Annotated in this window: 60 protein-coding genes (2 of these 60 running past the window's edge); 25 read left to right on the top strand and 35 right to left on the bottom strand. The window is 68.4% G+C overall.

Translation table 11 applies throughout. The features are described from left to right. Together glpK and ACLJRL_RS13020 are read right to left on the bottom strand one after the other, a co-directional pair. Positions 1-1158 carry the 5' portion of a glycerol kinase GlpK gene (glpK, locus tag ACLJRL_RS13025; protein WP_410656391.1) on the bottom strand. The gene continues 357 nt to the left of window position 1, outside the view, so 1158 of the gene's 1515 nt are visible here — the first part of the coding sequence; it begins with the start codon at positions 1156-1158; the stop codon falls past the left edge of the window. 13 nt (positions 1159-1171) lie between these two features. Further along, positions 1172-1927, bottom strand: coding sequence for an MIP/aquaporin family protein (locus tag ACLJRL_RS13020; RefSeq protein ID WP_410656390.1), 756 nt, complete (start codon positions 1925-1927; stop codon positions 1172-1174). 235 nt (positions 1928-2162) lie between these two features. Between ACLJRL_RS13020 and ACLJRL_RS13015 the strand changes: the two genes are divergently transcribed. Continuing rightward, complete coding sequence (locus ACLJRL_RS13015) at positions 2163-3902, top strand: glycerol-3-phosphate dehydrogenase/oxidase (protein WP_410656389.1); 1740 nt, start codon at positions 2163-2165, stop codon at positions 3900-3902. A 67-nt stretch (positions 3903-3969) separates the two neighbouring features. Further along, a complete protein-coding gene (locus ACLJRL_RS13010; protein WP_410656388.1) occupies positions 3970-5433 on the top strand; it encodes an aldehyde dehydrogenase family protein in 1464 nt (487 codons plus the stop codon). An 83-nt stretch (positions 5434-5516) separates the two neighbouring features. On the opposite strand, the gene ACLJRL_RS13005 is transcribed toward ACLJRL_RS13010, so the two are convergent. The 5 genes from ACLJRL_RS13005 to ACLJRL_RS12985 form a co-directional block, all read right to left on the bottom strand. Next, a complete protein-coding gene (locus tag ACLJRL_RS13005) occupies positions 5517-6047 on the bottom strand; it encodes a GNAT family N-acetyltransferase (RefSeq protein ID WP_410656387.1) in 531 nt (176 codons plus the stop codon). Between the two features lie 32 nt (positions 6048-6079). Next, complete coding sequence (locus ACLJRL_RS13000) at positions 6080-6454, bottom strand: DUF1707 domain-containing protein (protein ID WP_410656910.1); 375 nt, start codon at positions 6452-6454, stop codon at positions 6080-6082. Positions 6455-6495: 41 nt separating this feature from the next. Then, positions 6496-6999 carry a DUF1707 domain-containing protein gene (locus ACLJRL_RS12995; protein ID WP_410656386.1) on the bottom strand — a complete coding sequence of 168 codons (504 nt, stop codon included), beginning with the start codon at positions 6997-6999 and terminating at the stop codon, positions 6496-6498. Positions 7000-7052: 53 nt separating this feature from the next. Beyond that, on the bottom strand, positions 7053-8840 hold the full coding sequence (locus ACLJRL_RS12990; protein WP_410656385.1) for an acetyl/propionyl/methylcrotonyl-CoA carboxylase subunit alpha: 1788 nt from the start codon (positions 8838-8840) through the stop codon (positions 7053-7055). 109 nt (positions 8841-8949) lie between these two features. Further along, positions 8950-9234, bottom strand: coding sequence for an SAV_915 family protein (locus ACLJRL_RS12985; protein ID WP_410656384.1), 285 nt, complete (start codon positions 9232-9234; stop codon positions 8950-8952). 50 nt (positions 9235-9284) lie between these two features. Between ACLJRL_RS12985 and ACLJRL_RS12980 the strand changes: the two genes are divergently transcribed. Next, the gene (locus tag ACLJRL_RS12980) at positions 9285-9995 is read left to right on the top strand and encodes a hypothetical protein (protein WP_410656383.1); all 711 of its coding nucleotides are present in this window, start codon (positions 9285-9287) and stop codon (positions 9993-9995) included. Positions 9996-10079: 84 nt separating this feature from the next. Here the strand turns inward: ACLJRL_RS12980 and ACLJRL_RS12975 are convergent, their stop codons facing one another. Both ACLJRL_RS12975 and ACLJRL_RS12970 read right to left on the bottom strand, forming a co-directional pair. After that, entirely contained in the window at positions 10080-11447 is a 1368-nt protein-coding gene (locus ACLJRL_RS12975) for a dicarboxylate/amino acid:cation symporter (protein ID WP_410656382.1), read from the bottom strand. A 100-nt stretch (positions 11448-11547) separates the two neighbouring features. Further along, positions 11548-12201 (bottom strand): Maf family protein, encoded by a 654-nt coding sequence (locus tag ACLJRL_RS12970; protein WP_410656381.1) that lies wholly within the window; start codon positions 12199-12201, stop codon positions 11548-11550. A gap of 166 nt (positions 12202-12367) precedes the next feature. On the opposite strand from ACLJRL_RS12970, the gene ACLJRL_RS12965 reads away from it, so the two are divergent. Further along, the gene (locus tag ACLJRL_RS12965) at positions 12368-14176 is read left to right on the top strand and encodes a glycoside hydrolase family 3 protein (protein WP_410656380.1); all 1809 of its coding nucleotides are present in this window, start codon (positions 12368-12370) and stop codon (positions 14174-14176) included. 290 nt (positions 14177-14466) lie between these two features. Here ACLJRL_RS12965 and ACLJRL_RS12960 read toward each other — a convergent pair whose 3' ends face one another. Together ACLJRL_RS12960 and ACLJRL_RS12955 are read right to left on the bottom strand one after the other, a co-directional pair. After that, on the bottom strand, positions 14467-16086 hold the full coding sequence (locus tag ACLJRL_RS12960) for a DHA2 family efflux MFS transporter permease subunit (protein ID WP_410656379.1): 1620 nt from the start codon (positions 16084-16086) through the stop codon (positions 14467-14469). Next, positions 16067-16693 (bottom strand): PadR family transcriptional regulator, encoded by a 627-nt coding sequence (locus tag ACLJRL_RS12955; RefSeq protein WP_410656378.1) that lies wholly within the window; start codon positions 16691-16693, stop codon positions 16067-16069. Before ACLJRL_RS12955 ends, ACLJRL_RS12960 begins: the two co-directional genes overlap by 20 nt. Before the next feature lie 160 nt (positions 16694-16853). Between ACLJRL_RS12955 and ACLJRL_RS12950 the strand changes: the two genes are divergently transcribed. Then, positions 16854-18233 (top strand): serine hydrolase domain-containing protein, encoded by a 1380-nt coding sequence (locus tag ACLJRL_RS12950; protein ID WP_410656377.1) that lies wholly within the window; start codon positions 16854-16856, stop codon positions 18231-18233. Positions 18234-18240: 7 nt separating this feature from the next. Here ACLJRL_RS12950 and ACLJRL_RS12945 read toward each other — a convergent pair whose 3' ends face one another. From ACLJRL_RS12945 to ACLJRL_RS12910, 8 genes are all read right to left on the bottom strand, one after another. After that, positions 18241-18561: a hypothetical protein gene (locus ACLJRL_RS12945; protein ID WP_410656376.1), complete on the bottom strand. Its 321-nt coding sequence runs from the start codon at positions 18559-18561 to the stop codon at positions 18241-18243. After that, a complete protein-coding gene (locus ACLJRL_RS12940) occupies positions 18558-18767 on the bottom strand; it encodes a DUF397 domain-containing protein (protein ID WP_410656375.1) in 210 nt (69 codons plus the stop codon). Before ACLJRL_RS12940 ends, ACLJRL_RS12945 begins: the two co-directional genes overlap by 4 nt. A 221-nt stretch (positions 18768-18988) precedes the next feature. Further along, positions 18989-19810, bottom strand: a complete 822-nt coding sequence (locus ACLJRL_RS12935) for a helix-turn-helix domain-containing protein (protein ID WP_410656374.1) — start codon at positions 19808-19810, stop codon at positions 18989-18991. A gap of 84 nt (positions 19811-19894) precedes the next feature. Further along, entirely contained in the window at positions 19895-20113 is a 219-nt protein-coding gene (locus ACLJRL_RS12930; protein ID WP_410656373.1) for an acyl-CoA carboxylase subunit epsilon, read from the bottom strand. Continuing rightward, the gene (locus tag ACLJRL_RS12925; protein WP_410656372.1) at positions 20110-21747 is read right to left on the bottom strand and encodes an acyl-CoA carboxylase subunit beta; all 1638 of its coding nucleotides are present in this window, start codon (positions 21745-21747) and stop codon (positions 20110-20112) included. Before ACLJRL_RS12925 ends, ACLJRL_RS12930 begins: the two co-directional genes overlap by 4 nt. A 58-nt stretch (positions 21748-21805) precedes the next feature. Beyond that, positions 21806-22468, bottom strand: a complete 663-nt coding sequence (locus tag ACLJRL_RS12920; protein ID WP_410656371.1) for a response regulator — start codon at positions 22466-22468, stop codon at positions 21806-21808. Further along, on the bottom strand, positions 22465-23616 hold the full coding sequence (locus ACLJRL_RS12915) for a sensor histidine kinase (protein ID WP_410656370.1): 1152 nt from the start codon (positions 23614-23616) through the stop codon (positions 22465-22467). The genes ACLJRL_RS12920 and ACLJRL_RS12915 overlap by 4 nt, the downstream gene beginning before the upstream one ends. Before the next feature lie 68 nt (positions 23617-23684). Next, on the bottom strand, positions 23685-24098 hold the full coding sequence (locus ACLJRL_RS12910; protein WP_410656369.1) for a MarR family winged helix-turn-helix transcriptional regulator: 414 nt from the start codon (positions 24096-24098) through the stop codon (positions 23685-23687). Positions 24099-24196: 98 nt separating this feature from the next. Here ACLJRL_RS12910 and ACLJRL_RS12905 point away from each other — a divergent pair, with 98 nt between their 5' ends. Then, entirely contained in the window at positions 24197-24766 is a 570-nt protein-coding gene (locus ACLJRL_RS12905) for a flavodoxin family protein (protein ID WP_410656368.1), read from the top strand. 2 nt (positions 24767-24768) lie between these two features. On the opposite strand, the gene ACLJRL_RS12900 is transcribed toward ACLJRL_RS12905, so the two are convergent. Continuing rightward, positions 24769-25536, bottom strand: a complete 768-nt coding sequence (locus tag ACLJRL_RS12900; RefSeq protein ID WP_410656367.1) for an NAD(P)H-dependent oxidoreductase — start codon at positions 25534-25536, stop codon at positions 24769-24771. Between the two features lie 43 nt (positions 25537-25579). Here ACLJRL_RS12900 and ACLJRL_RS12895 point away from each other — a divergent pair, with 43 nt between their 5' ends. The 5 genes from ACLJRL_RS12895 (at position 25580) to ACLJRL_RS12875 (ending at position 30017) form a co-directional block, all read left to right on the top strand. Continuing rightward, entirely contained in the window at positions 25580-26590 is a 1011-nt protein-coding gene (locus ACLJRL_RS12895; protein WP_410656366.1) for a GlxA family transcriptional regulator, read from the top strand. 108 nt (positions 26591-26698) lie between these two features. Continuing rightward, positions 26699-27397 (top strand): lysoplasmalogenase family protein, encoded by a 699-nt coding sequence (locus ACLJRL_RS12890; RefSeq protein ID WP_410656365.1) that lies wholly within the window; start codon positions 26699-26701, stop codon positions 27395-27397. A gap of 67 nt (positions 27398-27464) precedes the next feature. After that, positions 27465-27782 carry an ArsR/SmtB family transcription factor gene (locus ACLJRL_RS12885; RefSeq protein WP_410656909.1) on the top strand — a complete coding sequence of 106 codons (318 nt, stop codon included), beginning with the start codon at positions 27465-27467 and terminating at the stop codon, positions 27780-27782. Beyond that, entirely contained in the window at positions 27779-28216 is a 438-nt protein-coding gene (locus ACLJRL_RS12880) for an SRPBCC family protein (RefSeq protein ID WP_410656364.1), read from the top strand. The genes ACLJRL_RS12885 and ACLJRL_RS12880 overlap by 4 nt, the downstream gene beginning before the upstream one ends. Positions 28217-28235: 19 nt before the next feature. Then, positions 28236-30017 carry a prolyl oligopeptidase family serine peptidase gene (locus ACLJRL_RS12875; RefSeq protein ID WP_410656363.1) on the top strand — a complete coding sequence of 594 codons (1782 nt, stop codon included), beginning with the start codon at positions 28236-28238 and terminating at the stop codon, positions 30015-30017. A gap of 7 nt (positions 30018-30024) precedes the next feature. Here the strand turns inward: ACLJRL_RS12875 and ACLJRL_RS12870 are convergent, their stop codons facing one another. The 5 genes from ACLJRL_RS12870 to ACLJRL_RS12850 all read right to left on the bottom strand — a co-directional run bounded on the left by ACLJRL_RS12870 (position 30025) and on the right by ACLJRL_RS12850 (position 32528). Next, positions 30025-30459, bottom strand: a complete 435-nt coding sequence (locus ACLJRL_RS12870; RefSeq protein ID WP_410656362.1) for a VOC family protein — start codon at positions 30457-30459, stop codon at positions 30025-30027. A 72-nt stretch (positions 30460-30531) separates the two neighbouring features. Then, positions 30532-31155, bottom strand: coding sequence for a LysE/ArgO family amino acid transporter (locus tag ACLJRL_RS12865; RefSeq protein WP_410656361.1), 624 nt, complete (start codon positions 31153-31155; stop codon positions 30532-30534). Positions 31156-31342: 187 nt separating this feature from the next. Continuing rightward, complete coding sequence (trxA, locus tag ACLJRL_RS12860; protein ID WP_410656360.1) at positions 31343-31690, bottom strand: thioredoxin; 348 nt, start codon at positions 31688-31690, stop codon at positions 31343-31345. After that, complete coding sequence (locus ACLJRL_RS12855) at positions 31691-32086, bottom strand: MerR family transcriptional regulator (RefSeq protein ID WP_410656359.1); 396 nt, start codon at positions 32084-32086, stop codon at positions 31691-31693. It lies immediately after the preceding gene. Between the two features lie 46 nt (positions 32087-32132). Next, positions 32133-32528, bottom strand: a complete 396-nt coding sequence (locus tag ACLJRL_RS12850; protein WP_410656358.1) for a nitroreductase/quinone reductase family protein — start codon at positions 32526-32528, stop codon at positions 32133-32135. A 72-nt stretch (positions 32529-32600) separates the two neighbouring features. On the opposite strand from ACLJRL_RS12850, the gene ACLJRL_RS12845 reads away from it, so the two are divergent. Further along, positions 32601-33431 carry an alpha/beta fold hydrolase gene (locus ACLJRL_RS12845; protein ID WP_410656357.1) on the top strand — a complete coding sequence of 277 codons (831 nt, stop codon included), beginning with the start codon at positions 32601-32603 and terminating at the stop codon, positions 33429-33431. 110 nt (positions 33432-33541) lie between these two features. Here the strand turns inward: ACLJRL_RS12845 and ACLJRL_RS12840 are convergent, their stop codons facing one another. Then, positions 33542-34666, bottom strand: a complete 1125-nt coding sequence (locus tag ACLJRL_RS12840) for a C40 family peptidase (RefSeq protein WP_410656356.1) — start codon at positions 34664-34666, stop codon at positions 33542-33544. Between the two features lie 80 nt (positions 34667-34746). Here ACLJRL_RS12840 and ACLJRL_RS12835 point away from each other — a divergent pair, with 80 nt between their 5' ends. The 5 genes from ACLJRL_RS12835 (at position 34747) to ACLJRL_RS12815 (ending at position 38486) form a co-directional block, all read left to right on the top strand. After that, complete coding sequence (locus ACLJRL_RS12835; RefSeq protein ID WP_410656355.1) at positions 34747-35571, top strand: biotin--[acetyl-CoA-carboxylase] ligase; 825 nt, start codon at positions 34747-34749, stop codon at positions 35569-35571. A gap of 98 nt (positions 35572-35669) precedes the next feature. Further along, positions 35670-36260, top strand: a complete 591-nt coding sequence (locus tag ACLJRL_RS12830) for a PH domain-containing protein (protein WP_410656354.1) — start codon at positions 35670-35672, stop codon at positions 36258-36260. Beyond that, positions 36260-37198, top strand: a complete 939-nt coding sequence (locus ACLJRL_RS12825; RefSeq protein WP_410656353.1) for a hydroxymethylglutaryl-CoA lyase — start codon at positions 36260-36262, stop codon at positions 37196-37198. Before ACLJRL_RS12830 ends, ACLJRL_RS12825 begins: the two co-directional genes overlap by 1 nt. A gap of 158 nt (positions 37199-37356) precedes the next feature. Then, positions 37357-38211, top strand: coding sequence for a TNT domain-containing protein (locus ACLJRL_RS12820; RefSeq protein ID WP_410656352.1), 855 nt, complete (start codon positions 37357-37359; stop codon positions 38209-38211). Next, the gene (locus ACLJRL_RS12815) at positions 38208-38486 is read left to right on the top strand and encodes a hypothetical protein (RefSeq protein WP_410656351.1); all 279 of its coding nucleotides are present in this window, start codon (positions 38208-38210) and stop codon (positions 38484-38486) included. The genes ACLJRL_RS12820 and ACLJRL_RS12815 overlap by 4 nt, the downstream gene beginning before the upstream one ends. Positions 38487-38514: 28 nt before the next feature. Here the strand turns inward: ACLJRL_RS12815 and hisN are convergent, their stop codons facing one another. After that, entirely contained in the window at positions 38515-39300 is a 786-nt protein-coding gene (gene hisN / locus ACLJRL_RS12810; RefSeq protein WP_410656350.1) for a histidinol-phosphatase, read from the bottom strand. Positions 39301-39342: 42 nt separating this feature from the next. Between hisN and ACLJRL_RS12805 the strand changes: the two genes are divergently transcribed. From ACLJRL_RS12805 to ACLJRL_RS12795, 3 genes are all read left to right on the top strand, one after another. Beyond that, positions 39343-40047, top strand: coding sequence for a response regulator transcription factor (locus tag ACLJRL_RS12805; RefSeq protein ID WP_410656908.1), 705 nt, complete (start codon positions 39343-39345; stop codon positions 40045-40047). 1 nt (position 40048) lies between these two features. Next, positions 40049-41332 (top strand): ATP-binding protein, encoded by a 1284-nt coding sequence (locus ACLJRL_RS12800; protein WP_410656349.1) that lies wholly within the window; start codon positions 40049-40051, stop codon positions 41330-41332. Positions 41333-41395: 63 nt separating this feature from the next. Further along, a complete protein-coding gene (locus ACLJRL_RS12795; RefSeq protein WP_410656348.1) occupies positions 41396-41911 on the top strand; it encodes a hypothetical protein in 516 nt (171 codons plus the stop codon). Here the strand turns inward: ACLJRL_RS12795 and ACLJRL_RS12790 are convergent. From ACLJRL_RS12790 to ACLJRL_RS12755, 8 genes are all read right to left on the bottom strand, one after another. Further along, complete coding sequence (locus tag ACLJRL_RS12790; protein WP_410656347.1) at positions 41886-42302, bottom strand: hypothetical protein; 417 nt, start codon at positions 42300-42302, stop codon at positions 41886-41888. The two genes, ACLJRL_RS12795 and ACLJRL_RS12790, sit on opposite strands and share 26 nt — an antisense overlap. 4 nt (positions 42303-42306) lie before the next feature. After that, positions 42307-42939 (bottom strand): response regulator transcription factor, encoded by a 633-nt coding sequence (locus ACLJRL_RS12785; protein ID WP_410656346.1) that lies wholly within the window; start codon positions 42937-42939, stop codon positions 42307-42309. 187 nt (positions 42940-43126) lie between these two features. Further along, positions 43127-43774: a response regulator gene (locus ACLJRL_RS12780; RefSeq protein WP_410656345.1), complete on the bottom strand. Its 648-nt coding sequence runs from the start codon at positions 43772-43774 to the stop codon at positions 43127-43129. Positions 43775-44034: 260 nt separating this feature from the next. Further along, the gene (locus ACLJRL_RS12775) at positions 44035-44871 is read right to left on the bottom strand and encodes an NAD(P)H-binding protein (protein ID WP_410656344.1); all 837 of its coding nucleotides are present in this window, start codon (positions 44869-44871) and stop codon (positions 44035-44037) included. 12 nt (positions 44872-44883) lie between these two features. Next, complete coding sequence (locus ACLJRL_RS12770; RefSeq protein ID WP_410656343.1) at positions 44884-46242, bottom strand: MDR family MFS transporter; 1359 nt, start codon at positions 46240-46242, stop codon at positions 44884-44886. A 251-nt stretch (positions 46243-46493) separates the two neighbouring features. Beyond that, on the bottom strand, positions 46494-47039 hold the full coding sequence (locus ACLJRL_RS12765) for a GtrA family protein (RefSeq protein ID WP_410656342.1): 546 nt from the start codon (positions 47037-47039) through the stop codon (positions 46494-46496). A 92-nt stretch (positions 47040-47131) separates the two neighbouring features. Next, entirely contained in the window at positions 47132-47632 is a 501-nt protein-coding gene (locus ACLJRL_RS12760) for a GtrA family protein (protein ID WP_410656341.1), read from the bottom strand. A 9-nt stretch (positions 47633-47641) separates the two neighbouring features. Then, positions 47642-49873, bottom strand: a complete 2232-nt coding sequence (locus ACLJRL_RS12755) for a sigma-70 family RNA polymerase sigma factor (RefSeq protein WP_410656340.1) — start codon at positions 49871-49873, stop codon at positions 47642-47644. 257 nt (positions 49874-50130) lie between these two features. Here ACLJRL_RS12755 and ACLJRL_RS12750 point away from each other — a divergent pair, with 257 nt between their 5' ends. The 5 genes from ACLJRL_RS12750 to purE all read left to right on the top strand — a co-directional run. Further along, positions 50131-51003: a GGDEF domain-containing protein gene (locus ACLJRL_RS12750; RefSeq protein WP_410656339.1), complete on the top strand. Its 873-nt coding sequence runs from the start codon at positions 50131-50133 to the stop codon at positions 51001-51003. A gap of 79 nt (positions 51004-51082) precedes the next feature. Continuing rightward, positions 51083-52456, top strand: a complete 1374-nt coding sequence (locus ACLJRL_RS12745; RefSeq protein ID WP_410656338.1) for a glycosyltransferase 87 family protein — start codon at positions 51083-51085, stop codon at positions 52454-52456. After that, positions 52431-53633, top strand: a complete 1203-nt coding sequence (locus ACLJRL_RS12740) for a glycosyltransferase 87 family protein (protein ID WP_410656337.1) — start codon at positions 52431-52433, stop codon at positions 53631-53633. The genes ACLJRL_RS12745 and ACLJRL_RS12740 overlap by 26 nt, the downstream gene beginning before the upstream one ends. 46 nt (positions 53634-53679) lie before the next feature. Then, positions 53680-54864, top strand: a complete 1185-nt coding sequence (locus ACLJRL_RS12735; protein ID WP_410656336.1) for a 5-(carboxyamino)imidazole ribonucleotide synthase — start codon at positions 53680-53682, stop codon at positions 54862-54864. An 8-nt stretch (positions 54865-54872) separates the two neighbouring features. After that, positions 54873-55126 carry the 5' portion of a 5-(carboxyamino)imidazole ribonucleotide mutase gene (purE, locus tag ACLJRL_RS12730; RefSeq protein WP_410656335.1) on the top strand. The gene runs 244 nt beyond the window's last position, so the window shows 254 of its 498 coding nt (coding positions 1-254); its start codon is at positions 54873-54875; its stop codon lies off the right edge, out of view.

Below are 55126 nucleotides of genomic sequence, written 5' to 3'. Positions count from 1 at the left end.
CGCCTCCAGGACCGCCCGTGCGAGGTGGCCCTTGTTGACGAACCGGGTGAGCCCGACGATGGCGCCGCGGGCGTCGGAACGCCAGTAGGGCGCGAAGAGGCCCGAGAACGCCGGCACGAAGTACGCGCCGCCGTTGTCCTCGACGCTGCTGGCGTGCTCCTCGATCTCGGCCGCGGTGCCGATCAGGCCGAGGTTGTCGCGCAGCCACTGCACGAGCGAGCCGGTGACCGCGACCGAACCTTCGAGCGCGTAGATCGTGTCGTTCGAGCCGATCTTGTAGCAGACCGTGGTGAGCAGCCCGTTCTCCGACATGACCTTCTCGGTGCCGGTGTTGAGCAGCATGAAGTTGCCGGTGCCGTAGGTGTTCTTCGCTTCACCCGGCGAAAGGCACGCCTGCCCGAACGTCGCGGCCTGCTGGTCACCCAGGATGCCCGCGATCGGGACGCCGGCCAGCGCGCCCTTCTCCCGGACCTTGCCGTACTCCTCCGAGGACGACCGGATCTCCGGCAGCATCGACAGCGGGATCGTCATCTCCGCGGCGATCTCCGGGTCCCAGGCGAGGGTGTCGAGGTCCATCAGCATGGTGCGCGACGCGTTGGTCGGGTCGGTGACGTGGAGGCCGCCGTCCACCCCGCCGGTCATGTTCCACAGCACCCAGGTGTCCATGTTGCCGAAGATCAGGTCACCGGATTCGGCCTTTTCGCGGGCACCGTCAACGTTGTCGAGGATCCACTTGATCTTCGGCCCGGAGAAGTAGGTCGCCAGCGGCAGGCCCACCTTCGCGCGGTAGCGCTCCTGCCCACCGCCGAGCGCACCCAGTTCGTTGACGATCTTGTCGGTGCGGGTGTCCTGCCAGACGATCGCGTTGTACACCGGTTTGCCGGTGGTGCGGTCCCAGACCAGCGCGGTCTCGCGCTGGTTGGTGATGCCGACCGCGACGATGTCGCTCGTGTGCAGGTCCGCCTTGGCGATCGCGCCCCCCGCGACGGCCCGGGTGTTCTCCCAGATCTCTTCGGCGTTGTGCTCGACCCAGCCCGCCTTCGGGAAGATCTGCTCGTGCTCTCGCTGGTCGGCGGCCACGACCCGGCCGGAGTGGTCGAAGATCATGCAGCGGGTCGACGTGGTGCCCTGGTCGATCGCGGCTACGTACGAAGTCATCGAAGCTCCAGTCTCAGGTCAGGTTGTGGACGGCGAGGTACAGCAGGGCGGCCAGGGCACCGCCGGCCAGCGGGCCGGCGACCGGGATCCAGGAGTAACCCCAGTTCGGGTTGGCCTTGTTCTTGATGGGCAGCAGGAACGCGTACGCGATGCGGGGGCCGAGGTCTCGGGCCGGGTTGATGGCGTAACCGGTCGGGCCACCGAGGGACTGGCCGATGACCAGCACGACGAACGCTACACCGGCGTAGCCGAGCGCGGAGTTGCCGAAGGTCGGCGTCCCGCCGTCGGACGTGGCCCCGGCGTAGACCGGGCTGAGCAGGATCCACGCGACCAGCACGAAGGTGCCGATGACCTCGGTGACGAGGTTCCACGCCTTGTTCGGGATCTGCGGGGCGGTCGAAAAGATGCCGAGCGTCTCGTCGCGCTGCGGGTGATCGTCGAACTGCAGTTTGTAGGTGGCCCAGCAGAGCACCGCGCCGAGGATCGCGCCGACCATCTGCCCGGCGATGTAGATCGGGACGTCGCCCCACTCGGTCTTGTCGGCGATGGCCAGCCCGAGGGTCACCGCCGGGTTCAGGTGCGCACCGCTCGGCGCGGCGATGCTGGCACCGGCGAAGACCGCGAACGCCCACCCGAAGGTGATCATCACGACGCCACCGCCGTGGCCGTTGTTCTTTCGCAACACGTGGTTCGCGACCACGCCGTTACCCAGCAGGATCAGGACCGCCGTTCCCAGCAGCTCCCAAACGAATATGGCTCCCACACTCACCGTTCGACCTCCACAATGGACTATCCGCGCAGGGTCGAACACGGTGTGCTACGGCGCCCTTGCCGACCCACGTGCGAGGCACGTTACCGCCGCGTATTTGTTCCTTCCAGGCGTCGGGGGCACCAATCTTTTCAAGATCGACGAGGGTTACGCCACATGTGTCACCCGTGTAACGGACCGGTCGCGGCCGATCGTGCGATGCTGGAGCCACAGCGGCCCCAAGGAGGAATGTCACGTGACAAGCTCTCATCGCGAAGCCGAAAACAGCCCCGCCAGGCTGGGACCGCTCAAGCGGGAAGAGTCGTGGCAGCGCCTGGGCAAGGACAAATTCGACCTGGTCGTGATCGGCGGTGGCGTGGTCGGCGCCGGTGTCGCGCTCGACGCGGCGACTCGGGGCCTGCGGGTCGCGCTGGTCGAAGCGCGCGACCTCGCTTCGGGGACGTCGAGCCGGTCGAGCAAGCTCTTCCACGGCGGGCTCCGTTACCTCGAACAACTCGAATTCGGCCTGGTGCGCGAAGCCCTGCGCGAGCGCGAACTGATGCTGACCACGATCGCCCCGCACCTGGTGAAACCCGTCGCCTTCCTGTACCCGCTGACGCACCGCGTCTGGGAACGCCCGTACACCGCCGCCGGCCTGCTGATGTACGACACGATGGGCGGCGCGCGGTCGGTCCCCGGCCAGAAGCACCTCAGCCGTGCGGGTGCGCTGCGGATGGTCCCGGCGCTGAAGCGGTCCGCGCTGATCGGCGGAATCCGGTACTACGACGCGCAATCCGACGACGCGCGCCACACGATGACCGTCGCCCGGACCGCCGCGCACTACGGCGCCGTCGTCCGCACCTCGACGCAGGTCGTCGGCTTCCTCCGCGAGGCGGACCGCATTTCCGGGGTCCGCGTGCGCGACGTCGAGGACGGCCGCGAGACCGAGATCGAGGCCTCCGCGGTGGTCAACTGCACCGGCGTCTGGACCGACGAACTCCAGCGTCTTTCCGGTGGTCGTGGCCGGTTCCGCGTCCGGGCGAGCAAGGGCGTGCACATCGTCGTCGCGCGCGACCGGATCGTCTCCGAAGCGGGCATGATCCTGCGCACCGAAAAGTCGGTCCTCTTCGTCATCCCGTGGCGCAACCACTGGATCGTCGGTACCACCGACACGGACTGGAACCTCGATCTCGCGCATCCCGCCGCGACGAAGCACGACATCGACTACATCCTCGAACACGTCAACACCGTGCTCGCCACGCCTCTGACGCACGACGACATCGAGGGCGTCTACGCGGGCCTCCGGCCTTTGCTGGCAGGGGAAAGCGAAGAGACTTCGAAGCTTTCGCGTGAACACGCGGTCGCCCGGGTCGCACCGGGACTGGTCGCGATCGCCGGCGGCAAATACACCACCTATCGGGTCATGGCGGCCGACGCCGTCGACGCCGCGGCCGTCGACCTGCCGGGCAGGCCGCAACCGTCCATCACGGACAAGGTGCCCCTGCTGGGGGCCGACGGGTACCACGCGCTGGTGAACCAGGCCGACCACCTGGCCTCGGAGCACGGGCTGCACCCGTATCGCGTCCGCCACCTGCTCGACCGCTACGGCTCGATGGTGCACGAGGTCCTCGCGCTCGGCGAAGGACGGCCGGAACTGCTCAAGCCGCTGGAGCACGCGCCGGACTACCTCGGCGTCGAGGTCGTCTACGCGGCCAGCCACGAGGGTGCGCTTCACCTGGAAGACGTCCTGGCCCGGCGGACGCGGATCTCGATCGAGTACGCGCACCGCGGGGTCGACTGTGCCGCGCAGGTCGCCGCGCTGGTGGGCGAGGTGCTCGGCTGGTCCAAGGAGACGGAAAAGCGTGAGGTCGAGGTCTACCAGGCGCGGGTCGAGGCGGAACGAGAGTCCCAGTCACAGCCGAGCGACGAGGCCGCGGACGCGCTGCGGTCGGCCGCTCCCGAGGCTCGCTCCGGGATCATCGAACCGGTGAGTTGATCCGATCATTGCCTGATCGGGTGAAATTGTCCTAGCGTCGGCCCTCCCTGGGATGGAAGGCGGACTTGTGGTGTTTCTCGACTCGTCGACGTGGACGGACCGGATCTTCGCCGGGGGCTCATGGGTCCCCGGATCCGGGGGGATCCGGAAGGTCACCGAACCCGCGACCGGTGCGGTACTGGGCAGCGTCGGCCTCGCTTCGGCCGAAGACGCCGCGAAAGCAGCGGAAACCGCGGCCGAGGCGCAGCGATCGTGGGCGGCGACGCCGCACGTCCGGCGGGCCGCCGTCCTGCGCGCCGCCGCGCGGTTGTGGGCCGAGCACGCCGACGAGATCCGCTGGTGGAACGTGCGCGAAGTCGGCGCCGTACCGGGGGTGGCCGGATTCTCGCTGCACGTGGCGGAACAGGAGTGCTACGAAGCGGCGGCCTTGCCCAGTCGCCCGTACGGCGAACTCCTGCCGAGTGAAGAACCGCGGCTTTCGATGGCGCGCCGCGTGCCGGCCGGTGTCGTCGCGGTGATTTCGCCGTTCAACATGCCGATCATCCTGGGCATCCGCTCGGTCGCCCCGGCGCTCGCGCTGGGCAACGCCGTCATCCTGAAGCCGGATCCGCGCACCGCCGTCACCGGTGGAGTGGTCCTCGCGCGGATCTTCGAAGAGGCGGGTCTGCCGCCGGGAGTGCTGCAGGTCCTGCCCGGCGGGGCCGACGTCGGCGAGGCGCTGGTGACGCATCCGGCGGTCCGGGTCATCTCGTTCACCGGGTCGACCGGGGCGGGCCGCAAGGTCGGCGAACTCGCGGGCAAGCACCTCAAGCGCGCCCATCTGGAGCTGGGCGGGAATTCCGCGCTCATCGTGCTCGACGACGCCGATGTCGACGAAGCCGCCGGGCTGGCCGCTTTCGGCTCCTTCTTCCACCAGGGCCAGATCTGCATGACCACCGGGCGGCACCTCGTACATGAGCGGCTCTACGACGATTTCGTCGAGCGGCTCGCGGCGAAAGCGGCCGCTCTGCGGGTGGGCGACCCGGCGCGGGACGAGGTCGCGCTCGGGCCCGTCATCGACGCCGGACAGCGGGACAAGATCCACGACCTGGTCACTTCCAGTGTCGCTGCGGGCGCACGGATCGCCGCCGGTGGCGAATACGACCGGCTGTTCTACTCCGCGACGGTGCTCGCCGACGTGCCGCCGACAGCACCGGCGGTCGCCGAGGAGATCTTCGGCCCGGTCGCGCCGGTCGTGCGCTTTTCCGACGCGGAGGAGGCCGTCCGGCTGGCCACCGCGAGCGAGTACGGGCTTTCGCTGGGCATCGTCACCCGCGACGTCCTCAAAGGACTGGAGCTGGCCGACCGCGTCCCGACCGGGATCGTGCACATCAACGACCAGACCGTCAGCGATGAGGCGAACAGTCCCTTCGGCGGCGTCGCCGCTTCGGGTACCGGAAGCCGTTTCGGTGGGGCTGCGGCGAATGTCGAGGCGTTCACCGAGACTCGGTGGGTCACCGTGCGCAGTGCGCCCCCGGGTTACCCCTTCTGACCCCGCCGCGTTTCGTCCTCTAGTTGCGGTGGTTCGCACTACGTACTACCGCAACTAGAGGACGAATTGCGGTGGTTGCGGGGCTAGGCGGTGCGGTGCCAGCGGATGAGGCGTTCCCCGGTCGGGGCCGGGTCCGGTTCGGGCCCGACCAGGGTGAACCCGCATTTGCGGGCGATCGTCGCCGAAATCTCGTTGGTTTCCTCGTAGCGGTAGCTGACCTCGCGCAAGCCGAGTCCGCCGAAGCCGAACCGCAGGGCGGCGTTGAGCGCCGTCGTCGCGACGCCCTTGCCCCGTGACGCCGCCCGCACCCAGACCGACGCCTCCGCGTAGCCGAGGTCGAGGTCGAGGTCCCGCAGGCCGACCTCGCCCAGCAGGTCGCCCGTCGTCGGCTCCGCGACCGCCCAGGAGCAGCGTTCGTCACCGGCCCACTGAGCCACGCGCAGTGCGACGTATTCGGTCGCTTCGTCGAGGTCGCGCAGCCGGTAGTTCAAGACGTACTTGCGGTGCGTCGGGTCGGCGAAGGCCGCGACCAGCGCCGGGCGGTCGTCGAGAGCCTTGTCCGCCCGAAGCTGTCGCAGGTAGTACTCGCCCGCGTTGATCTCCACCGGTTCCACACTTCGAGGGTAACCGGACGGGTCGCGCCGCTTCAGCGGCGGCGGCTCATGATCAGCGCGACGGCCAGCGGGAGCAGGAAGACCAGGAACGTCCCCTTCGTGAAGAAGAACAGCGCGATCGCGACGGCGGCGGCGATCGGCACGGCGCTGGTGGTCAGCCATTTCGTGGGCTGACCACCGCCGTTCGCGGACGCCTGCGCGACGCCGGGCATCGGCGGCAGGGGGAGCAGTGCGCTGGGCCGGGGCGAGGGCAGGTCCGTGAACAGCGGCGCGATGTCGCTCACCTTCTTCGCGGCGCTGACCTTCGCCGAACGGGTGCCGAACTCGTCGAGGTCGAGTCTTCCGGTGCGAACGTGTTCTTCCAACGCTTCGAGCGCGTCCTGGCGTTCGGAGTCGCTCAGCCGCATGTCCGGTCTCTCGACACTCACGTCGCGAGTCTACGGCCGGATCAACCGTCCAGTTCGCCGCGACGGTCCTCGTATCGCCGCCGCATTTCCCGGCGCCGTTGCTTCGCCAGCTTCTGGTGGGCGTTCTCCCAGCCCTTGCCCCAGATACCTTCGCCGACGACGCTGATCCCGATCGGGACGAGGAGGAACCACCAGGTGACGTCGGTGGTGACGATGAGCGCGATCGTGGCGATGAAGAGGAGCGGCAGCAGCGCGCCCAGGATGCGTTGAGCAGGCGAGAGACCACCCCATGGTGGCGGCGTCTGTTCGTCTTCCGTCTTCGCCACGGCGGCCTTGAGCCCGTCGAAGGCGGGGTGTGGTCCGGGCAGGTCGAGGAAGATCTCGGACAGCTCGCCGCGCGTTTTGGCCGCGGTGACCCGAGCGGATCGCTCGCCGTACTCGTCGATGTCGATCCGGCCCACGCTCATGTGTTCGCCGAGCGCGGTCAGTGCGGATTCGCGATCCTGATCACTGATCCGCAGCTGCGGTGACGGAATCTCGCTCACCCTTTCGATGGTAGGCCGAGCGAGGTCCCGTCAACCACGACATCCGTCAGTCTTCAGTCCTTGAGTTCGAAGAGTTGCGTGCCCTGGGTCACCGCGGCGCCGACCTCGACCGAAAGCCCGGTCACGGTGCCCGCCTTGTGCGCGGTGACCGGGTTCTCCATCTTCATCGCTTCGAGCACGACGACCAGTTCGCCGGCTTCGACCTGCTGGCCCTCTTCGACCGCGACCTTCACGATGGTGCCCTGCATCGGCGCGGTGACGGCGTCGCCGCTCACCGCGGCCTTGGTCCCGCCCGCGCGCTTGCGCGGCTTGGCCTTCACGGCCGTGCCGCCGCCGGCGTCGAGCGCGAAACCGCCCGGAAGCGAGACTTCGAGGCGGCGCCCGCCGACCTCGACGACGACGTTCTGGCGGGGCTGCTCCTCTTCGGCCTCGGCGGCTTCGGGGGCGACGAACGGCTCGATGGTGTTCTCGAACTCGGTCTCGATCCAGCGGGTGTGCACGCTGAACCCGTCCTCGTCGCCGATGAAGGCCGGGTCGTCCACGATCGCGCGGTGGAACGGCAGGACCGTCGCCATGCCTTCGGCGACCATCTCGGCCAGCGCCCGGCGGCTGCGCTCGAGCGCGTTCTGCCGGTCGGAACCGGTGACGATCAGCTTCGCGAGCATCGAGTCGAACTGGCCGCCGATGACGGTGCCGGACTCGACACCCGAGTCGACGCGGACGCCGGGGCCGCTCGGCGCGACGAACTTCGTCACGGTCCCGGGCGCGGGCAGGAAACCGCGACCGGCGTCCTCACCGTTGATCCGGAATTCGATCGAGTGACCCCGCGGTTCCGGGTCTTCGGTGATGCGCAGTTTTTCGCCGCGGGCGATGCGGAACATCTCGCGCACGAGGTCGAGGCCCGTGGTCTCCTCGGAAACCGGGTGTTCGACCTGCAGCCGCGTGTTGACCTCAAGGAACGAGATCGTGCCGTCGACGGCGACGAGGTACTCGACGGTTCCGGCGCCGTAGTAGCCGGCTTCCTTGCAGATCGCCTTCGCGGACTCGTGGATGCGCTTGCGCTGCTCGTCGGTCAGGAACGGCGCGGGCGCCTCCTCGACCAGCTTCTGATGGCGGCGCTGCAGCGAGCAGTCGCGGGTGCCGACGACGATCGCGTTGCCGTGCTGGTCGGCGAGAACCTGCGCCTCGACGTGCCGCGGCTTGTCCAGGTAGCGCTCGACGAAGCATTCGCCGCGGCCGAAGGCGGAGATCGCCTCACGTGTCGCGGATTCGAACAGTTCCGGGATCTCTTCGCGGGTGCGCGCGACCTTCAGGCCGCGGCCACCGCCGCCGAAGGCCGCCTTGATCGCGACCGGCAGGCCGTGTTCGTCGGCGAAGGCGATGATCTCGTCGGCGTTCGCGGCGGGGTCCTTCGTGCCGGGCACCAGCGGGGCACCGGCGCGCAGCGCGATATGCCGCGCGGTGACCTTGTCGCCGAGGTCGCGGATTGCCTGCGGGCTCGGCCCGATCCAGGTCAGCCCGGCGTCGATCACGGCCTGCGCGAAGTCCGCGTTCTCGGACAGAAACCCGTAACCCGGGTGGACCGAGTCCGCGCCCGACCGCTTGGCGGCGTCGAGCAGCTTGTCGAAGACGAGGTAACTCTCCGCCGCGCTCGTGCCGCCGAGGGCGAAGGCCTCGTCGGCGAGACGGACATGGGGTGCGTCACGGTCCGGTTCGGCGTAGACGGCGACGCTGGCCAGACCGGCGTCCTTCGCTGCCCTGATCACCCGAACCGCGATTTCGCCACGGTTCGCGATCAGGATCTTGGTCACCGGACCACCTGTGCCGGCCTGCTCGGTCACGCCGTACCTCCTGCGTTCGCGCGTCGGGCCGCCCCGATGCGGCTCCGCAGCAGTTTACGGAAATCCAGCTCTGGTTGAGTGAGAGCAAGGCCACCCCCAGTGAGACCGTTTATACCAGCGCGTCGCGGTGCCGCAGTTCTTCCGGAAGGTCCGAATCCAGCACGATCAGGTCATACGGCTGTTCTTTGTAGACGTGTCCCAGGTGCTCGGATTTGACCAGTGCCCAGGGCTGGTGCTGACCGCAGCACTCGACCAGCCGCTGCACCGTGCTGAAGGCGATCAGCGCCATCCGGCCGTCGGTGGTCTTGCGGAGTTCGATTTCGGCCTTCGCGAAATCCTTCGGCTTTTTCGCCGTGGGGAGGAAGAGGGCGTTGGGCAATCCGGGGTTCGTCACGGGAACAACATAGACGTGCACTCTGTGCGAGATCACTTACGCTCTCGGATATGCGGACACAGGAAGCGCGGACACCTCGATCCGTGCTGCTCATCGCGGTGCTCGCCGCCGTGGTGACGGTGGGGGTGTTCGCGGCCGTCGTCCTGCTCCGTCCCGGCGAGCCCGTGCCGGCGGACGACGACCGGCCCGCGGTGACCGACGCCGCACCGGCGCCGGGGGTCGACTGCGGCGGATCGGCCTGCCGGGAGATCGGTGCGATGAGCGTCGGCAGCGTGCCCGTGGTCCTGCTGGCCGACGACGCGGGGAAGCAGGGCGTGGTCCGGATCGGGACGGACACCGTTTTCCCGCTGATCGTCAACGACATGGGGGTCACCCTCGCGAGTGATTCGCTGCGCTGCGTCGACGGCGCGACGCCGGTCTGCCTGGTGCGCGGCGACGTCAGCGGCGGGTCGGCGGGCGAGTTGTTCGTCGCTCGCGGCGGGATCTGGCGGGACACCGGGAAGCCGTACTTCTCCGACGCCGGCACGATCGCCCTGCACGACGTGACCGCCGACGGGATCGCCGACGTCATCGTCGTGCGGCACGAGTGCCCGGGCGCGCAATCCGGCTCGGCCCGATGCCAGGCGGCGCCGGTGCTGGCGGAGGTCTACGAGGTCGCGCGCGGCACCGTGGGCTGCACCCGCCGGTACACCGCGCCTTCGGAACTGAAGGGCTGGCCGGAGGTCCGGCTCACTCGCGCGGACCTGCGCCCCTGCCCCTGAAACGGGAGCAAGGGACCTTTGCTACCGCTCGCTCGGCCAGGCTGAGTAAGCGGTAGCAAAGGTCCCTTGCTCACTTTTCGCAGGTCAGGACTTCGTGCCTGCTGCGACAGGCTCCTTCTCCGTCGTAGCCGCTTCGCCGTCTTCGCTGGGCGAAGGGTCGGTCCGCGAGTTGAGCACCTCGTCGTCTAGGAGGCCTTCGCCGCGGGCGACGACGACCGGGACGACGATCTGGCCGGCGACGTTGGTCGCGGTCCGCATCATGTCCATGATCGGGTTGACCGAGTAGATCAGCGCGATTCCGAGCGCCACCTGCTGCGCGTCGAGGCCGATGAACGCGGTGGTCAGGGTCAGCGCGGTCAGCCAGCCGGTGGTACCCGCGGTGGCCAGCGCGCCGAGCACGGCGACCACGACGATCCCGGCGTACTGCCAGAAGTTCAGCGAAACACCGGACAGGTTCGCGATGAAGATGGCGCCGATCGCCGGGAACACCGCGGCGCACCCGTCCATCTTCGTCGCGCTGCCCAGCGGAGTCGCGAAGGCGGCGTACGCGGGCTGGACGCCCAGGTTGACGGCGGACTGCCGGGTCAGGGGCAGCGTCGCGGCCGAAGACTGCGAAGCGAACGCGAACTGGATCGCGGTGCCCGCCTTCGAGAAGAACGTCAGCGGGCTGACCTTCGCCACGAACTGCAGAAGGATCGGGTACACCACGAAGAGGACGAGGAGGCAGCCGACGTACACCGCGAGAGTGGTGCTGAGCAACGGCCGGAACAGCGCGTCACCGTAGTTCGCCACCGCCGCGCCGATCAGGCCGATGATGCCGATCGGGGCCAGCCGGACGATCCAGCCGAGGTAGCGCTGGATGATCTCGAACACGCTGGTGGTGAAGTCGACGAACGGCTTGGCCTTGTCGCCGAGGCTGTAGGCGGCCGCGCCGATCAGCACGGCGAGGACCAGCACCTGCAGCGTCTCGCCTTCGGTGAAAGCGGTGAGGAAGTTCTTCGGCAGCAAGCCGTCGACGAAGGCGCTCCAAGAGCCCCAGCTGTCGACGCTCTTTGTTGCCTTGTCTGCGTTTTTCGCGGTCGCGGCGACGCCGTCGCCGAGTCCGCCGCTGCCCGGGTTGAACAGTTTCGCGACCGCGATACCGATCAGCGACGCGATGAAGGAGGTGATCGCGAACCATAGGACGGTCTTGCCGCCCAGCCGGGCGGCCGTCTTGCCGCCGCCGAGGTTGCGCAGGCTGTTGATGCCCACCACGATCGCCGTGAAGACCAGCGGGATCACCGCGATCTGCAGCAGCGTGGTGAAGATCGTGCCGATCTGGTCGAGCAGCTCGGTCAGCCAGCTCGCTTCGGTCGTCCTGGCGAGAATGCCGAGAAGGGCACCCACGACGAGCGAGCCGAGGACCGCCGCCGCGAAGACCCTTGGCCTGGTGTAGGTCCGAATGAAAGACACGGGGCGACTCCGGTGCGTGAAAGTTTCCTGATTTACCGAACGTGAAGAACGTTCGGCGAGGCAGGACTCTTCCGGATCACCCGATCGTGTGGGAGGTGTCTCAGGATGCGGGACGGGTCCAGAGATCGATGACGCTCAGCCCGACTTCGGTCAGCAGACGCCGGGTCAGCGGGAGGCTGATCCCGATGACGCTGGAGAAATCGCCGTCGATGCCCTCGACGAACCAGCCGCCCCGTCCGTCCAGCGTGAAGCCGCCCGCGACCTGGAGCGGTTCGCCGGACGCGATGTAGGCGTCGATCTCTTCCTGTGACGGCGTACCGAAGCGAACGGTCGTTCCTTCGGTGTCCGAGGCTTCCTTCGTCTTCTCGCCGTTCTCGACGCGGATGATCGCGTGGCCGGTGAGAAGTTCACCGGTTTTCCCGGCCATCGACGCCCAGCGCTCGCGCGCGGCCTCCGGCGTGAGCGGCTTGCCGACCATCTCACCGTTGATCGACAGCATCGAGTCGCAGCCCACGATGACCATGTCGGCGCCTCCGTCGTGGGTGCCGCCCTCGTGGGTTCCGATCAGGGTCTCGAAAACCGCTTCGGCCTTCGCGGCGGCGAGCGCGCGGACCAGTTCGACCGGGGTCGGATCGGCCAGCGAGGCGGCCACCGCGTCCTCGTCGACGCCGGAAACGACAACGCTCGGGTCGAGTCCCGCGGAGCGCAGGACGGCGAGGCGGGCGGGGGACTGGGACGCAAGGACGAAACGCACAACCGGAAGGTACTCGACGGGTCTCCGTTGCTTAATTGTGACCTGGGACACTCGATCGTGCGGCTAGTTTGTTGTGGCGCGCAACATATGGATTGTTCGAGCTACGGAGGAAACAATGTCGTCCCGCCTCCGCGTCAGAAGATCTCTTCGCACGACGCAAACCACAATGCTCGCGGGCCTGCTCCTGGCCGGTTCGGCCTTGTCGCCGTCACTGGCGTCGGCCACCCCCGGGCCGGTGTACAAGAATCCCCACGCTTCAGTGTCCGCACGGGTCAACGACCTGCTCAAACGCATGAGCCTCGACGACAAGATCGGCCAGATGACGCAGGCCGAACGAGGCGCGGTCACTCCCGATCAGGCAGCCGCCCTCAAGTTGGGGTCACTGCTTTCCGGCGGTGGCTCGGTGCCCGCCAGCAACACCCCGGCCGGCTGGGCCGACATGGTCGACGGCTATCAGAAGGCGGCCGTTTCGACGCCGCTCGGCATCCCCACGATCTACGGCGTCGACGCCGTGCACGGCCACAACAACGTCTACGGCGCGACGATCTTCCCGCACAACATCGGCCTCGGCGCCGCGAACAACCCGCGCCTGGTCGAGAAGATCGGCCGCGCGACGGCGCTGGAAGTCGCCGGAACCGGTCCGCAGTGGGACTTCTCGCCGTGCCTGTGCGTCGCCCGCGACGATCGCTGGGGCCGCACGTACGAGTCCTTCGGCGAATCCCCGCGCGACGCCATCTCCAACGCTTCGGCCATCACCGGTCTGCAGGGTCGCAGGCTGGGGGAGAAGCCGGGGTCGGTGCTCGCGACCGCGAAGCACTACGTCGGCGACGGCGGCACCGCGAACGGCGTCGACCAGGGCAACACCGAGGTCAGCGAACGCGAACTGCGCCAGATCCACCTCCCGCCGTTCCGCGAGGCGATCGACCGCGGCGTCGGCTCGGTGATGATCTCGTTCTCCAGCTTCCACGGGGTGCGCATGCACGCCCAGAAGTACCTGATCACCGACGTCCTCAAGAAGGAACTGCGGTTCTCCGGCCTGGTGATCTCGGACTACAACGCGATCAACCAGATCGACGGCCAGGAAGGCTTCACTCCCGAAGAAGTGCGCCTTTCGGTGAACGCCGGCATCGACATGTTCATGGTCCCGTGGGACGCGCCGCAGTTCATCTCCTACCTCAAGGCCGAGGTCGAGGCGGGCCGCGTCTCGCTCGGCCGGATCGACGACGCGAACCGCCGGATCCTGGCGGAGAAGTTCAAGCTCGGCCTGTTCGAGCACCCGTACACCGACCGCTCGCTCCAGAAGACGTTCGGCAGCAAGGAACACCGCGAGCTGGCCCGGCAAGCCGTCCGCGAATCCCAGGTGCTGCTGAAGAACGACGGTGTACTGCCCCTGGCGAAGAAGAACAACAAGATCTTCGTCGCGGGCAAGAACGCGAACGACATCGGCAACCAGGCAGGCGGCTGGACGCTCACCTGGCAGGGCCAGAGCGGCCCGGTCATCCCGGGCACGACCATCCTCGACGGCCTGAAATCGGGCGCCGGGAAGGGAACCACGGTGACCTATGACCGTGCGGGTAACGGAATCGACAAGAGCTACCAGGTCGCGGTCGCAGTGGTGGGCGAAACGCCGTACGCCGAAGGGCAGGGAGACCGGCCCAGCGGCTTCGGGCTCGACGCCGAAGACCTCGCGACGATCGCCAAACTGAAGAGCTCCGGCGTCCCGGTGGTCGCGGTGACCGTGTCCGGCCGCCCGCTCGAGATCACCCCGCAACTGCCGCAGTTCAACGGTCTCGTCGCCGCCTGGCTCCCGGGCAGCGAGGGTGCCGGCGTCGCCGACGTCCTCTACGGCGACTACAACCCGACGGGCAAGCTGACCTTCAGCTGGCCGACCAACGCGGCGCAGGAACCGGTGAACGTCGGCGACGGCAAGAAGGCGCTGTTCCCGTACGGCTACGGCCTGCGGTACCGCCGGTAGAAGTCTTCCGCCCTCCCGCGGATGAGATGAAGGGGCCTGTCATCGCGAACTTGCGATGACAGGCCCCTTCATCGCTCCCCGCGTTTAGTCCTCTACTTGCGATACTTGCGCGCGCAAGGACCGCGGTTCTCAGGACGTGAAGGCCCCCTTGCCTACTCTCAAGGTAGGGAAGGAGGTCTTCACGGACTCCTCCGGCACGGTCGGTCTTCGAGGCACGCAAGTAGTCCTCTACTTGCGCCCTGCGTTTAGTCCTCTGGTTGCGGTTGTTGCGTGCGCAAGTATCGGGAGCTTCAGGCGGCGGTGGAGGCGGTAGCCGGTGCGGAGGCCGGAGGCGGGGTCCGGGGTGTCGGACGTCGCATCGTGAGCGCCGAGAGAACCCCCAGCAGAAGGACCGCCGCCGGCAGGAGCAGCGTCACCCGAGCGGCGTCGGTCAGTCCATTGTGGACCGCTTCGAGCGCGAGCCGCTGGGCTTGTTCGGCCACGTCGGGGGGAAGTCCCGGGATGGGCGCCTGCGAGCCGGACGAGCCGAATTCGCCGGTCGATTCCGCGGCTTTCGCGATGCCTTCCGCGAAGGGCGCGCGGTACTGCTCGGGAAGCGTCATCGCGGCTTTCGCGGCCTCGTCGGCGATCGACACGCTGATGCGTGCCTGCAGCAGCACGCCGATCGCGGCGCTACCGAGCACGCCGCCGACCTGGCGGGCGGTGTTGAAGATGCCCGAAGCCGTTCCGGTGAGCCGCGGCTCGACCGAGCTCATCGTCATGTTGCTCATCGGCGCGAAGATGAACCCGATCCCGGCACCGGCCAGCAGCAAGGCGGGCGTGAGCGACCACGCGTTGGCGTCCGCTCGTGCCAGCAGCGCGGCGAGCCCCATCCCCGCGGCGAGCGCGGTCAGCCCGATGATCAGCAGGATCTTGCCGTTGACCCGGTCCGACGCCTTGCCCACGAACGGGCCGATCATGCCCGCCAGCAACGACATCGGCGCGAACAGCAGGCCCGACATGGTCGGGGATTCGCCGAGGACGGCCTGGATGTAGATCACCAGCGGCAGGAACATGCCGGTCATCGCGAATCCGACGGTGACCGAAGTCAGCGTTCCCGCCGAGAAGTTGCGATTGGCGAAGACTCCCAGCGGAAGAAGCGGCTCTTTGCGGTTGTAACGCTGCCACAGGAAGAAAGCGATCAGCAGGACGACGCCTGCCCCGATGATCTCGAAGACGGTGATCGGGCCGAACACCCGTCCCCAGTCGTAGTGCTGTCCATTTTGGACGCCGTACACGACGCAGAACAGGCCGACGCCGGACAGCAGGATTCCGGGCACGTCGAAGGAATGCGAATGTTTCGGCTGCCAGTCCGGCACCTTCAGCACCGCCAGCGCGAGCGCGACCACGCCGACCGGGAGGTTGACGAAGAAGATCCATTCCCAGCCGAGGTGGTCGACGAGCACGCCGCCGAGCAGCGGACCGACGATCGCCGCGATCCCGGCGACACCGCTCCAAAGCCCCATGGCGGGACCACGTTTCGACGGCGGGAAGAGGTGGCTGATGAACGCCAGGGTCTGCGGGGTCATCAAGGCGGCGCCGAGTCCCTGCACCGCACGGGCGGCGATGAGCATCTCGACCGAGCCGGACAGCCCGCACCACAACGAGGCGAGGGTGAACACCACGAGCCCGGCCAGGTAGATCCGCTTTGGACCGAACCTGTCCCCGAGACGGCTGGCGAACAGCATCGGCACCGCGTAGGCCAGCAGGTAGACGCTGATCACCCAGACGATCGCGTTCAGCCCGGCGCCGAGTTCGCGCAGCATCGCGGGAATCGCCGTCGAAACGATCGTGGTGTCGAGCAGGATCATGAAGAAACCCAGGCACAGCGCGGAAAGTGCCGCCCAGGGATTAGCTTGTCTTGCGTTCATCGGGTTCGTCCTCGGTGACCAGGTTCAGGCTCGGCGTGCAGTGATCCTGAAATCCGATGCGGCCGGATTCCAGGTCTTCGATGAGGTTCTGGGTCCACTTGAGCTCGAAGGCGCGCCGCGCGGCCGTGTAGGACCAGTCGAGCCAGTAGACCTCCAGGAGGTGCTGCTCGTTGACCAGGCTTTCGAGCACCACCTGGTCCGACGCGGCCGCGGCCTGCAGCTGGAGCACCCGGTGCTTGAGCTGGTCCACCGAGATCTCCCGGCCGAGTTCGTCGATGACGGCGAGCCCGCTGAGGTACTCGGGATACTCCTCGGCCGGAGTGCTGAGCATCGTCTTGGCGCGATCGAGGAACTCGTCGCGGCCCTCGTCCGTCATGGCGTAGACGGTGCGTTCGGGGCGCTTTCCGTCCCGCTGTGTCTCGACGACTTCGACGTAACCGTTCTGCTGCAAGCGATCAACGGTGTGGTAGAGCGACCCGGCCTTCACCTTGACCCGCGTGCTGACGTAGCGCTCCCGCATCAGCTGCGTCATTTCGTACGGATGCATGGGCCGCTCGTGGAGCAGCTCCAGCACCGCGACGGCCAGTGGGGTGAGCTTCGAGGCCATACATGATCCCCTCGGATGATTCCGTATTGATTATTCCGCATGGACTATATGACATCGACCGGTCCGCCTTCAAGGGGCCATCTCTCTTGCGCACACTGAACGCCTGTGCGTACAGTGTGCGCAAGACGAGAACAGCGTACGCAACTGAAGGAGAGAAGCGATGCCGAACACCGTGAACTGGGACGCCGGACGCTGGCAGGCCAAGCTGGACGAGCTCCGCGCGGCCCACCATGTCCCGGGTGCCGCGCTCGCCGTCCTCGCCGGCGGGGAGATCCACGAACTCGCCAGCGGAGTACTGCACCGCGGAACCGGCGTCGAAGTGACGACCGATTCGGTGTTCCAGCTCGGTTCGATCGCCAAGGTCTACACCGCCACCCTGATCATGAGGCTGGCCGAAACCGGTGAACTCGATCTCGACGCACCGGTGGTGGACGTGCTCCCCGAGTTCGAAACGATCGATCCCGAAGCGACCAAGACGATCACCATCCGGCAGCTGCTCAGCCACACCAGTGGTCTGACGTGCGATTTCAACCACGACACCGGCCGGGGTGACGACTGCATCGCCCGCTACGTCGAGGCGAGCAAGGGAATCGCCATGGACTGCCCGCCGGGGACCGCGGTCTCCTACAGCAGCGTCGGCTACGTCGTGCTCGGCCGCATCGTCGAGGTCGTGACCGGGTCGACCTGGGACCAGGCGCTGCAAGAGCTGCTTTTCGCGCCTCTCGGCCTGAAGCAGTCGATGACCTTGCCGGAAGAGGCGCTGAGTTTTCGTGCGGCGATGGGTCACCTCGGCGAGCCGGGGGAGGAGCCGGAGCCCGCGCCGGCCTGGGATCTGATGCCCCGGTCGGTCGGACCGGGGGCGCGGGTGATCGCCTCGGCCGGCGACGTCGTCCGGCTCGCGCGGATGCACCTCGATGACGGCCTGGCCGCTGACGGGACCCAGGTTCTGGCGCCCGGGACGGTCGCGGCGATGCGCCGCCGCGAAGTCGACGTCCCCGACAAGTGGACGGTCAGCGCGGACGGCTGGGGTCTCGGCTGGACGCTCTATGACTGGGACGGCACGCCCGGCTTCGGCCACGACGGCGCGTCGATCGGGCAGTACGCGTATCTGCGGGTGGTCCCGTCGGCGGGGGTGGCCATCGCCTTGGTGACCAACGGCGGCGGCGCCCGGCAGCTTTACGCGGCACTGTTCCGCGAACTGCTCGAGGAGTTCGCCGACGTCCGCCTTCCCGATTCCTTCGCACCGCCCGCCGAAGCCCCTGTCGTCGACATGGCGAGGTTCGCGGGTGTCTACCGGCGGGAAGGCGTGATCATCACGGTGACCGAAGACCTGAAGCTGACGTACGACTTCGTGGACGGAATGAAGGACTTGTCGCCGACCCTGCACATGGATCTGGTCGCCGTCACGGAGACGGTCTTCGCCGCTTCGGGTGCCGGCCCGTCCTTCAGCGAGGACTGGATGCCTGTGGTGTTCTCGACCCTTTCGACCGGCACGGAATGCGTCTACATCGGAATGCGCGCCGCGCCGAAGGACGCCTAGTTCTTGTCTAGTTCCGTGGTCTCGAACCGATCTCCTGTTCCATGAAGCGGTGGTACTCGATCGCCGCGATCGAGTACTCCAGCTGGTCGAACGTCGGCGCGGGGAGCGCGCCGTTGAAGACGATCGTCAGGCTCTTCCGGGAGACGTTGATGATGTACGGATCGACGCCGAGTTCTTCACAGCTCTCGCGCAGCACCGCCGTCCATCGCTCCAGGTCCTCGTGCTCGGCGAGGTGCTCCCAGCGGGCGACGATCCAGTTGCCGTTGATCAGCTGGCCCGCCATCTCCCGTGGCTCGTGGACCATGTACGGCTTCGCGACGTCGTTCATCGGGCCAAGTGGTCCAGGAACGCGTTGAAGGATTCGGCCGGGAACACCAGGATCGGCCGGGTCTCGGCCGGGATCGCGCCTTGCTTGGTATCCCGGACGCCGACCATCCCGGGTAGTGCGCCGACCTCGACGCAGGCGTTCTCTTCCCAATGCGTGTAGGTCGACTTGTGCCAGTCGTGCATGCGGTCGTGCCAGTTGTTGGTCATCGGAGCGCCTTTCCCCAGTGACTGGTTTTGGCAAGTAGACGGCTTGCGGGGACGCAACGTTGTCAAGATCGGGTGAACCGTCGCCGCTGGTCGGTGAGTGGTCCGGGAAAGCCCCCTTGATCGCGCTCGGCGCACGAAAGAGGGTCTTCGTCGACTGCCGCTGGACTCACGATGCACTCTCAGGGTGCATAGGGCCAAGAGTCCTTGGTCACCGGAGTGGTTCAGCCGGTGAGCCGTCGGTAATCGGCCGCGATCCGGGCCAGATGGGAGCGCGCTACGTCGTCGTAGGTGGCGTAGCGCTCCACTTCGGCGAAGTTCTTCTCGTAGTCCGCCACTTCCCGCTCGTCCGTGACCAGCGCCGTGGCCGTCTGCGTGCCGAGGAGCACCGCGCGCGAGTCGTAGATGTCGAAACCGTGGAGGACCGGGACCGACACGGCGGTGGTCCACGGGATCACGCCCAGCCGCGTCTTCCCGCGTCCGGAGAGGTCGATGAGGTGATCGAGCTGGGCCAGCATGGTCGCCGCGCCGCCCATGTTCCAGCGCAGGGCGCCTTCGGTCAGCACGAAATGGAACTCACGCGTGGTGCCGAGAATGCTCTGGCGCTCCAGCCGCGCTTCGACGGTCTGGTCCCGCTCGCCCTCCGGAAGGGAATCGCCGAAGAGCGCGGTGATGTAGTCGCGGGTCTGGAGCAGGCCGAAGACGATCGTCGGCTGGAAACTCCGGATGCGGGCGGACGCGGCCTCGATCTTGCCGATGCGCTGCTGCATCCGCCAGGCGCCCCGCTGCAGGACGACGCGGGCCGAGGACGCTTCCTCGCGCAGGTCACGGGTGATCGCGACGAGTTCACGCCGGACGGACGCGGGTGCGCGGTAGACGCGGCACAGCGCGACCACCTGCTCCTCCGTCGGCATGAAAGCGCCGGTTTCCACCCGCGACACCTTGGACTGGCTGAGGCCCGTGAGAGTCGCCGCTTCGGTCCCGGACAGACCGGCGGCTCTGCGCAACCGGCGCAGCTCGGTGGAGAGGTGGTCCTGGTTCGTCACGCACGGCTTTCTGGGGCGATCGGAGTTCTCGGGCTTGAAACGATAGCCCGCGGAATCCGGATCCGCGCCGCGGTGAGTGCCGCGTCAGCGAGGAAGTGCCGAAGCCCGCCACGCGCCGTCACCCGGGGCGAGCTCCGCCCGTACGAGCGAGGTCTTGTCGGCCCACCACGAGTCCCGTTTCGGTGCCGGCCGCGGAGCCCGCGCGACCGACGCCGCGGCGACGACGGCGGTCAGCGCGGCCAGTTCGGCGTCGCTCGGGTTGCCCCGGACGACCCGCAGCAGTGGTGTATCGGGCGCGCTCACAGCGGGATGTTCCCGTGCTTCTTCGGCGGCAGGGACTCTCGTTTGCCCTCCAGCAACGACAGTGCCTTCGCGATGTGGCCGCGAGTGTGCGCGGGCACGATCACCGAGTCGACGTATCCGCGCTCGGCGGCCGCGTACGGATTCAGGAGCGTGTCTTCGTACTCCTGGATCAGCTCGGCCCGCAACGCGTCGACGTCCTTGCCGTCGGCGGCGGCCGCGGCGAGTGTCTTGCGGTGCACGATGTTCGCCGCTCCCTGCGCGCCCATGACCGCGACCTGCGCCGTCGGCCAGGCCAGGTTGACGTCCGCGCCGAGGTGCTTCGAACCCATGACGTCGTACGCGCCGCCGTACGCCTTGCGGGTGATGACGGTGACGAGCGGGACGGTCGCTTCGGCGTAGGCGTAGATCAGCTTCGCGCCGCGCCGGATGATGCCGTTCCATTCCTGGTCGGTGCCGGGCAGGAAGCCCGGGACGTCGACGAAGGTCAGGACCGGGATGTTGAACGCGTCGCAGGTGCGCACGAACCGGGCGGCCTTCTCGGACGCGTCGATGTCGAGGCAGCCGGCGAACTGGGTCGGCTGGTTCGCGACGATGCCGACGCTGCGCCCGTCCACCCGGCCGAAACCGACCAGGATGTTCGGCGCGAACAGCTCGTGCACCTCGAGGAAGTCGCCGTCGTCGACGATGCGGTTGATGACTTCGTGCATGTCGTACGGCTGGTTCGGCGAATCCGGGATCAGCGTGTCCAGCTCGCGGTCCGAGTCGGAGACATCATCGAAGAAGCCTCCAGCGGGCGCGTCGGTCTCGAAGCGCGGAGCTTCGGACAGGTTGTTCGCCGGGAGGAACGAGAGCAGCTCCTTGACGTAGGCGATCGCGTCGTCGTCGTCGGAGCCGAGGTAGTGCGCGACACCCGAACGGGTGTTGTGCGTGCGCCCGCCGCCGAGCTCCTCGAAGGAGACCTCTTCACCGGTCACGGTCTTCACGACGTCGGGGCCGGTGATGAACATGTGCGAGGTCTTGTCGACCATCACCACGAAGTCGGTCAGTGCGGGGGAGTAGACGTGCCCGCCCGCGTTGGCGCCCATGATCAGCGAGATCTGCGGGATGACGCCGGACGCCTTGACGTTGCGGTTGAAGATCTCGCCGTACAGCCCGAGCGAGACGACGCCTTCCTGGATCCGAGCGCCGCCGCCCTCGTTGATGCCGACGATCGGGCGGCCGGTCTTGATCGCCAGGTCCATCACCTTGACGATCTTTTCGCCGTAGACCTCGCCGAGTGAGCCGCCGAAGACGGTGACGTCCTGGCTGAACACGCACACCGGACGGCCGTCGACGGTGCCGTAGCCGGTGACGACGCCGTCGCCGTAAGGCCGGTTCTTTTCCTGGCCGAAGTTGACCGAGCGGTGCTTCGCCAATTCGTCGAGTTCGACGAACGAGCCTTCGTCCAGCAGCAGGTCGATCCGCTCACGGGCGGTCTTCTTGCCCTTGGCGTGCTGTTTCTCCACCGCCCTCGCTGAGCCCGCGTGTACCGCCTCGTCATACCGGCGGTACAGGTCGGCCAGTTTGCCGGCCGTGGTGTGGATGTCCGGTTCGTTCTCGGGCGGCGTCCCGAGCGGCTCCGTCGCACTGCTCATGAATCCGCAGCCTAGCTACTCGACGGTCACTTCGCGTGTGGCGTAGGCAACGTCCTGCCTAGAGGGCGGCCCTGACCAATCCGGACTCGTAAGCCGCGATCACCAGCTGCGCCCGGTCCCGTGCGGCGAGTTTGTGCAGCAGGTGGCCGATATGCGTCTTGACCGTCGCCAGCCCGAGGTGCAGCGTGCCCGCGATCTCGTCGTTCGACAGCCCGCGCGCGATCAGCCCCAGCACTTCCCGTTCGCGTGCGGTGATGCTGTCGAGTGACGCGGCGACGCGCTGGCCGGGTTCGGGCAGCCGCGCGAACTCCGCGATAAGGCGGCGCGTGATCGATGGCGCGAGAAGCCCCTCGCCCGCCGAGACGACCCTGATCGCGGACAGCAGTTCGGCCGGCGGAGTGTCCTTAAGCAGGAACCCGCTCGCGCCCGCGCGAAGCGCCGAATAGACGTAGGCGTCGAGGTCGAAGGTCGTCAGGATCAGCACGTGGACGCCTTCGGTGGCGGCCGACGCGCAGATCCGCCGGGTCGCCTCGATCCCGTCCATCTCCGGCATGCGGACGTCCATCAGCACGACGTCGGGGCGTTCCTTTTCGGCCAGTTCCAGCGCTTCCGCGCCGTTGCCTGCTTCGCCGACGACCTCGAGGTCCGGCGCGCTGTCGACCAGGACACGGAAACTGCCGCGCAGCAGTGCCTGATCGTCGGCGATGAGCACGCGGATCATCGCGTCACCACTCCTTCACCGGCGTACGGCAAGCGCGCGTACACCCGGAATCCCCCAGCGGGCAGTGGTCCCGCTTCGAAGTCACCACCGTAGACCGCGACCCGTTCCCGCATCCCGATCAAGCCGTGCCCACCGCTGACCTGCATCGTGCTTTCGCCGCGCCCGTCGTCGACGATCTCCACGCTGACCTCCCCTTCGCCGTCGGTGATCGCGACCCGGCAGGTCGACGGCCCTGCGTGTTTCACGACGTTGGTCACGGCCTCCTGCGTGATGCGGTACACCGAAAGGGCGACACCTTCGGGCAGGCCGTCCAGTCCCTCGCCGGTCAGGTCGACGCGGACCCCGGCCTGGCCGGCGCGTTCGGCGAGCGTCCGCAGATCGGCGAGTTTCGGTGCGGGGCCGAGCGTTGCTTCGGGCGTGCCGTCGCTGGAGCGAAGGACGCCGAGCATCCGCCGGAGTTCGACGAGGGTTTCGCGGCTGGTGAGTTCGATGACCCGCAACGCTTCCCGCGCTTCTTCGGGTTGTTCTCCCGCGACGTGGTTGCCCACCGCGGCCTTCACGGCGATCAGGCTCATGCTGTGCGCGACGACGTCGTGCATTTCGCGCGCGATGCGCAGCCTTTCCTCGGAAACCGCCTGATCGGCCTGGGCTTCGGCGAGCTGTGAGAGGTTCGCCTGTCGCTGCCGCGCCATCCAGCCCAGTGCCCACGAACCCGCCAGCCCGCCACCCGCGAAGGCGGTCGAAGCGAGGGTGCTGGGCCCGAGCTGCAGGAATTCGAGGAAGCAGACGACGACAAGGCCGGCGCCCATCGCGATGAGCGAGCGGGCACGCGGGTGTTCCAGCGCCACGGTGTAGAGGGCGGACGCGGTGGCCAAAGCGGCCGCCGGGCCCATGCCGCCGCCCGCGAGCGAGGCGGGCATCAAGGTGACCAGCGCGAGGCAGTAGGCCGCGATCGGCTGGTGCCTCCGCAGCACGATCGCGACCGCGAAGGCGGCGATCGCGGCCCAGGCGAGCCACACCGGGATCGCGACGGTGAACGTCCACGTCTTCGCGACGAGGTTCCCGCCGACGGCCACCACGAGCACCAGCGCGACGAGCACGTCGATGATGTGCGACACCCGGTTCGGGAGCACCGACGGCTGATTCATACGGCGAACCTAGCCGGGCGGGTCGCTTTCGCGCGTCCGTCCGGCGGAGGTCATCCCCAGGGTGGAGATCAGGCGCCGCGCAGCGCGGTGACGGCGCCGGCGAGGTCGGGATCACCGCCGGCCTTGTCCAGGGCCGCCGCCAGTACCGCACGATAGGTCGGCTCGGTTTCGGCGTGCCGTTTCCGGCCTTCGCTCGTGATGCACGTGTACACGCCGCGGCGGTCGTTTTCGCAGGGGTCGCGCTCGGTCATGCCACCGTCTTCGAGACGGACGACCATGCGGCTCACGGAACTCTGGTTGAGCCCGATCGCCTCGGCGAGTTCCTGCATGCGCAGGACGCCTTTCTCGGTGGCGGCCAGTTTGCCGAGCGCGCGGTACTCGGACAGGCCGAGTCCGTGCCGGCGCTGCAACGCCTTCGCGAGTTCTTGCTCGATGCGCCCGTGCAGGGCGACGGCGCGGCCCCATGCCAGTTCGTCGGTCATGGCGACCTCCTTGCTTCGTCCTTGACAGCAGTTTACATGCAGTGACAGCATCTGCTTGCACATGCATATACTTTGAAATCACTCTGGAGGAGATGGCGATGACCGACGATCGAAGCTTCCTGTTCCTGCTCGGGAGCGCCCGGGCGGGCGGCAACACGGAGATGCTGGCGAGGCGGGCGGCGAAGGAGCTTCCTCGCGGTGTCCGCCAGCGGTGGATCCGGACGTCCGAGGTGCCGTTGGAGCCGTTCGTCGACCGCAAACATGACGGCGTGGACTTCGTCCCGCCCGCCGGGAACGAGCGCTTGCTGTTCGACGCGACCGACGCCGCCACGGATCTGGTGATCGCGTCGCCGGTGTACTGGTACAGCGTTTCGGCGTCGGTCAAGGTGTACCTCGATCATTGGGCCGGCTGGCTGGACCAGCCGGAACTCCGGTTCAAGGAGCAGATGCGCGGTAAGACCTTGTGGGGCGTGAGCGCGCTCGCCGAGCGCCCGGAACAGGCGGATCCGCTGATCGACACGCTGCGCAAAACCGCCGTATACCTGGGAATGCGCTGGGGCGGGCACTTGGTCGGCAACGGGAGCCGTCCGGGCGACGTCCTGCTCGACGAAGGCGCGCTCAAGGCTGCCGAGACCTTCTTCGCCGGCGCCGATCTCGTGCGCGCCTGACCTCAAGCCGTGTGGACGCCGATCCCGCCGCGGCCGGGCGCGAGGTGGTCGCGCAGCACGAGATCCTCGTCGTAGTCGCCGTCGTTCTGCCGTCGGAACGGGATCGGGTCGCGAGTGGACAGGGTGCGCAGACGTTCGCGCAGCGCCTCGGCGGCGTCGGCGTACTGCTCGGGGGAGACGCGGTCCGCGCCGCAGACCGTCAACGGGGGAAGGACGGACATTCCGGCGTACCACAGGGTTCCGTGCTGAAGAGGGAACAGCAGATCGTTGATCTCGCCGTTCACGCCGCGTGGTCCGATCGTGGCGTCCGGGGCGCCCGCGGTCAGCAGGACCATGGCACGTTTCCCGGCCAGTGCGCCTTCGCCGTACCGCAGTGTGTGGCCGTCCGGATGCCGGACGCCGTAAGCGAAACCCTTGACGAAAACGCGGTCGAACCAGCCCTTGAGGATCGCGGGCATGCCGTACCACCACAGCGGGAACTGGAAGATCACCGTGTCCGCCCAGGCCAGTTTCTCGTGCTCCGCCAGGATGTCGTCGCTCAGTTCGCCGGAGTGATAGGCGTCCTTCGACGTCGCGCCGACGATGAGCCGCTCTTCGCCGGCGGCGGAGCCGAAGTCGTCCGCGTCGACGACGGGCTTCCATTTCATCGCGTACAGGTCGGATTCGCGTACCTCCGCGCCCAGTTCGCGGAGTGTGCGCACCCCTTCGTCGCGCAGCGCGCCGCCGAGGGAGCGGGGTTCCGGGTGGGCGTAGATCCACAACACGTTCATGTACCCAAGGTCTCGCGGTCCGTCCGCCGAATCGAGTGGCTCGATGGCCAACATGTGCAAGAATCCAGCCATGGGCTACTTCGAGCATCCGGGCCGCCATCGGGTCGCCGTGCTGGTCCGCCACGGAATGCTGGTGATGGAGCTGGGGATCGTCATCCGGCTGTTCGGCACGGCGAAGTCAGCCGACGGCGAGTCGCTCTACGAGGTCCTGACCTGCAGTCCCGAGCCGGGGCAGATCCGGACCGACGCTGACGTGACCATCGCTGTCCCGCTCGGGCCGGAGGTGCTGGCCGAGGCCGACACCGTGGTCATCCCCGCGTCGTCCACCGAGTACGAGCCCACCGGGCAGGACCTCACCGAACCGCTCGCGCGGGCGCTCGAACTGATCCGGCCGGACGTCAGGATCGCGTCGATCTGCACGGGCGCGTTCGTTCTCGCCGCCGCCGGTCTCCTCGATGGACGGCGCGCGACCACGCACTGGCGCTCGGCCCTGGATTTCCAGGCGAAGTTCCCGAAGGTCGACCTCGATCCCAACGTGCTCTACACCGACGACGGGAACGTGCTGACCGCCGCGGGCGTCGCGTCCGGCATCGACCTCTGCCTGCACATGATCCGGTGCGACCACGGTGCCGCGGTCGCGAACGAGGTCGCGCGGGGAACGGTCGTCTCGCCGCACCGGGAGGGCGGGCAGGCGCAGTTCATCCGCCGTCCGGTGCCGGAACCGCAGTCCGCGTCGACCGCGGCGGCGCGGGCCTGGGCGCTGGAGAACCTCGGCCGTCCGCTGACGCTGCGCGAGCTTGCCGCGCGAGAAGCGATGAGCACGAGGACGTTCACCAGGCGTTTTCGCGACGAAGTCGGGGTTTCCGCGCTGCAGTGGCTGACCCAGCAGCGGGTCGAACGGGCCCGGCAACTGCTCGAAGAAACCGACCTGCCGGTGGACAAGGTCGCCGCCGACGCCGGCTTCGGCACGGCCGCGTCGCTGCGCCAGCATCTGCAGGCCGCGCTGGGCGTTTCACCGAGCGCGTACCGGAACACCTTCCGCGAAGCCGTCTAGTCCTCTACGCGTTTAGTCCTCTACTTGCGTCGTGATCACCAGGGAAAGAGACGACCGGAGCGCTGACCAACTGGTAACTTACCCGGAAATCAGTTCCGGAGGTGGTCAGTGAAGGCCCTCAAGTTCGCTGAGCGAGTGCTGTTCGGCGCCGCCGCGATCGGCACGGTGTATTCGGCCAGGACCGAAAACCGGCGGTTGCAACTGGCGACCAAACCGTTCGCGGTCCCGGTACTCGCCGCCCGGGTCGCGCGGTCGCGAGGGCTGGCTTCGGGTGAGAAGGGGCTCCTTGTCGCCGCGTTGGTCGCGGCCGGCGCGGGCGACCACTTCATGGCCAGGTCGGACGAAAACCGGCAGCTCATCAGGGGTGCGACCTCGTTCGGCGTGATGCAGGTGCTGTACTCCGCGCTTCTGTGGCGGCGCGGCGCGCGCCCCCGTGCGGCGACCGCGCCTCCCCGGCTCGCGGCCTGGGCGGCGGCCGCCGTCGCGATGGTGCTTCCGAAGCCGTCGCCGGTGTCGTCGGTGCTCTCGGTGTACGGCGGTTTGCTGAGTGCGACGTCGACTCTCGCGGCCGATCCGGTGCTGGCGCCGGGCGCTCGGGTGTCGGGCGGGATGGTGGTCCCGTCGGGTGACCGCCGGACCTGGATCGCCGCCGGCGCGCTGCTGTTCTCCGCGTCGGACCTGGCGATCCTGATCCGCCGCAACTTCGTCACCAGTGAGCGCACGCGGGCGAATCTCGAGACTTTCGTGCTGACGTCGTACCTCGCCTCGCAGTGGCTGCTGGTCGAGGGCATGACCGCGGAGGACTAGAAAGTTAAGCGTTTACTTGACTATTGCTCGGCGTGGGTAGATAGTTAAGCATGTGCCTAACCAACGCGTGGATCAGGTGTTCAAGGCGCTCTCCGATGGGAGTCGCCGCGAAATGATCGAGCGGCTCACTCGGGGACCCGCCTCGGTGGGCGAGCTCGCTCAGCCGTTGTCGATGTCGTTGCCTGCCGTGATGCAGCACCTCCAGGTGCTCGAGGCCTGCGGGCTGGTCCGGTCCGAGAAGGCGGGGCGCGTGCGCACCTGCCACCTCGAACCGGACGGCCTGCGGATGGCCGAGGACTGGCTCGGCGGGCAGCGCACCGGCTGGGAGCACCGGCTCGATCGCCTTGGTGACTTTCTGAACTCCGATGAAGGGAAACGATCATGACCGTCAAACACGCCACTTTCACCCTCGAACGCGTCTACCCCGTATCGCCTGAGCGAGTCTTCGCCGCGTGGTCCGATCCCGCCGCGAAAGCCGGCTGGTTCACCGTGGCCGGCGGCGAGCATTCCCTGGACTTCCGCGTCGGCGGCCGCGAGGTCACCAGCGGCCCTCCCGGGGACGGGCCGCGGATGACCTTCGAAACGCGGTACGAGGACATCGCCGAAAACGAGCGGATCGTCTACGCGTCGACGCTCTCCGCGGACGACCTCCTGTCGACCGTGTCGGTCACGACGGTGTTGATCGAGGCCGAGGCCGAAGGCACCCGGCTGACGCTGATCGAACAAGGCACCTTCCTCGACGGGCACGAGGAACCCGGCTGGCGGGAACAGGGGACAGGTTGCTGGCTCGACGACCTGGGCACCGCGCTGACGAAGTAGTTTTCGGCAGTATGAAGGCATGCTGACCGCTGAGATGATCGTCGACAGCCGTGTCCCTGCCGCACCGGCGCTGGCGCCGGACGGGCGCCGCGTCGCCTACCAGGTGTCGACCGTCGCCCAGGGAACGCCCGAGATCTGGCTCGCCGACGTCGACGGCGCCGAAAAACCCCGGAAACTGGCCGAGGGCTCCTCGCCGAAATGGTCACCGGACTCCGCGACCCTCTACTTCCTCAGTGACGGACGGCTTTTCCGGCACGCCGAGGGCGAGCCGGAACTGGTGATCGGCTGGGGAAGCGAGATCACCGGATATCTTCCGTTGCGCGAACAGGTCGTGTTCATCGCCGAGGACGAGGTACCCGTCCCGGCCATCCGGGTCTGGAGTGAGAGCGCGCGCCCCGCGCGGCTACGGATCCTGGACCTGCGAACCGGCGAAATCAGGACACTCACCGAAGACCACGTCGTCGACGTCGCGCGCCGTCCGGACGACGGGATGCTCGCGCTGCTCACCTGGCCCACTCCGGAGCTCGACCCCGGCGGCCTGGAACCGCGCCTTTCCTTGCTGGATCCGGAAAGCGGCGCATCCCGCGACCTCGGGAAGACGGCGGTCGAAGCGATCAGTCCCGTTTGGTGGCAGGACCACGACGGCTGGCACATCGCTTATCGCGCAACTCTGGGCCTCGTCGGCGGTTGGGCGATCTTCGATGTCGCCGTGGAAGAAGGTGAGCACCGAAACCTGACCGAGGGCATGAGCGCGTGCCCGACCCGGCTCGTCCAGGTCGATTCCGGTGCTCCGCTGATGCTCGTCGCGGACGGGCTCGACACGGCACTCCATCGGCTCGGTTCCGGCGAAGTGTCGTTCTGGCGCGGGCAAGCCGACGCGGTGAGTTCGAACGGCGAAGTCGTCGCCGTCGTCCTGAGCACGGCGCACCGGCCGAAGGATGTCCACTGTGGACTCTTGGGCGGAGAGCTGTCGCAAGTCAGCGACGTCGCGCCAGAATTCGGTGCACTGCCGTGGGGATCGCAGGAACGCTTGTCCTACCAGACGTCCGACGGCCTGGCCTTGGACGGCCTGCTGGTCCTCCCGCCGGGAAAGACCAGGGAAGACGGGCCTTTCTCGCTGGTCACGATGGCGCACGGCGGTCCCTATGACCGGCACGCGGACCGCTTCATGCTCAACTGGTATCCCTCCGCGCAGTGGCTCGCGCACGCCGGGCACGCCGTCTTCCTGCCGAACCCGCGTGGCGGGCAAGGCCACGGGCCCGAGTTCGCCGCGAGCGTCGGTGGCCGGGTCGGGTTGGAGGAATGGAGCGATCTCCAGACCGGGATCGATCTCCTGGTCGGCGAAGGAGTGGCGGATCCGGAGCGGCTGGGGATCGAGGGTTGGAGTCATGGCGGCTTCACCACGGCCTGGGCAGTCGGGCAGACCGGCCGGTTCAAAGCGGCGTTGATGGGCGCCGGAATCTGCGACTGGGGAATGCTCGCCGCGACCGGGGAACTCGGTCCCTTCGAGGCCGCGCTCGGCGGAAGCGTCGGCTGGGAAGGGACCGGGCCGCACCGGCACGATCAGCTCAGCCCGATCTCGTACGTGTCGCAGATCGAAACCCCCGTGCTGATCGTGCACGGTGCGGACGACACGAACGTCCCGTTGTCCCAGGCGGAATTCTTCCACCGCGCGCTTCGCCACTTCGGCGTCGAACACGACCTCGTCGTCTATCCCGGCGAAGGCCACCGCATCAGAGAACGCGATCACCAGCTGGACCTGCTCCGCCGCACACGAGAGTGGTTCGCCCGCCTGCTTTGAGGGCAGGTCAGGACCAGTCGGCCTGTGGCTCTCCGGGGAGGTGCGTGCCGAAGGTCCACTCGTAACCTTCGAGGTCGTCGACGCGGCAGCGGTAGTTGCCCCATTCGGTATTCGCGGGCTCCCAGACCGCCGTCGCGCCGGCTTCGATGGCCGAGGCGAAGACGGCGTCGACGGCCTTCTGCGTCGGAAGGCTGACGTAGAGCCCGTGGCCGACGGTGTCGCCCTTTCGTGTCGCGCGGTCGTAGTCCTCCTCCGCGCTGAACACGACGATGGCGACGCCGCCGAGCCGCAGTTCGGCATGCTGGATCAGGCCCTTTTCGTCGGCATACTCCGCGGTCGTCTCGAAGCCGAAGGCGCGTTCGAGCCACCGGAGCGCCTTCGGTGCGTCGTGGTAGGCGAGGTAGGTGTGGAGGGAGGCCGGGCGTTCCGTGGTTTCGGTCATGGGCAGAGCTTCGCAACCATCGCGGACAACTACCGCCCTCGATTCCTGGTGGTTTCGACGAACTCGGCCCGATCACCAGATCAGGCGGAGACCGAGCACGGTGATCAGCACGCTGGACGCGAGTGCCGTGATCAGCCGTCCGCGACGTCCGGTGAGCGCTTTACCGAGTACCGCGCCCCCACCGGCGAGGAACAGTTGCCAGCTGGCGGAGGCCGCGAACGCCGCGATCACGAAAACCGTGTTCTCCGCGCCGGTCGCCACGGCCGTTTCCTCACTGCCGAGCACGAGCGCGGCGAAGTAGACCACCGTCGTCGGGTTCAGCAGCGTGATCCCGAGCAGGCTCACGTAAGCCTTCAGCGGTCCGATCGCGACCGGCTTCGCGACGTCGGCCTCGGCGGAGTCGCGGAAAGTGCGTACTCCGGTGATCCCGATATGGAGGGCCAGCCCGAGCAGCACCACCACCGACACCCAGCGCAGCGGAACGGCGATCGGCTGGATCACCGGGATGAGCCGGCTGCCGCCGAGTACCGCGACCAGCGCGTAGAGACCGTCCGCCGTCGCGACACCGAGTGCGGCGTAGGCGCCGATCTTGAGCCCGGATCGAGCCGTCAGCACCACCAGATAAGTCGCGACCGCACCCACGGGAATGGCGATGCCATATCCGGCGAGCAGGCCCGCGACGAGCGCGGCGCTCACGGTCGGACAGGTGTCGGCCTCCGACCGGTCCCGGCCTGCTGCTGCACCCGCACCCGTCGGGAGACGGAGGGCGTCGGCAGGAAGGTGATGGTCGTCGTCATGTGCTGAAGGATGCGAACGAGCGGCCCCGCGCGCAACACATTTACGGGTCGTGAGTGATTTGGGCCGTTAGAACGACCCGAATCACTCACGACAACCCGACGCCGGTCGTCTGCAGAACGGCGTCCAGGTCGGCCAGCAGCCGGGCCTTCGGGCGGGCGCCGACCGTCGTCCACACGGGGCCGCCGTCCCGGAAGAGAATCAGCGTCGGCAGCGACATGACCTGATAGGTCCTCGCCGTCAGAGGGTTTTCGTCGCTGTTGAGTTTGCGGATGATCAGCGTGTCGGCGCGTTCCTCGGCGATCGCGGTGAGCACCGGCACGATCATGTGGCAAGGCGGGCACCATTGCGCCCAGAAGTCCACCAGGACGGGCTTTTCCTGGTTCAGGACCAGTTCTTGGAAGGTCTCATCGGTGACGGAAGAAAGGGGCGACATTCAGGACTCCTCGTTTCGCGGCGTGACGACGCACGGACCCGGCGGCGTCTTCAGCGCACCTGCCAATTTGGCCAGCAGGCTTGCCCGCACTTCGTTGAGGCTTGCCAGACAGGTGTCCACCTCGGCGAGTTTGCGTTGGTAGACCTCGATCGAATCGGCGCACGAATCGCCGGTCTCATGGCCGGCGCGCAGGCAGGCGACGAACGGCCTGGTGTCGTCGAGGCTGAGCCCGACCGCTTGAAGCGTCAGGATCTCGTTGACCAGACGGTAGTCGTCCTCGTCGTACTCCCGATATCCGTTCGCCGAGCGCCGTGTGTCGAGAAGTCCCTGTGACTCATAGAAACGCAGCGCACGGGTGGTGGTTCCGGTGCGCGCGGCCAGTTCGCCGATCCGCATGCTTCGAGCGTAAACCTTGCCCTTGGCGTCAAGGCAAAGGCGAAAATCATCCGTCGAGATCGACCCGGATGGTGAGAAGGTCCGTGCCGATCGCCTGCACCGCGGCGCTGTTGAGCCTGGGCAAGGCCTTCAGCCGGGCACGGGGGTCGTCGTCCGGCATCAGGTGAGCGGTGCCGGTGTGCCACTGGCCCTTGATCCGGACCCGGACTCGCGGATCGGCCTGGATGTTGCGGACGTACTGCGACTTCTCGCCGAACTCCGAGACGATCCAGAACTCGCGTCCCACCCGGCGTCCGCCGATCGGGGTCTGCCGGGGTACCCCGGACTTGCGGCCGGTGGTCTCGACGATCGCCTGGTTCGGCACCCGGCGGAGGATCGGGTTGCCCACGTGCCGCTGGAAGGTCGTGGCGACCCGGTGCTTGATCTCGTGAAAGCGCGACATCCGGTTCCTGATCCTTGCGCTGGACGAAGGTGATGGTCGAAGTCAAGACTGCCTGATCGCTACCCTCGGCTCATGGTGAACGAGTCCGACGTGGACCTGGGGGACGGGACCACACTGCACACGTACGACACGGGTGGCAATGGTCCGGTGGTCTTCTGGCACCACGGCACGCCGAACATCGGTGCTCCGCCGGTGCCCCTTTTCGCCGCTTCCGATCGGCTCGGTCTTCGCTGGGTGTCCTACGACCGGCCCAGCTACGGCGGCTCGACGCCACGCCCTGGCCGGGACGTCGCGTCGGCGGCGTCCGATGTCGCGAAGATCGCCGACGCGCTGGAAATCGAGAGGTTCGCGGTTTTCGGGCATTCCGGCGGCGGTCCGCACGCGCTCGCGTGCGCGGCTTTGCTGCCGGAGCGGGTGTCGGCGGTGGTCGACGTCGCCGGTCTTGCGCCGTTCGACAGCGAAGGGCTCGACTGGTTCGAGGGGATGAATTCCGCGGGAGCCGGGTCTCTGAAGGCCGCCGCCGCGGGCCGGGCGGCGAAGGAGAAGCACGAGGCATCGGCCGAGTACGGCCTCCAGATGTTCACTCGTGCGGATCACGCGGCTTTGGTGGGTACCTGGCAATGGATCAGCGAGGTCGTCGGACCCGCTATCGCGGGCGGGCCGGACGGGCTGATCGACGACGATGTCGCTTATGTGACGCCGTGGGGGTTCCGGCCATCCGACGTCGAGGCCCCGGTTCTGCTGCTACACGGAGGCGAGGACCGGATCGTGCCGATCGCCCACAGCGAGTGGCTCGCACGTGAGTGCCGAGCGGCGGAATTGCGGGCATACCCCCGGGACGGGCACATCTCCGTCCTCAATCACGGGGAGTCCGCTCTCGAGTGGCTGATGGACCACGTGTGACACAGGGGGCGCGGATGCCGCGAAAGCCACTTTCAGGGCATCAGACGCCCTGAAAGTGGCTTTCGCGGCATGCTTGTCCTGTCATCGAGGCCACAAAGCCCCGGCCCTCACTAAGCCGAGGGGCGCCCGGCGCCGGCGTAGTCGTCACCCTTCGAGTGATACGTGTGGATCTGGATCGCCTGGCCCTGGGTGGGCGCGTTGATCATCAGCCCGTTCCCGAGGTACAGCCCGACGTGGTGGATCCGCGTCGCCGGGTTCCCGTAGAACACGAGGTCGCCGAGTTTCGGTTCCTGTCCACCGGCCACCTGCGGCAACGCGCGGAACTGGCTGTCCGCGGTCCGCGGCAGGCCGACACCGGCGTCGTCGTAGGACGCCTTGGTCAGTCCGGAGCAGTCGAAGCCGGCGGCGCCCGCGTCCGGGCCGTTGCCGCCCCAGACGTACGGGAGGCCCAGCTGGCCCAGCGCGAACCGGGTCGCCCGCACCGCGGGGCTCGAAGACCGTGCCGGGTCGAGCGAGAGCGTCGCGAACAGCTGGGCATTGCCCAGAACGCGCTGCCGGAACAGCTCGGCCTCGTTGCCCTTGCCGCCCGGGTACCCGGCGATGGCCTTCCACCAGCCGTTGCCGCCGCCGAGGTCGGCTCCGGAGGCGCACAGGGCACGTCCGGCGGCGACCGAAGCGGAGTCGAGGTCGGAGAGTGCGGGCTTCGCGATCCCGGGGATCGACGTCCCGTGCTTCTTCCACTGCTGCGCCGAGAGGCCGAGCGGGTTGTCGCCGCCGCGCCCGTGATTCGAGCTCGCCGCGCCGACACCGGCCAGCGTGACCCAGGAAAGGTGACACTTCGGCTGCTCGCCGCGCAGCGCGAGTTCGCCGTTCGCGTAGCCGATCAACGCCTTCGCCGGGATGTCGAGCGGCCCGGAGAGCTTGGTGGCCCACTCTTCGAGCGGCCGGACGCCCTTCGGTGTCTCCTGCGCCTGGACGGGCGCGCTGACTTCGAGGACCGACGGGCCCGCGCCACCCCCGACGGTGGCCGGATCCTGGTTGGCGGCGGGAAGGGGAACCGGCTGGGTGCCGACAGCGGGCGTCGGGTCGTTGCCGCCCGCGAGCAGCCAGCCCGCCGTGGCGAGCCCGGCGACCAGCGGGAGTGCGACCAGACTTCGCATCGCCACGCCATGTGCCCACGACTTCTTGGGTTGGCTGGTATCGGGCGCGCTCGAAGCGGGCTCGGGCTCAGTCACGCCGTCCAGGTTATTGGAGACCACCTCTGGGTAACGAGCGGACGCCTTGCACGTTAGGGGGACTCTCATATTCTGGACAAATGAGTGAGACGGGAGCGCTCGACGCCGAGCGTCTGAGTGCCGCGCTGTCCGGCCGGTACGCCGCGATCGAGGTCGTGGCGAGTACCGGGTCCACCAACGCCGACCTGCGGGAATCCGCTGCGAAGGGGGCCAAGGACCGCTCTGTGCTGATCGCCGAAGAGCAGACGGCGGGCGTCGGCCGTCGCGCCCGGCAGTGGTCTTCGCCGAAGGGCTCCGGGCTGTACGTCAGCGTTTTGCTGCGTCCGCGCGAGGTCCCGTTCGCCAATTTGGGCTCACTTTCCGTCGTCGCGGGCCTCGCCGTGCGGGAGGTCGCCGCCGGTTTGGGTGTCGACGCCGTCCTCAAGTGGCCGAACGACGTCCTGGCCGGGCCGGAGCGCGCCAAATGCGCGGGCATCCTGGCCGAGGCGATCGCCGGGGACGAGGCCACCGTGGTCCTGGGCATCGGCCTGAACGTGCTGCCGCTCGGCGAGAGCGTCCCGGCCGGGGCCGGTGGCCTGCCCGCGACCTCGCTGGCCGAACAGGGGGCGAACGAGACGGATCGCGGCGAAATCGCCGTGCGGCTGCTCTCCGGATTCGACGAACTCGAGCGCCGCTGGCGGCTCGCCGGCGGCTCGCTGGCCGAGGCGGGCCTGCTCGGCGACTACCGGCGGCAGTGCGCCACGCTGGGCCAGGACGTCGAGGTGCAGCTGCCCGACGGCTCGGCGCTGACCGGCCGCGCCGCTGACATCGACCCCGCCGGTCAGCTGCAGGTCGACGTGCCCGGTGGCGAGCGGTACACGGTGTTCGCCGGAGACGTCGTCCACGTGCGGCCCGCCAAGGCTTGATCCGGTAAGTCTCGATTTACGGTGTCCGGTCTTCCGGCGGAGCGGTTCGCCGGTACGGTGAGCTGACCAGCGTCGAACACACTTTGGGAGCGTCCGTCGTGGCCTATCCGGACGATTTGCTCAGCGAAAACGAGCACGTCGTGGTGCACAGTCACCCACATTTCAAGATGCTGATCTTCCCCGTCATCACGCTGATCATCACCCTCGGCGTGGGTATCTGGCTGGGCATCCTGGCGAAGGACGCGACGGCCCCTTGGGACCTGATCTCGTTGATCGCGGTCGGCGCGGTCGGGCTCGGCCTCGTCGTGTGGCTCTTCCTGGCGCCGTTCGTCCGCTGGCGCACGACGCATTTCATCGTGACCACGGACAGGCTTATCGCGAGGGAAGGCGTGATCAAGCGGACCGGGATCGACATCCCGTTGTCGCGGATCAACAGCGTCCAGTTCGAGCACGGACTGCTGGACCGCGTCTTCGGCTGCGGCACGCTGGTGATCGAGTCCGCTTCGGACGAACCGCTGAAGTTCGACGACATCCCCAAGGTCGAGCGGGTTCACACGGTCATCTACCGCGAAGTCAACGACAACCCGTATGACGACTACGTGCAGCCGCCCGGCGGCGCGGGGGCACCGCAGCAGACCGAACCTCTTCCGCCGCAGGGGCCTCCGCCGCGCGGAAACCGTCGTCGCTGATGGGCACGCGAGAGCTGGGGTTGCCCGATCGCGTTCCGTCCGCCGCGGCGCTGCCGGAGCGCGTGACGATCTGGGAGGTCGGCCCGCGCGACGGCCTGCAGAACGAGAAGTCGATCGTTCCGGTCGAGGTGAAGCTCGAATTCCTCGACAAGCTCGCCGGGGCGGGCCTGACCACGCTCGAAGCGACGAGTTTCGTGAGCCCGAAATGGGTCCCGCAGCTCGCCGACGCCGAGCAGTTGCTGGCCGGGCTCAATCGCCGCGACGGTGTCCGCTATCCGGTGCTCGTCCCGAACGAGCGCGGGCTGGACAGGGCGCTGAAGGCCGGGGTTTCGCATATCGCGATCTTCGCCAGCGCCACCGAGACCTTCGCCAAGAAGAACCTCAACTCGACCGTCGACGACCAGTTCGCGATGTTCGAGCCGGTCGTCACCCGGGCACGGGCCGAAGGTCTCGACGTCCGCGGGTACGTGTCGATGTGCTTCGGCGATCCTTGGGAGGGCGCCGTTCCGGCCGAGCAGGTCGCCGGAGTCGGTAAGCGCCTGCTGGACCTGGGGTGCTCGCAGCTTTCCCTCGGCGACACGATCGGCGTCGCCACGGCGGGCCAGGTCGAGGCGCTGATCGGGCAGTTCTCCGACGTCTCCGCGCTCGCCGTCCATTTTCACGACACGTACGGCCAGGCGCTGGCGAACACCTTGGCGGCACTTCGCTGCGGTGTGTCCACTGTGGACTCGTCCGCGGGCGGCCTCGGCGGTTGCCCGTACGCCGAATCGGCCACCGGCAACCTCGCCACCGAAGACCTCGTGTGGATGCTCGACGGTCTCGGCGTCGAAACCGGTGTCGACCTCGACGCGCTCGTCGCGACGAGCAAGTGGATGGCGGGCAAGCTCGGCAGGCCCAGTCCGTCCAGGGTGGTCAACGCACTCGCAGGCCGCGATTAGTCCTCTAGTCGCGGTTCTTGCGCGTGCAACTACCGCAACCAGAGGACTACTTGCGGGGTTTCGGGTATCCGCCAACGCGAACGCCGTTCGGCGATAAGGTCGTAACGCGCCGGTACCGCTCGGGAGCGGCGCGTGTCCTACTTCGCCGGGGAGGTGTGGTGACCGATCCGAGCGAAGCCGGAACCGGCCCGGTGCGGCTGCCCGCTCAGTACGAGGGCGGCTTCGACGACTCCCCGACTCCGCCTCACGGGACACGTGTTCCCTACGCGCCTTCGCCGTGGCCAGCCGCGATGGCACCGTTCCGGCAACCGCCGCCTCCGCCGGCCGCCCCGCCCTTGCCGGTCGCTCCGCCGCCGATGGGCGCCTTGCGGACCGAGCGGGAGAGCGTGATCGCGCTGTTCCTCGTGCACATGTTCCCGATCGGGCACCTTCCGGTCGCGATGTCCAAGCCCGCGCGTCAGCTTTCGCTCCCAAAAGACGCCGGTTACGGCCCACTGGACCATCCCGAAGCGGCCGTACTGGACGACGTGGAAGCGTTGTCGTATGTCAGCGGCGGTTTCCGGCGCTCGCCGACGTCGCCGCCCGCCGTCCCGCCCGAGGCGTTGATCAGGGGGCACGACCCGTGGGGCGGAGAGCGGGGAGAGGACTGGGACCACCGGTTCTTCGGCGAGAACGGGTACTTGTGGCCGCCGGGTGAGCTCTTCCCCGAGGGCGGTATCGACCCGGCGACGCCGGTGATGCTCGAAATCGACGCCTTCATCGACCGGTTCGGAGACCCGCACGGCCGGGTGTTCGCCGAGGACGGGACGCTGTACTCGATGCGGTCACTGCCACCGGACCAGGTCGCCGCGTACCGGCGTTATCGCGTGGTGCGGCCGCTTCCGGTCTGGCGGTCGGTGAACGCCGAGTGGTTCGGGCAGCCGGGCGGCGGGGTGCGCTACCGCGCCGTGCTGGGCGCGGATGAACTCGTCACGCTGGGCTACCTGGCGGACATCACAGGGGAGGTTCGGTGAACACGGGGACGATCCTGCGGTGGCTGGCCGCGATGGGCGTGCCGCCCGAGGTGGTCTCGGTCGGCGCGGAGGCGGACAACGCCTGGTGTCTCATGCGCACCGACGGGGAAGACACCGAAGTCGCCGCCTGGGAAGTGTTCTGGCGCGAGCAGGGGAACCGGTACGACTGGGCGCGGTTCACCAGCGAACAGGTCGCCTGCCACTACCTTTTCGGACGCCTGGCCTGGTCCCAGGTCGCCCGCGGCGCTGTCGGCCTGCTGCCCGGCGCGAAGTAAAGCGCGTGAAGGGGGCCTTCACGCGACATCAGCGCTTCAGGATGGCGAGGACCTCGTCGTGGAGCAGGCCGTTCGTCGACAGCGCCGAGCCGTTGTCGTAGCGCCCTTCACCGGAAAGGTCGGTGAACCGCCCGCCTGCCTCGGTGATCAGCACCTGGGCGGCGGCGACGTCCCACGGGTTCACGATGCACTCCGCGGTGACGTCGAGCGCTCCCTCGGCGACCAGGCAGTGGTGCCAGAAGTCGCCGAAAGCGCGGCTTTCCCAGCACGCGTCGACCAGGTCGAGGTACTTCTCCCGCGAGTGGTACTTGACCCACGAATTCAGGTCCGTTGTGGACAGATACGCGTCTTCGAGCGACGCGACCTTCGACACCGAAAGCCGTCGCTCACCGGCCGAGTCGCTCATCCAGGCACCGTCTCCGGTGGCGGCCCACCAGCGGCGGCCGAGCAGCGGCGCGCTCATCAGGCCCACCACCGGCGTGCCGTCTTCGACCAGTGCGATCAGCGTCGCCCAGACCGGGACACCGCGCAGGAAGTTCTTCGTTCCGTCGATCGGGTCGAGCACCCAGGCCCGGCCGGTCGAGGCCGAACCGCCGCGTTCCTCACCCAGGACGGCGTCGTCCGGACGTTCTGTGGCGAGGATCGCCCGGATCGCGTCTTCGACCGCGGTGTCCGCGTCGGTGACCGGCGTCCGGTCCGGTTTGCGTTCCACGGCCAGGTCCAGCGCGCGAAACCGGTCAGTGGTGATCGCGTCGGCGGCGTCAGCCAGCCGGGTGGCGAGTTCCAGATCATTCCCGTAGCCAGGCACGGTCACGATGGTTTCACGCCCGGCAGCCGTAGAGTCGACCAGGTGAGCATGGTGCTACTCGCCGAGGACGACCCGGCCATCGCGGATCCGCTTTCGCGCGCCCTTCAGCGGGAGGGATACGAAGTCCGCGTCGTCGGCGACGGTCCGGCCGCGCTCGACGCGACCGAGAGCGACAAGGTCGATCTCCTTGTCCTCGATCTCGGCCTGCCCGGGATGGACGGTCTTGAGGTGTGCCGCCGTCTTCGCGCCAGCGGGACCGAGGTGCCGGTGCTGATGCTCACCGCGCGCACGGACGAGGTCGACTTCGTGGTCGGGCTCGACGCGGGCGCCGACGACTACGTCGCGAAGCCGTTCCGCCTCGCCGAACTCCTGGCCCGCATCCGCGCGCTGCTCCGCCGCCGGGCACCCGAGGTGCTCGAAGCCGGGGGAGTGCGGATGGACCTGGGCGCCCGGATGGTCACCGTGGATCTGCACGAGGTCCAGCTGGCGAACAAGGAGTTCGAACTGCTGCGGGTGCTGATGAGCCGCGCCGGTCAGGTGGTCAGCCGCGACGAAATCCTCGCCGAGGTGTGGAACGACCTCGAATCGAAGACTTCGAAGACGCTCGACATGCACATGTCGTGGCTTCGCCGGAAGCTCGCGATAGCAGCGGACGAAGCGGCGGGCCGGGCGGGTAAATCCGGCGGGAACGGCGACGGCGAACGGCGGATCGCCACGGTTCGCGGCGTCGGTTTCCGCTTCAACGCGGAATAGCATGCGCCGACGCATCCTCCTGGCGATCCTGCTCGCCGTCGCGGTCACCGCGGCGGTGCTGGGCATCCCGCTCGGGATCACCGCCTGGCAGCTGGTCGAGAACCTCAACCGGGAGAACCTCGCTTCCGCGGCCCGCGGGATCGCGGCGACGCTGGACAACGAGATCGCGAACGGCCAGCCGATCGACCTCGACCAGGTGCGGGTGGCCGTGCCGCCGGGTGGGCTGCTGACCGTCCGCGCGGAAGGCCAGATCGAGAAGCGCTACGGCTCCGACCCAGGCAGCGACATCGTCTCCGAAAAGGTGCCGATCGCGCTGCACGGCGAGGTCGAGCTGTCCATCCCCGCCGGGCCGATGCGCACCCGGCAGACGCAGGTGACCCTGCTCGTGGTGCTGCTGGTCGTGCTGTCGGTGGGCACCGGCACGGTGGTCGCGACGGTGACCGCGCGCCGGCTCGCGAAACCGCTGAGACACGTCGCCGATCGCGCGGTCAAACTCGGTGGAGGCGACTTCCGGCCGGATCCGAAGCGCTACGGCGTCGGCGAACTCGACATGGTCGCCGAGGCGCTCGACGCGTCCGGTTCGGCGCTCGCGCAGCTCGTCCAGCGGGAACGCCAGCTCGTCGGCGACGTCTCCCATCAGCTGCGAAGCCGGCTGACGGCCTTGCAGCTGAGGCTCGAACCGCTCACCGTCCACCCCGACAAGGACGTCGTCGACGAGGCGAAGGCCGCGCAGGAACAGGCGGACCGGCTCGCCGGGGCGCTCGACGAACTGCTGGCCGCGGCCCGCGCGGCTCGCGAGGTCGGCGCGGAACCGGTGAACCTGCCGGAAGTGCTTCCCGCGGTTTCGGAGGAATGGCGGCAGTTGCTGCGGGCGGAAGGCAGGCACCTGCGGGTCCGCGTCAGCGAGGGGCTGAGGGCCAGGGCGACACCCGGCCGGCTGCGCGAGGTCGTCGGAGTGCTGCTCGACAACGCCCTGCGCCACGGAGCGGGCACGGTCACGATCGCCGCCCGTCGCGGCGACACGGACGGCACCGTCGTCGTCGAAGTCGCCGACACCGGCTCCGGCGTGCCCGACGAGCTGGCCCCGCATATTTTCGAACGCGGATTCTCCGGCGGCGGCTCGACCGGTGTCGGCCTCGCGCTCGCCCGCGCGCTCGTCGAGGCCGACGGCGGACGGCTGGAGTTGTCGAGCAAACAGCCCGCGATCTTCAGTCTCTTCCTGAAGGTCCCCCGCCCGGGCGATGTGGCCGAAGTGCGTTGGCCCGCCGAGCGGGTCCCGCGCTAAGACCTCCCGAAGAACGTCCCGATCGGGCAATGCTGCCGGAGCGCGCCGACCTAACGTCAGGCTGTGCATGCGACGGCGTTCCGTTATCGCCCACCGGCGAATCCGGTGGCCACGGCGACCGCCGAGATCGGCAAGGTGACGGTTTCGGTGCGCTTGTCCTTCGACGGCGACCTGTACGCGTGCCGCCGTCCGCCGGGTGCGCTGGAGCGAGTGGAGGCCGAAGCGCTGGATCTGCTGTCGAAAGGCCTGTTCGTCAGCGGGATCGACACGCCGGTCCCGACCGTCACCGGAGCGGCGGGACACCGGTTCGTTCAGGAACGCGCGGAGTTCCGGCCGCCGGACCGCTGGGTCTACCGCGGCACCTGCGGGGTCGGCGCCGGCCGGAACGGGCTGACCTTGACCGGTGTGCTCGGCTACCGCCTCGAAGTACGCGCGGCCTGGAGCCGCAGGGCGGGCGCCTGCGACCCGCCGGCGTCGGCGGACGAATGGTGCGACTGCTTCGGCGCGCAACTGGCGTCGATCGGCGGGGTCGTCTTGCGTCGCGCCTCGCTGCTCAGCCTCGGGGGTACTCCGCTGTGACCGTGACGACGAACGCCGCGCGGGCGGGCAGGCCGAGGCTGACCCAAAGCCCGGTCGGATCGGTTTCGCCGAGGGCGAGCCGCAGCGGCTGTGCGTCGGCCATCAGGAACTCGGTGCCGAGCAGCACTTGAAGCGACCGGTCGAGCAGGGTGTGCTCGTCCCGGACCTTGTCCGCTCGCGCGGTGACCAGATAGGACAGTTCGCACTTCTTTCCCCGCACGGCGCCGGTCGCGGGACCGGCGCCGTGCAGGGCGAAGAGGAACAGGTCGACGCTCGATACCTGCGTCTCGGTCTGCCAGGTGGGTTTCGGCGGATCCAGCCGGACCAGCGTCCCCTCCGGCAGATGAGGCGCGATGAGCAGGCACAGGGCCTCGTCGACCTGCGTGATCACGGCGTCAGATCAGCCCCTCACGCAGCGCGTAAGCCACCGCGTGCGAGCGGTTCCGCAACTGGAACCGGTTGGTGACGTCGTGCAGGATGCTCTTCACGGTGCGCTGCGAATAGCAGAGCTGGTCGGCGATCTCCTGCGTCGAGAACCCCGACGCGACCAGCTTGAGCACCTCGGTCTCGCGGCTGCTCATGCCGCCGAAGTGCAGCCCGCGCGGCTGCAGGACCTGCCGCTGTAACCGGGAAACCCGGTGCAACAGCCTGCCGAGCAGATCGGGCGGGAGCGCGCCCTCACCGGCGGCGGCCGCCTTGATCAGCCGGACCATCACGTCGGCCCCGGCTTCCGAGCGGCGGGCGACCGCGCAGACGCCGTGCTCGATGGCGCTGAGGATCTCGTTGTCGTCGACTTCGCCCGCGATGAGCACGATGCGGGTGTAACCCTGGTGGTGCAGCGCGGACAGCAGCTGTGTCATGGCTTCGTCAAGGCGGTCGGTGACCAGAAGGGCCACCATGGTCGGCTCGGCGGTCTCCCCGTCCACCAGCCAGACGTCGTCATGGGAGCGGAGCGTCATGCAGACGCCGTTGTGCAGGATCGGATCGGTGGCGCGAACGACCACCGGTGTCCGGTTCGGTTCGAACATGTGATTCCCATTCCCCTCGAACGGTGCGAGGGTCCCACCCCTCGCACTGCTCACCCTGCCGGGTGAGGTGTCCCGGGCGCATGGGACTCGTGTCCCGACATTGCCCGAAAAGCCGCCCTAAGTGGGGTGTTCAAAACTTCAACGACCAGCTGTCGTTTCAGCGGCCTGCTTTTCAACGACCTGCTTTTCAACGACCCAGCCCGGCTTCGCGGGCGAGCACGATCGCTTCGGCGCGGTCGGCGACGTGAAGTTTGCTGAAGACGTTGGAAATGTGGTTCCGCACGGTTTTCGGGCTGAGGCACAGGGTGTTGGCGATGACGGTGTTGCTGTGGCCGCCGGCGATGAGCGAAAGGACCTCTCGTTCGCGGACGGTCAGTTCCGGGAACACCGTGTCCCTGCTCGGCGGGGCGTGGTTGAAGAAGCCGAGAACGCGCGTCGCGATGTCGGGCCCGAAGATCGCTTCGCGCCTCGCGACCGCATGGACGGCGCGGATGATCTCGTCGGGCTCCGCGTCCTTCAGCAGATATCCGCGGGCTCCGGCGCGCATCGCGGAGAAGACGGACTCGCTTTCGTCCGCCATCGTCAGCATGAGCACGCCGACGCCGGGCTGTTCGGCGACGATGTGCCGGGTCGCTTCGGCGCCGCTGATATCGGGCAGGTGCAGGTCCATCACCACGACGTCGGGTTTGAGGGCGGCCGCGGCGCTGATCGCGTTCGCTCCGCTCGCGGCCTCGCCGACCACCTCGATCCGCGGTTCCGCGGCGAGCAGCGTGCACACCCCGAACCGGAACAACGGATGGTCGTCGACCACGAGCACGCGAAGGCGTTCGTTCATATGGTCTCCCCCTGTCTCCCCGAGCCGGACGCTAGCGAGAGGGCCCGTCGCGGACAACGAGCGGTCCGGACAGCGGACCCCGTCGGGAATAAACGCTTGATGAGTGTGGCGTATCGAGGGGATCAGCCCAAGTCCTTAACGGGTCGATCACCCGCTCGCTCACCCTTTCGGCCCAAGCGGGGAGCAAGGGACCTTTGCTCTCGCTCGCTTAGCCAGGCTAAGTAAGCGGTAGCAAAGGTCCCTTGCTTCCTTTCCGCAGGTCAGGCGAAAGCGGCGGCGTGCTCGCGAGCCCAGTCGGCGAACGTCAGCGGCGCCCGGCCGAGGAGTTCGCGAATGGTGTCGAAGACGATCTCCTCGTTCCCGGCGGATTGGCGCTTGAGCTCGAAGAGCCCGTCGATCGACGAAGCGGGCCAGCCGAACCCGAGCATCCGGGCTCGTGCGTCGGCTTCGGGCTCTTCGACGTAGGTCAGCCGTCGGCCGAGGGCGGTGCCGAGGATCTCGACCTGTTGCCGGGTCGTGAGTGCTTCGCCGCCGGTGATCGGGTAAGTCTTGCCCGCGTGCCCGTCGGTGGTCAGCACGGTCGCGGCGACTTCGGCGATGTCGCGGACGTGCACCAGCGCGGACGCCGGATCTCCCTCGGGAACACGGATGACGCCGTCACCGCGGACGGAGTGCAGCCACGCGAAGCGGTTGTCCATGAACGTGCCGGGACGCAGGATCGTCCAGTCCGGCCCCGCGTCGCGCACGACCTGTTCGGCCGCGGTGTGCACCAGGGTGACCGGATCGGTCTGTCCGAAGTGGACACCCGTGGTGGAGAGCTTGACCAGCCGGGCGACGCCGGTGGCCGCCTTGACCACGGCACGTTCCTGCGCGAGCCCGTCCGAGCCGTGCCCGGAGGTCAGGATGAAAACGCTGTCGACACCGTCGAGGAGCGCGGGGTCGAAGGCGTCGAGATCACCGGCGACGACTTCGGCACGCGGGTCGATGCGGGCACGGGCGGGGTCGCGGGTCAGGGCCCGGACGCGGGCGCCCTTGTCCAGCAGCGCGGGGACGAGTTCGCGGCCGATTTTGCCGGTGGAACCGAGTACGAGGATCATCGAAGAACTCCTTCAGTGGTGACGCCGCAAGGCGACGCGAGGCAGGAAGAGGGAAGCAGCGAGGCCGATCGCGAGGGCGGGGATCATCGCCCAGAACACGCCGTTGAGCGCGGAGGCGTAGCCACCGGGACTGTCGGTGCCGAACGAATTCGTGAACACCACGCCGAAAACGGTCAGACCGGCAGTGGTGCCGAAAGAGCGAAGGAAGCCGACGGTCGCTGAGACAGCGCCGAGGTCGGTCCTGGCGACGCTGTTCTGGGCGGCCATGGAAAGCACCTGCATGTTGAGCCCGGCCGCCGCGCCGAACACCGTGAGATAAGTGACGACGAGCGGCAGGGGAGTGAGTTCGTCCATTGTGGACATCGCGAACGCGGCGACGAGGCCGAGGGTCATGCTGAGGATCGGCGCCCAGCGATAGGCGCCGGTCTTGGCGATGATCTTGCCCGCGACCATTGACGACGCGGCGACCGCGAGCGTCATCGGGACCAGCAGGAGCCCGGCCTGTGAAGGTCCGGCGCCGCCCGCGGTCTGCAGGAAAAGCGCCAGATAGTTGACCGAGCCCAAGAAGACGAATCCGGCGGCGACGCTGGCCAGAACGCTCAAGCTGAACATCTTCACGCGGAACAGGCGGAGCGGAATGATCGGCTCGGCGGCGCGGCGCTCGATGACCAGGAAGGCGACGAGAAGTACCGCGCCGATCGACGCGGACAGCGGTGTCGCCAGGGTCAGGCCGACGATCGCGCCGGAGAGCACGACGATGCCGGCGACGTCGAACGGTGCGTTCTTGCGACGTCGTTCGAGGTGCAGGAATCGCGCGACGATGACGAACGCGACCAGGCCGATCGGCAGGTTGACCAGGAAGATCGACCGCCAGCCGGCGAGATCGGTCAGCACGCCGCCGACGACCGGACCGGCGAGCGACGAACCGGCGAAACAGATCGAGAACCAAGCGAAATAGCGGGCGCCGTCGCGACCCGGGAACAGTTCGCCGATGATCGCGGCGACGGCGACGAACAGGCCCCCGGAGCCGATGCCCTGCAGGGCGCGGGCGGCGATCAGCAGCGGCATCGTCGGGGCGAGCGCGCAGGCGAGGGAGCCGAGGACGAAGAGCGCGATCGCGACGAGAACGACGCGTTTGCGGCCGAAGAGGTCCCCGAGTTTTCCGTAGACCGGCGCGCTGACGCTGCCGGCCAGCAGGTACACGGTGGTGACCCAGGCGAACGACGAGGCGCCGCCCAGTTCGCCGACCATGCGCGGCAGGGCGGTCGCGACGACCTGGCCGTCGAGCATCGCGAGGAACACGGCGGCGAAAAGGCCCACGAGGGCAAGGGTGTTTCGGGCGCGTGGAGGCGCGCCGAGAGTGGTGCTCAAGAGAGAGATCCGTTCACTGGAAGAAAGCGGGCGAACGCGAGGGACACAGGACGCTGCCTTCGAAAGGCGGCCCTGGATCCCCGCCAAGACGGGAAAAGGCTCAACCGTCATCCGAACCGGATGCGGTCCTCTTCGCGCTTGGCGATCACCTCGAATTCGTCCCGCTCGGCCGTACGAACCCGGCCGGCGTCATCAGTGAAGGAACGTTGACATGGATGACTCTAAACAATCACATGTCTTTTGACAAGTACTTATCGGAGGGGGACGACTTCATCGTCCTCGTCCGACTCGTCGCTGTCCCGGCGGCGCTTGCCCAGCTCATCCGGGAAGACCCACTTCTTGAATCCCCAGAAGCGGAAGAACATCGCCAGGAGCATGCCGATGATCGACCCGCTCGTGAAGTCCGCGAACTCCTGGACGAACCGCGTCACATGGGGCACTTCGAGGTCGAAGATGTACCGCGACGTGTAGAGCGGGATCAGGTTGACCACCACGGCTATCCCGCTGATCACGAAGAAGAGCGCCGCCTCGTGATGCCGCTCGCGGCCGCCGCGGGTCCGGAAGGACCATTCACGGTTGAGGATGTAGGAGACGATCGTCGCGACGATGATCGCGATCGCCTTCGCCGTAGTCGGTTTCGGCTCCAGCACGGTGAGCTTCAGCAGGTACCAGACACCGTTGTCGACCAGGAACGTCGTACCGCCCACGATCCCGAACTTCAACAGTTCGCGGTGCTTGATCAGCACGGATCGGAGCGGCTCCGGCGTCCGGGACAGGACTGTTTCGACCACGGTCACTCGGTCAGTCTAATTCGCGCGGGGGAGTGAACGGGCTGGCAGGGGCATAGCCAGAGCGTTATATGACGCTTTGGGTGATTCGGGGAAGCGGGTCAGGCGGCGCGGTCGTCGCGGACGTCGGCAGAGCGCCGCCCGCCGCCCCGGACCAGCCGCGGCCGCGCGCCGGCCTCCGGGAAGACCCACTTCTTGAACGCCCACCAGCGGAACACCGTGCCCAGCAGCGTCCCGACGACCACGCCGCTGACGAAGTCCGCGATCTCCTGTGTGAGCAGCCCGACGTGCGGCTGCTCCAGCCCGAGCACATACCGCGACACCAGTTGCGGAAGCGCGTTGAGCCCGAGCGCGATCGCGCTCAGCAGGAAGAAGAGCGTGGCCTCATAGCGCCGCTCACGGCCGCCACGGGTGCGAAAGGACCATTCACGGTTGGCCACGTACGAGAAAACGGTCGCGACCAGCACGCCGATCATCAGCGCGGTCACCGGTTTGTCGGTCAGCACGGTGAACTTCAGCCCGTACGTGATCGTCATCGTGATGACGAAACTCGCGCCCCCGACCACGGCGAATCGCAGCAGTTCACGGTGTTTCCCCAGCATGGGGGCACGCTACTGGAAGAGGCCGCCGATGATCCCGTGGGGCTCGGTGGTCGGCTTCGACTTGCCCGGCCGCGGCGGCGCGCTCGTGGTCGCGGGCGGTGTCACCGGCTCCTTCTTCGCCGGCTCCGAAGTCGTCGCGGACGGCGAAGGCTTCTTCGACGGAGACGGCCACCCGGGCCGCCCCGGCTTGGTCGTCTCCGAGGTGGCCGGAGGCACCGAAGTGACCGAAGGCAGCGAAGGCGGAGTTGTCGGCGGAAGCAGTGCCGAGTCGTCACACCAGTGGTGCCAGCAGCCGAAGTAGACCTCGACCGGTTTCGCCTTCGCGCCGCCCAGGGTGGCGTTCACCGTCACCGGGAGGTTGTCGGCCGGGCGACCCTTCAGCAGGACGTACAAGCTCACCTGACGTCCCGGACTCACCGAGCCGCGTGAAGTGCACGTCGCGCCTTCGCTGGTCGGACGGCAGGGGATGCCGTAGACGCTCCAGGAGTACTGCATCCGGTGGTCGACCGTGATCGTCACCGGCTTCGTCGTCTTGCCCGTGTTCTTCACCCAGACCCGCACCAGTGGGTGGTTCCACGGGAACGCCGACATGCCGACGCTCTCGGCCCCCAGGACGAGGTCGTCCGGCGGCGGCTTCACGGTGACCTTCACCGAGACCGACACCTTGATCTGCGCACCGGCCGTCACCGACCCGGTGACCATGCTGCCCGCTTCGGCCGTCTCGTCGGCGCGAAGCCGGAACGTCAGCACCGCGGACTGTCCTGGTTCGAGCCCGGTGCCGGTCTTGCAGGTCACGGTGCCGCTGCCGCCGGGGCAGTTCACCACGATCGGCGCGGGCGTGGCCTGCTGGGCGAAGCCCGTGACACCGACCCCGCCACCGCCACCGCCACCGGCCGGGATCGCGGTCACGCCCTTGGGCAGGTTCAGCGAGACGGCGACGGGTTCGGACTTCGAGCCGCCGTCGTTGCGCACGGTGATCGGGAGGTTCGCGTCCTCGCCGGGTTCGAGCTGGACGCCTCCGGGCGGCGTCGACGCCGTCATCGCCGGCGGCGCCGGGATCACCGGGGACGGCGCGGGCGGCTCGGCGGGCGGGGGCTGCTGAGCGGGCGGAGCCGCCGGCGGCGCGGCGGGAGGAGCGGCGGGCGGCGGCTGCGGGGCCGGAGGTGCCGGAGGAGCCGGTGGGACGACCGGAGGCGGTGGCGGTTGGACGGCGGGAGCCGCGGCGGGCGGCGGGACAGCGGCCGCGGCAGGGATCTGCTGGGTACCGCCACCGGCGGCGAGCGCCACCGCGACGGCGGCGACGATGGCCGCGCTGGATCCGGCCACCCCGGCGAACTGACGCGGTCCGGCCGCGGCGGCACCGGCCGCCGCACCCGAACCCGACCCGGCGGCGGCGGCCGTCGCGGCCGCGGTGACCGCGGCCGCCTTGCCCGCCCCGGCCGTGGCCAGGTACCCGAGAGCCGCGCCACCGAGCACGATCGGCGCGATGATCCCGCGCAGACCGCCGTTGATGTCGGCGAGTTCGGCGGCCAGCGAGCGGCACTTCTCGCATTCGTCCAGGTGGTTCTCCACCTGGGTACGTTCACGTTTCGACAGCCCGTCGCGGGTCCACGCGCCGAGCTTCTCGGCACTCGCGCGGCAGCGTTCGCCGGAGTTCTCGGCCAGGTGCACCTGGAGATACGCCTGGCGCAGACCCTCGCGGGCCCGGTAGGCCAGCGCGGAGACGCCGTTCGCGGTCAGCCCCAGCAGCGGCGCGACCTCGGCGGGGCTCTGCTGCTCGATCTCGGTGTGCCACAGCACGGCCTGCCACCGCTCGGGCAGCCGCGCGAACGCCTTCGCGGCGAGCGAGCGCTCGAGCCCGGCGACGGCGGTGTCGGAGAAGGGGACCGTCAGCGCTTCGCCGACGGCGCCGCCGACGTCGGTCATGTCCTCGTTCAGGTCGACGCGCTTGTCCTTGCGCGTCTTGTCGTAGGCCGTGTGCCGGAGCGCCGTCAGCAGGTACGCGCGGAACGCGGTGTCCGGGCCTTTGCCGACTCGCAGGGTGTCCAGCACCTTCGCGAAGGCTTCCGAAACGAGGTCGTCGGCTTCGGAACTCGACCTGGCGAGCTGGCGGGCGAGGTTGTGCGCCGCGCCGGTGTGACGCTCGTACAGCGTTCCGTACGACGCGATTTTCCCGTCGCGCACCTCGGCGATCAGCTCGGCGTCGCTCTTACCGGACAGATCGGCGGGAACGGTGGACACGGGACTCCTTCATCTGCTGGTTCGGCGGGTTCTACTCTTCCTAACGCCCGAACACGCTCAGTGTGACGGAACGGGCGACGCACGTCACCTCGCGGTCCTGTCGATGACCCGGAGGGCGCAACAGCTTCACCCGGCGCGGGTTACCGAAGAGTTCGGAAAGATCCTTGGAAAACGCCGTCACACCGGGCGTTGGGCGGCGTCCCCACCGTGAAGCGATCGCAAGATCGAAAAGATCGGGACGGAAGGGGCGGTGGCCAGTGGACGTACCGGCGACCGGTGCGCCGTTCGGGGGATCCGACGGGCAAGCCGCCTGGAACCGGTTCGAACGGGATCGCTCGCTCCGTGCCCTGCGGGCTCGCTGGCGGACGGCCAGCCTGGCCTCGGGCTGGCGTTTCCCGAGTGACTGGGGCCTTCCCGAGGTCGACGCGGTCTGCGCGGCGGTGATCAAGAACGGCCGGGCCGCCGCCGCGGAAGTGGCGGAGACCGCTCTCGCCGGACTGGGCCGGGCACGCGCCGCGGCGGGTGCCGGGCTGGCGGAAACGCTGGCGGATCTCGCGGCACTGCACGCCGTGCTCGCCGCCCCGGACGAGGTGGACGGCTTCATCGCACCGGACGTCGACTCGACGCCGTCTCGGTTACTCCGGGTGACGGCGCTGGCGTGGGCGGACGTCGCGACGGATCAGCTCGTGAACACCGAAGTCACCGAACCGCTGACCGGTCTCCCCACCGCCGCGTACCTCAGGACCCGATTGAGTGAGCTGTACCGCCGGGCTCGCCGCGACGAGCGGCCGGTCGCGGAGGCGCACACCCTGCTGGTGGTCGCGATGGACTTCAGCTCGGTCGCGGGCTGGCCCCGGCTGACCGGGATGATCCTCGTCGCCGACGCGCTGAAGTCGGTGTTCGACGGCGGCGAGAGCGTCGCTTCGCTCGGGCCTTCGATCGCCGGCGCACTGGTGCCGAAGGACGAGAGGCTCGCTTCTTCAGGCGTCGCGCTGCGAAGGGCGCTCAACGAACGCCTTTCGGTGGATGCCCAGCTCCAGGAGACCGGCCGACCGCAGATTTCGGCCGTCCGGCTCCCGGCGACCTACGACCAGGCGTGCGATCTGCTCACCTCTCTCGCGCGTTCGTAGCGGGCTAGCGCAAGACGTTCTCCAGGTCGCGGGTGACCCAGTCGACCGGCGACCACCCGGTTCATGATTTCCTGTTTGCGTGACCCGGACTGTTCCCGCCGATGCGAACGGCGACGTTTCGGCGAGCCGCCCGCTGCATCGCCTCTCGTTGCGCAGGTCGCTCGCCCGCTTGTCCGTCCGGCCGAGATCGATCTTGATCCTCTCGGTGATCCCGCTGGTCGCGATGGGCTTCGGTATCTGGGGCTGGCAGCACGAATGGGTGCTCGGCGTGGACAGCGCGGTCTACCGCGCCGGCGCCGTGACGCTGCTGAACGGCGACCCGCTGTATGACTCCAACACGCTCGCGGTGGAACCGTGGTGGGCGCTGCTGCCGTTCACCTACCCGCCGACGGCCGCCCTGCTCTTCATCCCGCTCGCACTGGTCCCGACGCAGGTCGCCTGGGGTGTGCTGACCGCGGTCTCGCTGCTCGCGATGGCCCTGTGCGTGCGGATCGCGATCGGGGCGCTGCCGAAGCCTTCGGTCGACGGACCTCGCTGGTGGGCCTCGCCCGCCCGTTCCACGATCGCGTTCTTCCTGGTTTTCCTCGGCCTCGAGCCGGTGTGGCGCACGATCTTCCTGGGGCAGATCAACCTCATCCTGATGGCGCTGGTGATGCTGGACATCCTGGTGATCGGCGCCCGCGGCAGCCGCTGGGGCGGCGTGCTGGTCGGCGTCGCAGCCGCGGTGAAGCTCACCCCGATCGTCTTCCTGGGGCATCTGTTCATCACCGGCCGCCGGATGGACGCCATCCGCGGGCTCATCACGTTCGTCGTGATGCAGGGCCTGATGTTCCTGATCATCCCGCACGACGCGGCGCGCTACTGGACCTACACGCTGCCCGACACCGGCCGGATCGGCCCGGTGCACTGGGCGGGGAACCAGTCCCTGAACGCGCTGATGAACCGCTTCACGGACCTCGCGCCCTGGGCGTCGAAGACGGCGATGGGCATCGGCGCGCTGCTCGCGATCCCGGCGATCTGGCTGGTGCTGCGCTTCCACCGCAAGGGCCAGGCGCTCGCGGCGATGCTGGTGACGGCGTTCTGGATCCTGCTGATCTCGCCGATCTCCTGGACCCACCACTGGGTCTGGGTGGTGCCGCTGGTCGTCCTGCTGGTCTCGCGCCTGCCGCAGACCACTCCCGCCACCGCGTGGAAACGCTGGCTCGGGACCTTCGCGGTGTTCTTCGTCTTCATCAGCTGTGTGCTGCTGATCTTGCCCAACGGCCGCAATGTCGAGCTGCACTGGAAGGTGTGGCAGAACATCCTCGGCAGCGCGTACATCTTCATGCCGCTGGTCCTGGCCCTCGCGCTGGCCGGGCGGTGGTGGTACCTGAAGCGGAAGCGGCGTTCGGCGGCGGGTGACGACGCTGTGAGGGACGACGACGAGCATGCTGAAGTCGCGACCGGCGGCTGATCTCAGGGTCGGGCTCGCGCTGGCGGGTGCGCTCGCCCTGGCGATGCTCGTGCTGGGCATCGTGGCCTGGCTCGGTGAATGGCACCTCGGCGCGGACAGCGCGGTTTACCGGGCCGGGGCGCTCACCCTGCTCAAGGGCGAGCCGCTCTACACCCGTGAGGCGCTGACGACCTTGCCGCCGTGGGTGCTGCTGCCGTTCACCTACACCCCGGCCGCTGCGCCGCTGTTCCTGCCGCTCGCGATCGTCCCGGCCGGACTGACCTGGGGCGTCGTCGGCGCGCTCTCGTTGGTCTGCCTCAGCGTCGTGATCACCGTGGTCGCCCGCGTCTGCGGTGCCCCGCTCACCCGGTGGTGGGTCCTGCCGCTCGCCACGGCGGGCGCACTGGCCCTCGAACCGGTGTGGAAGACGCTCTTCCTCGGCCAGATCAACCTCATCCTGATGGCGTTGATCGTCCTCGACGTCCTGGTGCTTTCGGCGCGTGGATCACGCTGGGCCGGGGTGCTCATCGGGATCTCGGCCGCGATCAAGCTGACGCCGCTGATCTTCGTCCCGCATCTGCTGTTCACCGGCCGGTGGAAGGACGCGCTGCGGGCGCTGGGCACCTTCGTCGGGCTCGAAGCCGTGATGTTCGCGGTGATCCCCGGCGACGCCTTCCGCTTCTGGACCGAATCGGCCACCGACCCCAGCCGGGTCGGGTCGGTGCACTGGATCTTCAACCAGTCACTCAACGGGCTGGTGAACCGCGCTTCGGAGCTGGCGCCGTGGTCGCTGACGGTGGCCATCGCGATCGCCGCGGTGCTGGCCGTACCGGCCGTCTGGATGGTGGTGCGCCTGCACCGCCGGGGCGACGCGACCGGGGCACTGCTGGTGACCGCGTTCTACGGGCTGTTGCTCTCGCCGGTGTCCTGGTCACACCACTGGGTGTGGACGGTGCCGCTGCTCGTCCTGCTCGTCATCCGCCGATCGTGGTTTCCGGCCGCCGGCGTCGCGCTGCTGTTCGTGAGCGGCGTGATCATGTTCGTGCCCAACGGCGGGGAGACCGAGTTCGGCTGGGGCCTGGGCTGGTCGCTGCTCGGCAACATCTACGTGCTCACCGCTGCGATCGCCATCACAGGGCTGGCCGTGCGGGAGCTGCGGCGCGGGTCCGCCCAGGTCGCGGCGGTAGCGGCCAAGTAATCTGCTCCGTGCGGTGTTGGTTTTCGAGCGGGAGTGTGCGGCAGTAGTGGACAAGCGAACCGGTCTTCCGATCGTGGGCATGGTGGGCGGCGGGCAGCTGGCCAGGATGACCCACCAGGCGGCGATCTCCCTCGGCCAGTCCCTGCGTGTGCTCGCCGCCGGAGAGAATGAATCCGCCGGTCTCGTCGCGGGCGAGGTCGTGCACGGCCACCACACCGATCTCGAAGCGCTGCGCTCGTTCGCCGCCGGTGTCGACGTGCTGACCTTCGACCACGAGCACGTTCCCGGCGAGCACCTGCTGACGCTCGCGATGGAAGGCATCACGATCCGGCCCGATCCGGCCGCGTTGTCGATGGCGCAGAACAAGCTCATCATGCGCGAGATGATGGCCGGGCTCGAGATCCCCGGCCCCGAGTTCGCCGAAGTGTCCTCTGTGGACGATGTGATCTCGTTCGGTGACAAGCACTCCTGGCCGGTGGTGCTCAAGGCGGCACAGGGCGGCTACGACGGCCGCGGCGTCTGGATGCTCGACACCGCGCAGCAGGCCCGCGAGACCGTCCCGGAGCTCCTCGACGCCGGAACTCCTTTGCTGGTCGAGGAAAAGGTCGTCATGCGGCGGGAACTCTCCGCGCTGGTGGCCAGGTCCCCGTTCGGCCAGGGCGCGGCGTGGCCGGTGGTGGAGACCGTGCAGTCCGGCGGGATCAACACCGAGGTGCTCGCCCCGGCGCCGGGGCTGAGCGTCGAGCGCACGCAGGACGCGCAGGACCTCGCGCTGCGGATCGCCGCCACCCTGAACGTGACCGGCCTGCTCGCCGTCGAACTGTTCGAGACCGACGAAGGCCTGCTGGTCAACGAACTCGCGATGCGCCCGCACAATTCGGGGCACTGGACCCAGGACGGCTCGAAGACGTCGCAGTTCGAACAGCACCTGCGCGCCGTGCTCGACTATCCGTTGGGGCTGACCGATCTGATCGCCCCCGCCTGCGTGATGGCGAACGTCCTCGGCGCGCCCGAAGCCCCCGAAATGGGTCCGGACGAGCGTCTCCATCACCTGTTCGCGCGGTACCCGGACATCCGCGTTCACCTGTACGGCAAGGGAGAACGTCCCGGCCGCAAACTCGGCCACGTCAACCTTGTGGGCGAACGCATGGAGGAGTTGCGCGACCGCGCGCTGCTCGCCGCGCACTGGCTTTCCCACGCCGTCTGGCTCGACGGCTACGAGATCCACTAGGAGTGAAGATGTCGCCGCAGGTTGGCCTGATCATGGGCAGCGACTCGGACTGGCCGACGATGGAAGCGGCCGGGCAGGCGCTGGCCGAGTTCGGCGTCGAGTACGAGGTCGGGGTCTACTCCGCACACCGCACTCCGCAACGGATGCTCGACTATGCGACGTCGGCCGCTTCGCGCGGCGTGCGTGTGATCATCGCGGGCGCCGGCGGTGCCGCGCACCTGCCGGGAATGGTCGCGTCGGCGACCGTGCTGCCGGTGATCGG

This window comes from Amycolatopsis sp. lyj-112 (assembly GCF_046549055.1).
In the GTDB taxonomy this organism is placed as follows: domain Bacteria; phylum Actinomycetota; class Actinomycetes; order Mycobacteriales; family Pseudonocardiaceae; genus Amycolatopsis.
The sequence above is the reverse complement of the archived record's forward strand: the minus strand, read 5'-3'. Positions and strand labels throughout refer to the sequence as shown.

Excerpts from the sequence above, each read along its gene's own strand:
- ACLJRL_RS12900 (WP_410656367.1), bottom strand. The coding sequence starts at position 25,536 with ATGAACGTGTTGTGGATCTACGCCCACCCGGAACCCCGCTCCCTCGGC.
- ACLJRL_RS12905 (WP_410656368.1), top strand. The coding sequence starts at position 24,197 with ATGACCGACGATCGAAGCTTCCTGTTCCTGCTCGGGAGCGCCCGGGCG.
- ACLJRL_RS12945 (WP_410656376.1), bottom strand. The coding sequence starts at position 18,561 with ATGAACGACGTCGCGAAGCCGTACATGGTCCACGAGCCACGGGAGATG.
- ACLJRL_RS12740 (WP_410656337.1), top strand. The coding sequence starts at position 52,431 with ATGCTGAAGTCGCGACCGGCGGCTGATCTCAGGGTCGGGCTCGCGCTG.
- ACLJRL_RS12880 (WP_410656364.1), top strand. The coding sequence starts at position 27,779 with ATGACCGTCAAACACGCCACTTTCACCCTCGAACGCGTCTACCCCGTA.
- ACLJRL_RS12825 (WP_410656353.1), top strand. The coding sequence starts at position 36,260 with ATGGGCACGCGAGAGCTGGGGTTGCCCGATCGCGTTCCGTCCGCCGCG.
- ACLJRL_RS12875 (WP_410656363.1), top strand. The coding sequence starts at position 28,236 with ATGCTGACCGCTGAGATGATCGTCGACAGCCGTGTCCCTGCCGCACCG.
- ACLJRL_RS12965 (WP_410656380.1), top strand. The coding sequence starts at position 12,368 with ATGCTCGCGGGCCTGCTCCTGGCCGGTTCGGCCTTGTCGCCGTCACTG.
- ACLJRL_RS12850 (WP_410656358.1), bottom strand. The coding sequence starts at position 32,528 with ATGTCGCGCTTTCACGAGATCAAGCACCGGGTCGCCACGACCTTCCAG.
- ACLJRL_RS12805 (WP_410656908.1), top strand. The coding sequence starts at position 39,343 with ATGGTGCTACTCGCCGAGGACGACCCGGCCATCGCGGATCCGCTTTCG.
- ACLJRL_RS12980 (WP_410656383.1), top strand. The coding sequence starts at position 9,285 with ATGCGGACACAGGAAGCGCGGACACCTCGATCCGTGCTGCTCATCGCG.
- ACLJRL_RS12940 (WP_410656375.1), bottom strand. The coding sequence starts at position 18,767 with ATGACCAACAACTGGCACGACCGCATGCACGACTGGCACAAGTCGACC.
- ACLJRL_RS12895 (WP_410656366.1), top strand. The coding sequence starts at position 25,580 with ATGGCCAACATGTGCAAGAATCCAGCCATGGGCTACTTCGAGCATCCG.
- ACLJRL_RS12910 (WP_410656369.1), bottom strand. The coding sequence starts at position 24,098 with ATGACCGACGAACTGGCATGGGGCCGCGCCGTCGCCCTGCACGGGCGC.
- ACLJRL_RS12835 (WP_410656355.1), top strand. The coding sequence starts at position 34,747 with ATGAGTGAGACGGGAGCGCTCGACGCCGAGCGTCTGAGTGCCGCGCTG.
- ACLJRL_RS12950 (WP_410656377.1), top strand. The coding sequence starts at position 16,854 with ATGCCGAACACCGTGAACTGGGACGCCGGACGCTGGCAGGCCAAGCTG.
- ACLJRL_RS12955 (WP_410656378.1), bottom strand. The coding sequence starts at position 16,693 with ATGGCCTCGAAGCTCACCCCACTGGCCGTCGCGGTGCTGGAGCTGCTC.
- ACLJRL_RS12920 (WP_410656371.1), bottom strand. The coding sequence starts at position 22,468 with ATGATCCGCGTGCTCATCGCCGACGATCAGGCACTGCTGCGCGGCAGT.
- ACLJRL_RS13000 (WP_410656910.1), bottom strand. The coding sequence starts at position 6,454 with ATGCGGCTGAGCGACTCCGAACGCCAGGACGCGCTCGAAGCGTTGGAA.
- ACLJRL_RS12870 (WP_410656362.1), bottom strand. The coding sequence starts at position 30,459 with ATGACCGAAACCACGGAACGCCCGGCCTCCCTCCACACCTACCTCGCC.
- ACLJRL_RS12775 (WP_410656344.1), bottom strand. The coding sequence starts at position 44,871 with ATGATCCTCGTACTCGGTTCCACCGGCAAAATCGGCCGCGAACTCGTC.
- ACLJRL_RS12760 (WP_410656341.1), bottom strand. The coding sequence starts at position 47,632 with ATGCTGGGGAAACACCGTGAACTGCTGCGATTCGCCGTGGTCGGGGGC.
- ACLJRL_RS12800 (WP_410656349.1), top strand. The coding sequence starts at position 40,049 with ATGCGCCGACGCATCCTCCTGGCGATCCTGCTCGCCGTCGCGGTCACC.
- ACLJRL_RS12785 (WP_410656346.1), bottom strand. The coding sequence starts at position 42,939 with ATGTTCGAACCGAACCGGACACCGGTGGTCGTTCGCGCCACCGATCCG.
- ACLJRL_RS12925 (WP_410656372.1), bottom strand. The coding sequence starts at position 21,747 with ATGAGCAGTGCGACGGAGCCGCTCGGGACGCCGCCCGAGAACGAACCG.
- ACLJRL_RS12960 (WP_410656379.1), bottom strand. The coding sequence starts at position 16,086 with ATGAACGCAAGACAAGCTAATCCCTGGGCGGCACTTTCCGCGCTGTGC.
- ACLJRL_RS12855 (WP_410656359.1), bottom strand. The coding sequence starts at position 32,086 with ATGCGGATCGGCGAACTGGCCGCGCGCACCGGAACCACCACCCGTGCG.
- trxA (WP_410656360.1), bottom strand. The coding sequence starts at position 31,690 with ATGTCGCCCCTTTCTTCCGTCACCGATGAGACCTTCCAAGAACTGGTC.
- ACLJRL_RS12780 (WP_410656345.1), bottom strand. The coding sequence starts at position 43,774 with ATGAACGAACGCCTTCGCGTGCTCGTGGTCGACGACCATCCGTTGTTC.
- ACLJRL_RS12845 (WP_410656357.1), top strand. The coding sequence starts at position 32,601 with ATGGTGAACGAGTCCGACGTGGACCTGGGGGACGGGACCACACTGCAC.
- ACLJRL_RS12915 (WP_410656370.1), bottom strand. The coding sequence starts at position 23,616 with ATGAATCAGCCGTCGGTGCTCCCGAACCGGGTGTCGCACATCATCGAC.